Source organism: Gilliamella sp. wkB18 (assembly GCF_001690875.1).
GTDB classification, from domain to species: Bacteria; Pseudomonadota; Gammaproteobacteria; order Enterobacterales; family Orbaceae; genus Gilliamella; species Gilliamella apicola_A.
In genome coordinates this window covers 1-57,671 of record NZ_LZHM01000099.1, presented here as the reverse complement: position 1 = coordinate 57,671, position 57,671 = coordinate 1, and the positions used below count along the sequence as shown (strand labels likewise).

The 57,671-nt window shown below is 35.0% G+C and carries 54 protein-coding genes (1 of these 54 running past the window's edge); 34 read left to right on the top strand and 20 right to left on the bottom strand.

Annotated features, from left to right (window positions below):
• From ptsI to A9G48_RS10275, 3 genes are all read right to left on the bottom strand, one after another.
• Positions 1-1,234, bottom strand: partial view of a phosphoenolpyruvate-protein phosphotransferase PtsI gene (gene ptsI, locus A9G48_RS10285; RefSeq protein ID WP_034948306.1) — the 5' portion only. It extends 494 nt beyond the left edge of the window; the window shows 1,234 of its 1,728 coding nt (coding positions 1-1,234); the start codon lies at positions 1,232-1,234; its stop codon lies beyond the left edge, outside the window.
• Positions 1,235-1,286: 52 nt separating this feature from the next.
• Positions 1,287-1,544, bottom strand: coding sequence for a phosphocarrier protein Hpr (ptsH, locus tag A9G48_RS10280; RefSeq protein WP_034948302.1), 258 nt, complete (start codon positions 1,542-1,544; stop codon positions 1,287-1,289).
• A gap of 138 nt (positions 1,545-1,682) precedes the next feature.
• Positions 1,683-2,027 carry a hypothetical protein gene (locus A9G48_RS10275; RefSeq protein WP_034948299.1) on the bottom strand — a complete coding sequence of 115 codons (345 nt, stop codon included), beginning with the start codon at positions 2,025-2,027 and terminating at the stop codon, positions 1,683-1,685.
• 127 nt (positions 2,028-2,154) lie between these two features.
• Between A9G48_RS10275 and A9G48_RS10270 the strand changes: the two genes are divergently transcribed.
• Both A9G48_RS10270 and pepP read left to right on the top strand, forming a co-directional pair.
• Positions 2,155-2,697: a UPF0149 family protein gene (locus A9G48_RS10270; protein WP_034948295.1), complete on the top strand. Its 543-nt coding sequence runs from the start codon at positions 2,155-2,157 to the stop codon at positions 2,695-2,697.
• Between the two features lie 38 nt (positions 2,698-2,735).
• Positions 2,736-4,022 (top strand): Xaa-Pro aminopeptidase, encoded by a 1,287-nt coding sequence (gene pepP / locus A9G48_RS10265; protein WP_051825456.1) that lies wholly within the window; start codon positions 2,736-2,738, stop codon positions 4,020-4,022.
• 71 nt (positions 4,023-4,093) lie between these two features.
• Here the strand turns inward: pepP and A9G48_RS10260 are convergent, their stop codons facing one another.
• Positions 4,094-4,930, bottom strand: coding sequence for a TonB family protein (locus A9G48_RS10260; RefSeq protein WP_051825454.1), 837 nt, complete (start codon positions 4,928-4,930; stop codon positions 4,094-4,096).
• A gap of 158 nt (positions 4,931-5,088) precedes the next feature.
• On the opposite strand from A9G48_RS10260, the gene ispB reads away from it, so the two are divergent.
• Both ispB and A9G48_RS10250 read left to right on the top strand, forming a co-directional pair.
• The gene (ispB, locus tag A9G48_RS10255; RefSeq protein WP_051825452.1) at positions 5,089-6,075 is read left to right on the top strand and encodes an octaprenyl diphosphate synthase; all 987 of its coding nucleotides are present in this window, start codon (positions 5,089-5,091) and stop codon (positions 6,073-6,075) included.
• Between the two features lie 118 nt (positions 6,076-6,193).
• Positions 6,194-7,084, top strand: a complete 891-nt coding sequence (locus A9G48_RS10250; protein WP_034948290.1) for an EamA family transporter — start codon at positions 6,194-6,196, stop codon at positions 7,082-7,084.
• Between the two features lie 110 nt (positions 7,085-7,194).
• Here A9G48_RS10250 and ffh read toward each other — a convergent pair whose 3' ends face one another.
• A complete protein-coding gene (gene ffh / locus A9G48_RS10245) occupies positions 7,195-8,562 on the bottom strand; it encodes a signal recognition particle protein (protein ID WP_065576142.1) in 1,368 nt (455 codons plus the stop codon).
• Between the two features lie 191 nt (positions 8,563-8,753).
• Between ffh and A9G48_RS10240 the strand changes: the two genes are divergently transcribed.
• The 7 genes from A9G48_RS10240 to galU all read left to right on the top strand — a co-directional run bounded on the left by A9G48_RS10240 (position 8,754) and on the right by galU (position 12,777).
• Positions 8,754-9,137 (top strand): RidA family protein, encoded by a 384-nt coding sequence (locus A9G48_RS10240; RefSeq protein WP_034948279.1) that lies wholly within the window; start codon positions 8,754-8,756, stop codon positions 9,135-9,137.
• Positions 9,138-9,412: 275 nt separating this feature from the next.
• On the top strand, positions 9,413-10,606 hold the full coding sequence (locus A9G48_RS10235) for an amino acid aminotransferase (protein ID WP_034948277.1): 1,194 nt from the start codon (positions 9,413-9,415) through the stop codon (positions 10,604-10,606).
• 43 nt (positions 10,607-10,649) lie between these two features.
• Positions 10,650-10,781 (top strand): entericidin A/B family lipoprotein, encoded by a 132-nt coding sequence (locus A9G48_RS10230; RefSeq protein WP_442903347.1) that lies wholly within the window; start codon positions 10,650-10,652, stop codon positions 10,779-10,781.
• Between the two features lie 330 nt (positions 10,782-11,111).
• Positions 11,112-11,339: a hypothetical protein gene (locus tag A9G48_RS10225; RefSeq protein ID WP_034948274.1), complete on the top strand. Its 228-nt coding sequence runs from the start codon at positions 11,112-11,114 to the stop codon at positions 11,337-11,339.
• Positions 11,336-11,470 carry a hypothetical protein gene (locus A9G48_RS11980; protein WP_255305674.1) on the top strand — a complete coding sequence of 45 codons (135 nt, stop codon included), beginning with the start codon at positions 11,336-11,338 and terminating at the stop codon, positions 11,468-11,470. The genes A9G48_RS10225 and A9G48_RS11980 overlap by 4 nt, the downstream gene beginning before the upstream one ends.
• Before the next feature lie 151 nt (positions 11,471-11,621).
• Positions 11,622-11,843, top strand: a complete 222-nt coding sequence (locus tag A9G48_RS12230; protein WP_442902657.1) for a DUF2569 family protein — start codon at positions 11,622-11,624, stop codon at positions 11,841-11,843.
• A 19-nt stretch (positions 11,844-11,862) separates the two neighbouring features.
• Positions 11,863-12,777, top strand: a complete 915-nt coding sequence (gene galU, locus A9G48_RS10220; protein WP_034948266.1) for a UTP--glucose-1-phosphate uridylyltransferase GalU — start codon at positions 11,863-11,865, stop codon at positions 12,775-12,777.
• A gap of 65 nt (positions 12,778-12,842) precedes the next feature.
• On the opposite strand, the gene A9G48_RS10215 is transcribed toward galU, so the two are convergent.
• From A9G48_RS10215 to orn, 5 genes are all read right to left on the bottom strand, one after another.
• Positions 12,843-14,264: a cation:dicarboxylate symporter family transporter gene (locus tag A9G48_RS10215; RefSeq protein WP_051825450.1), complete on the bottom strand. Its 1,422-nt coding sequence runs from the start codon at positions 14,262-14,264 to the stop codon at positions 12,843-12,845.
• A 189-nt stretch (positions 14,265-14,453) separates the two neighbouring features.
• Positions 14,454-15,785 carry a CoA-disulfide reductase gene (locus A9G48_RS10210; RefSeq protein ID WP_034948263.1) on the bottom strand — a complete coding sequence of 444 codons (1,332 nt, stop codon included), beginning with the start codon at positions 15,783-15,785 and terminating at the stop codon, positions 14,454-14,456.
• A 199-nt stretch (positions 15,786-15,984) separates the two neighbouring features.
• The gene (gene hemH / locus A9G48_RS10205; protein WP_065568676.1) at positions 15,985-16,971 is read right to left on the bottom strand and encodes a ferrochelatase; all 987 of its coding nucleotides are present in this window, start codon (positions 16,969-16,971) and stop codon (positions 15,985-15,987) included.
• 9 nt (positions 16,972-16,980) lie between these two features.
• The gene (waaA, locus tag A9G48_RS10200) at positions 16,981-18,252 is read right to left on the bottom strand and encodes a lipid IV(A) 3-deoxy-D-manno-octulosonic acid transferase (protein ID WP_034948257.1); all 1,272 of its coding nucleotides are present in this window, start codon (positions 18,250-18,252) and stop codon (positions 16,981-16,983) included.
• 5 nt (positions 18,253-18,257) lie between these two features.
• Entirely contained in the window at positions 18,258-18,824 is a 567-nt protein-coding gene (gene orn, locus A9G48_RS10195; protein WP_034948246.1) for an oligoribonuclease, read from the bottom strand.
• 80 nt (positions 18,825-18,904) lie between these two features.
• On the opposite strand from orn, the gene rsgA reads away from it, so the two are divergent.
• Positions 18,905-19,933: a small ribosomal subunit biogenesis GTPase RsgA gene (gene rsgA / locus A9G48_RS10190; RefSeq protein WP_065576139.1), complete on the top strand. Its 1,029-nt coding sequence runs from the start codon at positions 18,905-18,907 to the stop codon at positions 19,931-19,933.
• A gap of 146 nt (positions 19,934-20,079) precedes the next feature.
• Here the strand turns inward: rsgA and A9G48_RS10185 are convergent, their stop codons facing one another.
• The 6 genes from A9G48_RS10185 to rpsT all read right to left on the bottom strand — a co-directional run bounded on the left by A9G48_RS10185 (position 20,080) and on the right by rpsT (position 25,234).
• Entirely contained in the window at positions 20,080-20,622 is a 543-nt protein-coding gene (locus tag A9G48_RS10185; protein WP_065576138.1) for an HdeD family acid-resistance protein, read from the bottom strand.
• 193 nt (positions 20,623-20,815) lie between these two features.
• Entirely contained in the window at positions 20,816-22,489 is a 1,674-nt protein-coding gene (gene dauA, locus A9G48_RS10180; protein WP_034948237.1) for a C4-dicarboxylic acid transporter DauA, read from the bottom strand.
• A 443-nt stretch (positions 22,490-22,932) separates the two neighbouring features.
• Positions 22,933-23,367, bottom strand: coding sequence for a D-aminoacyl-tRNA deacylase (gene dtd / locus A9G48_RS10175; RefSeq protein WP_034948234.1), 435 nt, complete (start codon positions 23,365-23,367; stop codon positions 22,933-22,935).
• Between the two features lie 7 nt (positions 23,368-23,374).
• A complete protein-coding gene (locus A9G48_RS10170; protein WP_034948232.1) occupies positions 23,375-24,217 on the bottom strand; it encodes a virulence factor BrkB family protein in 843 nt (280 codons plus the stop codon).
• Positions 24,218-24,223: 6 nt separating this feature from the next.
• Positions 24,224-24,856 (bottom strand): SPOR domain-containing protein, encoded by a 633-nt coding sequence (locus A9G48_RS10165; protein WP_034948230.1) that lies wholly within the window; start codon positions 24,854-24,856, stop codon positions 24,224-24,226.
• Between the two features lie 114 nt (positions 24,857-24,970).
• The gene (gene rpsT, locus A9G48_RS10160; RefSeq protein WP_034948227.1) at positions 24,971-25,234 is read right to left on the bottom strand and encodes a 30S ribosomal protein S20; all 264 of its coding nucleotides are present in this window, start codon (positions 25,232-25,234) and stop codon (positions 24,971-24,973) included.
• Between the two features lie 224 nt (positions 25,235-25,458).
• On the opposite strand from rpsT, the gene pgk reads away from it, so the two are divergent.
• From pgk to A9G48_RS10055, 21 genes are all read left to right on the top strand, one after another.
• The gene (pgk, locus tag A9G48_RS10155) at positions 25,459-26,622 is read left to right on the top strand and encodes a phosphoglycerate kinase (RefSeq protein WP_034948222.1); all 1,164 of its coding nucleotides are present in this window, start codon (positions 25,459-25,461) and stop codon (positions 26,620-26,622) included.
• A gap of 73 nt (positions 26,623-26,695) precedes the next feature.
• Complete coding sequence (gene fbaA / locus A9G48_RS10150) at positions 26,696-27,775, top strand: class II fructose-bisphosphate aldolase (protein ID WP_034948216.1); 1,080 nt, start codon at positions 26,696-26,698, stop codon at positions 27,773-27,775.
• 190 nt (positions 27,776-27,965) lie between these two features.
• Positions 27,966-28,394 (top strand): 50S ribosomal protein L11, encoded by a 429-nt coding sequence (gene rplK / locus A9G48_RS10145; protein ID WP_034948212.1) that lies wholly within the window; start codon positions 27,966-27,968, stop codon positions 28,392-28,394.
• Positions 28,395-28,397: 3 nt separating this feature from the next.
• Positions 28,398-29,099, top strand: coding sequence for a 50S ribosomal protein L1 (rplA, locus tag A9G48_RS10140; RefSeq protein WP_034948207.1), 702 nt, complete (start codon positions 28,398-28,400; stop codon positions 29,097-29,099).
• Between the two features lie 231 nt (positions 29,100-29,330).
• Positions 29,331-29,828 (top strand): 50S ribosomal protein L10, encoded by a 498-nt coding sequence (rplJ, locus tag A9G48_RS10135; protein ID WP_025316516.1) that lies wholly within the window; start codon positions 29,331-29,333, stop codon positions 29,826-29,828.
• 56 nt (positions 29,829-29,884) lie between these two features.
• Complete coding sequence (rplL, locus tag A9G48_RS10130) at positions 29,885-30,253, top strand: 50S ribosomal protein L7/L12 (protein WP_034948204.1); 369 nt, start codon at positions 29,885-29,887, stop codon at positions 30,251-30,253.
• Between the two features lie 247 nt (positions 30,254-30,500).
• Positions 30,501-34,529 (top strand): DNA-directed RNA polymerase subunit beta, encoded by a 4,029-nt coding sequence (rpoB, locus tag A9G48_RS10125; protein ID WP_034948201.1) that lies wholly within the window; start codon positions 30,501-30,503, stop codon positions 34,527-34,529.
• A 90-nt stretch (positions 34,530-34,619) separates the two neighbouring features.
• Positions 34,620-38,837: a DNA-directed RNA polymerase subunit beta' gene (rpoC, locus tag A9G48_RS10120; protein ID WP_034948198.1), complete on the top strand. Its 4,218-nt coding sequence runs from the start codon at positions 34,620-34,622 to the stop codon at positions 38,835-38,837.
• Between the two features lie 722 nt (positions 38,838-39,559).
• The gene (locus A9G48_RS10115) at positions 39,560-40,159 is read left to right on the top strand and encodes a LemA family protein (protein ID WP_034948195.1); all 600 of its coding nucleotides are present in this window, start codon (positions 39,560-39,562) and stop codon (positions 40,157-40,159) included.
• A gap of 5 nt (positions 40,160-40,164) precedes the next feature.
• Entirely contained in the window at positions 40,165-41,088 is a 924-nt protein-coding gene (locus tag A9G48_RS10110; protein ID WP_051825448.1) for a TPM domain-containing protein, read from the top strand.
• Between the two features lie 472 nt (positions 41,089-41,560).
• A complete protein-coding gene (yceD, locus tag A9G48_RS10105; protein ID WP_034948192.1) occupies positions 41,561-42,070 on the top strand; it encodes a 23S rRNA accumulation protein YceD in 510 nt (169 codons plus the stop codon).
• A 4-nt stretch (positions 42,071-42,074) separates the two neighbouring features.
• Positions 42,075-42,242 carry a 50S ribosomal protein L32 gene (gene rpmF, locus A9G48_RS10100; protein WP_025316508.1) on the top strand — a complete coding sequence of 56 codons (168 nt, stop codon included), beginning with the start codon at positions 42,075-42,077 and terminating at the stop codon, positions 42,240-42,242.
• Between the two features lie 33 nt (positions 42,243-42,275).
• Positions 42,276-43,322 carry a phosphate acyltransferase PlsX gene (gene plsX, locus A9G48_RS10095; RefSeq protein WP_080715938.1) on the top strand — a complete coding sequence of 349 codons (1,047 nt, stop codon included), beginning with the start codon at positions 42,276-42,278 and terminating at the stop codon, positions 43,320-43,322.
• Positions 43,323-43,326: 4 nt separating this feature from the next.
• Positions 43,327-44,280 carry a beta-ketoacyl-ACP synthase III gene (locus A9G48_RS10090; RefSeq protein WP_034948189.1) on the top strand — a complete coding sequence of 318 codons (954 nt, stop codon included), beginning with the start codon at positions 43,327-43,329 and terminating at the stop codon, positions 44,278-44,280.
• A gap of 35 nt (positions 44,281-44,315) precedes the next feature.
• Complete coding sequence (gene fabD / locus A9G48_RS10085; protein WP_034948186.1) at positions 44,316-45,251, top strand: ACP S-malonyltransferase; 936 nt, start codon at positions 44,316-44,318, stop codon at positions 45,249-45,251.
• A gap of 12 nt (positions 45,252-45,263) precedes the next feature.
• The gene (fabG, locus tag A9G48_RS10080; protein WP_034948183.1) at positions 45,264-45,998 is read left to right on the top strand and encodes a 3-oxoacyl-ACP reductase FabG; all 735 of its coding nucleotides are present in this window, start codon (positions 45,264-45,266) and stop codon (positions 45,996-45,998) included.
• Positions 45,999-46,148: 150 nt separating this feature from the next.
• Positions 46,149-46,382, top strand: a complete 234-nt coding sequence (gene acpP / locus A9G48_RS10075) for an acyl carrier protein (RefSeq protein WP_034948180.1) — start codon at positions 46,149-46,151, stop codon at positions 46,380-46,382.
• A 164-nt stretch (positions 46,383-46,546) separates the two neighbouring features.
• On the top strand, positions 46,547-47,791 hold the full coding sequence (fabF, locus tag A9G48_RS10070) for a beta-ketoacyl-ACP synthase II (protein ID WP_034948177.1): 1,245 nt from the start codon (positions 46,547-46,549) through the stop codon (positions 47,789-47,791).
• A 186-nt stretch (positions 47,792-47,977) separates the two neighbouring features.
• On the top strand, positions 47,978-51,454 hold the full coding sequence (dnaE, locus tag A9G48_RS10065) for a DNA polymerase III subunit alpha (RefSeq protein ID WP_034948168.1): 3,477 nt from the start codon (positions 47,978-47,980) through the stop codon (positions 51,452-51,454).
• 258 nt (positions 51,455-51,712) lie between these two features.
• The gene (gene accA, locus A9G48_RS10060; protein ID WP_034948165.1) at positions 51,713-52,672 is read left to right on the top strand and encodes an acetyl-CoA carboxylase carboxyl transferase subunit alpha; all 960 of its coding nucleotides are present in this window, start codon (positions 51,713-51,715) and stop codon (positions 52,670-52,672) included.
• Positions 52,673-52,692: 20 nt separating this feature from the next.
• Positions 52,693-53,061 carry a diacylglycerol kinase gene (locus A9G48_RS10055; RefSeq protein ID WP_034948162.1) on the top strand — a complete coding sequence of 123 codons (369 nt, stop codon included), beginning with the start codon at positions 52,693-52,695 and terminating at the stop codon, positions 53,059-53,061.
• Between the two features lie 113 nt (positions 53,062-53,174).
• Here A9G48_RS10055 and A9G48_RS10050 read toward each other — a convergent pair whose 3' ends face one another.
• Genes A9G48_RS10050 through metK form a run of 4 tightly spaced genes read right to left on the bottom strand, consistent with a single transcriptional unit; the run spans position 53,175 to position 56,281 of the window.
• Positions 53,175-54,017: a 23S rRNA (adenine(2030)-N(6))-methyltransferase RlmJ gene (locus A9G48_RS10050; protein ID WP_034948380.1), complete on the bottom strand. Its 843-nt coding sequence runs from the start codon at positions 54,015-54,017 to the stop codon at positions 53,175-53,177.
• Positions 54,011-54,628, bottom strand: coding sequence for a hypothetical protein (locus A9G48_RS10045; RefSeq protein WP_051825446.1), 618 nt, complete (start codon positions 54,626-54,628; stop codon positions 54,011-54,013). The genes A9G48_RS10050 and A9G48_RS10045 overlap by 7 nt, the downstream gene beginning before the upstream one ends.
• A gap of 14 nt (positions 54,629-54,642) precedes the next feature.
• Entirely contained in the window at positions 54,643-55,146 is a 504-nt protein-coding gene (locus tag A9G48_RS10040; RefSeq protein WP_034948161.1) for a SprT family zinc-dependent metalloprotease, read from the bottom strand.
• Complete coding sequence (metK, locus tag A9G48_RS10035; protein ID WP_034948160.1) at positions 55,130-56,281, bottom strand: methionine adenosyltransferase; 1,152 nt, start codon at positions 56,279-56,281, stop codon at positions 55,130-55,132. Before metK ends, A9G48_RS10040 begins: the two co-directional genes overlap by 17 nt.
• A 212-nt stretch (positions 56,282-56,493) precedes the next feature.
• Between metK and murI the strand changes: the two genes are divergently transcribed.
• The gene (murI, locus tag A9G48_RS10030; RefSeq protein WP_051825444.1) at positions 56,494-57,309 is read left to right on the top strand and encodes a glutamate racemase; all 816 of its coding nucleotides are present in this window, start codon (positions 56,494-56,496) and stop codon (positions 57,307-57,309) included.
• Positions 57,310-57,671 lie beyond the last annotated feature (362 nt).

The following is a 57,671-nucleotide window of genomic DNA, read 5'->3' as shown; positions in this document are numbered from 1 at the left end:
GTTCTTTAAGAATATTAATTTCAGCTTTTAATATGCGAATTTCTTCAACCGAAATAATCATTGGGAACATGATACGTAATTTGCCAAATGCAGAGGCACGTAAAATCGCTTTTAATTGTGCATGAAGCACTTCTTTACGATCCATACAGATACGAATTGCTCGCCAACCTAAGAATGGATTTTCTTCTTTTGGTAAATGCATATACGGTACATCTTTATCACCACCAATATCCATTGTACGTACAATAACTGATAAACCATTAGTTGATTCAGCTACTTCTTTATAAGCTTTAAACTGTTCTTCTTCATCTGGGTAAGCATCACGATCCATAAACAAGAATTCAGTACGGTAAAGACCAATACCCTCATAACCATTGCGTTCAGCACCGGCAATATCACGCACGGTTCCAATGTTTGCACAAATTTCAACTTGGTGTCCATCAAGAGTTACAGCTGGCAAATCTTTTAATTTTGCTAATTCTTCTTTGTCTGAAATAAATTTAACTTGGACTTGTTTTAGCTTTTCTTGTGTGGTGTGATCTGGATTAATATAAATAGCATTATTTATTGCATCCAAAATAATAAAATCACCTTGTTTGATCGCTTGAGTTGCATTAGATGCCCCAACAATTGCTGGAATTTCTAATGAACGGGCCATGATTGATGTGTGTGAGGTACGACCACCAGCATCAGTGATAAAACCTAAAACCATATCTAAATTTAATTGTGCAGTTTCTGACGGTGTAAGATCGGTCGCAACCAAAATACAAGGCTGGCTAATGGCACTTAAATCCACAATCTCAATACCTAAAATATTTTTGAGAAGTCTTTTGCCTATATCACGAATATCAGCTGCGCGCTCTTTTAAATATTCGTCTTCTAAATTTTCAAGCTCTTTTGCTTGAGTTTCAAATACAGATTGTACTGCGGCATCAGCGGTAGAATGCTTGCTTTTAATACGCGAAATAACTTCTAATTCAAGATCCTCATCTTCAAGTAGCATGATATGCCCTTCAAAAATAGCGGCTTTATCTTCGCCTAATGTGGATTTTGCGCGTTCCATGATCGCATTCAATTGCTCGCTTGATTTTTGGCGGGCTTCTTTAAAACGCTCAATTTCAGCATCAATTTTGTTATCAAGAATTTGCCTATTATTAATAACAATAGGTTCTTCTTTTAATAATAGCGCTTTTGCGAAAGCAATACCCGGGGAAACAAGTATACCTGATACCATAACATTTGATCCTTATTCAATTTTAAATCTGTTCTTTATTGCATTTTGGATATTATTCCAACTCTGGAAGTAGTTTAACTAAGTGATTGACTGCTTCTTTTTCATCTTCGCCTTCAGCAGAAATAGTAATGGTTGTGCCTTGTGTCAAACCTAGTGTTTGTAATTTAAATAAGCTTTTGGCGCTAGCGCTTTTATCATTTGATGTGACAGTAATTTCTGCATTAAAGTTTTTAGCTTCTTTTACGAATTGTGCCGCAGGGCGAGTATGGAGACCATTTGGTGCAGTAATGGTTACATCTTGTTTATACATAATTGTTTTACTCCAAAAATATTTTCATTAGCCTGATCAATATAAATAAAAACATCTTGAATGGCTAGTAAGATTTTATAGATATTTTACAATCTGTTAATCTTATTCGTTTTAAAATATAAAGATAGTTTTTTTTTATCAATATTGGTAAATTCGAGTGACTTTGTCACTGCAGTTTTTAAATTCAATTTGTCCATGAATGCCATGTTTGATATTTTCAAAAACAGTTTCTTCGCTGCCATCAAGCTGTGATACTTGAATTTCTTCAGAACAGAAGGTTTCGAAGCGTTGAAGTTCTTGTTCACTATTTCCTAATTTGTAGTGGCTTGGGAGGTCTTGACCGGTTACATACGTTTGTGTTTTATCCTTTACATCAAGGATGATGGTGCCCTTGTTAGGCGAGCAGGTGCCACATGCAGTTAACGATATTGCAAATATCAAAAGAAGTATGGGCGATTTCAAGATAAATCTTACAATATTCAAAATAATTCCTTTATAAAGCTTAGTAACATGTTTATTATTTATAGCCAATTATGAATTATATACTAATAATCAATTAAAGTGCAGGGGGGTGCATTTTTGTTGATTTAACAAAATCAAGGTGAAGTTAATGACAGATACCACTAATTATGATGAATTTAATCGACAATTAATCCTATATAAAATAGGTATTACAGCTGCTGAATTACATGGTTTTATCTCAGGTCTTTTAGCTGGCGGAAATCATGATGAAAGTTGGCGACCATTAGTTGAAGACATGTTAAATAATGGACAAAAAATGCCAGAATATTTAGAGCAACAAATTAGTCAGCTTTATAATATAACTAAGCAGCAATTTTTTGATGAGCATTTTGAATTTCAACTATTTCTTAGCAATAAAGAACTTTATTCTCAGATTAATGATTTAGTAGGTTGGGTAAATCATTTTTTACTTGGTATTGGGCTTGTTCAACCTAAAATTAATCACCTTAAAGGCGATGTCGGTGAAGCAATTTATGATTTACGTCAAATTGTACAATTAGGATATGATGAAAATGAAGATCAGCAAGAGCTTGGTTTCGCATTTGAAGAAATTAAAGAGTATGTTCGTATTACATCCATATTATGTTTTGACGAATTTAATGAGCCCGATATAACGCCAACAATTCATTAAGACTAATCTGTTAAACATTAATTTTAATTGAGGTCATAATGACGATACCAATAGATATCAAATCAGAAATCGTTTCTCGCCGTGAAAAACTTTTTTCACAAATGGAAACTAATAGTGTGGCACTTTTTTTTGCTTCTCCTGAAGTGACACGAAGTAATGATACTTATTATCCTTATCGACAAAATAGTGATTTTTGGTATTTTACATTTTTTTCAGAACCAGAAGCTTTATTTTTGATGATTAAACAAAATGATAACATCCCTAAATGTGTATTGTTTAATCGTAAGAAAGATCCTTTGGCGGAAATATGGACTGGCTATCGTTTAGGTCAGAAAGCTGCTTTTGATACCATTTTGGTAAATGAAGCTTATCTTTTTGATGAAATTGATAAGATATTACCAGATATATTAAATGGTAAAACGAGTATTTATCATGCAGACCAGCAGTATGAATATGCCGATAGGATCGTTAAGCGAGCACTAACAACACTACGGCAAGATGCAAAATTAATAGATTGGCGGCCTATTGTGCATGAAATGCGCATGTTCAAATCTGATTTTGAAATAGCAATGTTACGTAAAGCTTGTGAGATTAGTGCTCAAGCTCACGTACGTGCCATGAAAATATGTCAGCCAAAATTATACGAGTATCAATTAGAGGCTGAAATTTTACATGAATTTGCTTGGCATGGTGCTCGATCATCATCTTACAATACTATTGTTGGAGGAGGAAATAATAGTTGTATATTACATTACGAGAACAACGGTGATCCATTAAAAGACGGTGATTTGGTATTGATTGACGCGGGTTGTGAATATCAATATTATGCTGGAGATATTACTCGTACATTTCCGATTAATGGCAAATTTAATCAAGCTCAACGTGCAATTTATGACATTGTTTTAGCATCCCAATATCAAGCTATTAAACTTTTCAAACCAGGTACATCCATTATGGAAGTAAATAATCATGTGATTAGAACAATGGTTACAGGTTTAGTTAACTTAGGGATTATGAAAGGTGATGTAGAATCTTTGATTACTAATAAAGCTTATACTGCATTTTATATGCATGGTTTAGGGCACTGGCTTGGTATGGATGTTCATGATGTTGGCAGTGGAAGAGATCGTATCTTAGAGCCGGGTATGGTATTGACAGTCGAGCCCGGTTTATATATAAGTCAAGGTGCTAAAGCACCAGAGTGTTATAAAGGAATAGGAGTTCGAATTGAAGATAATATTTTAATTACAGAATCAGGAAACGAAGTTTTAACGTTGGGTGTGCCAAAAGATCCAGAAAAAATTGAAAGCTTAATGAGGCGATGATTTTGTGAATTTAATATTGTTTATCTAACATGGTTTAACTTTAACCAATTAATATTTGATTATGGTAAAATCTAGCTATTATCCAGTTGAATTGATTTATCTCGATTAAAAATAATTTTTGTTTTTAAATCTTTTGTAATAATAGGTTGGTATTTCCATGTTTTCATAGCATTAATAACAGAACGATTAAAGATATTGTTTGGTTTTGCTTTAAGAATGCGAATATTTTCAACTCGGCCATTGCTATTAACATCAAACATTACAATTACATATCCTTCTAAACGCAAATCAAGTGCACGACGTGGATATTCAGGCTGATTTCGGATAATAGCTGAAGGTGTCTTCGAATATTGGTGGTTATTACCAATAGAAGGGGCTACAGAAAGGTTTTCTTTAATTTTATTACTAATTATTTCTTGCTTTACTTGAGGCAAAGACTCTTTTTGAGATAATTTCTGTTTTGGATTCGGTTTGGGTTTGGGTTTGGTTTCTTGTTTTATTGTCACTTCTTTTTTTAAAATGTCCACCAATTTTTCAGGTTTTTTTTCTGTAATAGGTTCTAGATTTTTTTCTTTGACGATTTCAGTTTCGATTATTGGTTTTTCAATTAGTTTGTTGTCTATTCTCTCGCTGTCTCTTGCCCCTTTGATTTCAGGTATATTTTCTACTAATAATTGTTTAGGTGCTGTCAGCTGGGATAAGTCGATCATGATGGCCTTAATGGAATTGTCCCCATTATCAATCATAATGTTTTTGGAAAAAAATGCAGAGCTAAATAATAATACTATTAGACATAAATGTAAAAATACAGAAAGCAAAGTAAATAGGTAGCTATTTTTTTGCTTTATTTGAACTGGTAATTGGGGTACTTTATCATTACCGATATCTATATCAAAGTTAATCTTCATCACTAATATCATTTTTAACTTAAGACTTGTATTTTAAATGAAAATGCTTATCATTTGTAGTCTTTTTTAAAAGAAGATAAAGTTAACCTTGTGACATAATAATATTTATCAGATAATATTTAATAATATACCTGTTATTTTTTTAAGCGGTTAGTCTGATGAATAATCCATCAATGAATCAAATATTCGATCTTGTTAAACATGATTTAGTTAAAGTAAATGAGGCAATACAGGCAGAACTAACTTCTGATGTGGCTTTAATTAATCAATTAGGCAATTACATCATTAGTAGTGGTGGTAAACGTATACGTCCTGTTATCGCATTATTAATAGCCAAAGCACTCAACTACCAAGGTGATAAACATATTATTACTGCTGCTTTTATCGAATTTATTCATACCGCCACCTTATTGCATGATGATGTTGTTGATGAATCAGATTTACGCCGAGGCAAATCAACCGCTAATGCACTTTTTGGCAATGCCGCTAGTGTATTAGTTGGCGATTATATTTACACACGCTCTTTTCAAATGATGGTACGTACAGAATCGTTCAAAGTATTGACGATCATGTCGGCTGCAACTAATGTAATAGCTGAAGGCGAAGTACAACAGTTGATTAATTGTAACGATCCAGATATCACAAAAGAACAATATTTAGATGTAATTTATCGAAAAACGGCACGCCTATTTGAAGCAACATCACATTCTGCTGCTGTCCTAGCTGGAGCTAGTGAGGAGCAAGAGCTTGCCCTACAAGAATATGGAAAATATCTAGGTACAGCCTTTCAAATCATTGATGATCTACTCGATTATAGCGCTGATAGCAATCAAAAATTAGGTAAAAATTTAGGGGATGATCTTAACGAAGGCAAACCTACTCTACCGCTTTTACATGCTATGCACCACACAAAAAACGCCCAAGATGCGGCATTAATACGCCAAGCAATAGAGCAAGGTAATGGTCGACAATTATTAGATCGTATTTTAAACATCATGGACGAATGTGGTTCACTAGATTTTACGTTACAAACCGCTCAAAAAGAAGCGCAAAAAGCGTTTGACGTTATCGCAATTTTACCTGATACGCCTTATAAACAAGCGTTACAAGATCTTGCCTTATTGTCAGTAAAAAGGGAAAACTAATTAATCAATATTGCAAATAAATCTGTTGAACAGATATTTTTATACTGAAACACATAAGTTTCCTGAAACTTCTTGTCATCAGTTTTATATACAATAACTTTAATTAAGGTAATTATTTATGTTTAAAAGGACTTTGCCTGTTTTATTAATTTTTATTTCGATGATTTCAGTACAAGGCAGTGCATCAATTGCTAAATATCTGTTTCCTATATTAGGGCCTGAAGGGATGACGGCTTGGCGATTGTTTTTTTCATCCATTATGTTGATTCTTATATTTAAACCATGGCGTAAAACAATGACAAAACAGGCATTGAAATATGTTTTTTTGTATGGTATTTCAATTGGTGGTATGAATTTAGCGTTTTACAACGCAATTGCACGAGTGCCACTGGGGGTCGCTGTCGCTATTGAACTTACAGGACCCATTATGGTGGCAATGTGCTCATCTCGAAAACTACTTGATTTTATTTGGCTAAGTATTGCTATTATTGGTCTGTCTATGCTTTTACCACTTTATCAAGTTTCAGATAATTTAGATCCTATAGGGATTTTCTTTGCGTTGTTAGCGGGAAGTGGGTGGGCATGTTACATTTTATTTGGACGCAAAGCCTGCACTATTTATGGGACATCAAGTGTAGCAGTTGGATCGGTTATTGCTGCCTGTTTTTTATTTCCTATTGGTATTTGGCAAAGTGGTAGTACAATGTTTTCGTTGGAATTGCTTCCGCTTATTTTTGTTGTTTCGTTATTGGCATCGGCAATCCCTTATGGCTTAGACATGATTGCACTACCAAGGTTACCTGCGCAAACATTTAGTACATTAATGAGCTTGTCTCCTGTCTTTGCAGCGTTTTCTGGGTTAGTGGTTTTGCACGAGCAGTTAACTGGTAATCAATGGTTAGCCATTGCCTTTATTATCATGTCATCCATAGGCACAGTACTTACGATGAGCTATCCAGTAAAGATTAAACCGATTAAATCAAATAGTGAAACGAAGCAAAAAAATTAACCGATTAAAAGCAATATCGCACTGTTTATCAGTGCGATATTGTTTGGAAAGTTGATATGAAGCTTGTGATAGTTATATTACCCCTATTGAAAATTTGAATTTATGACACTTTAACGAGGAGGCAATCCCATACTTCCACCCATTAATTCTTTCATTTGGCGCATCATCTTCATCATGCCACCACCTTTCATTTTTTTCATCATCTTTTGCATATCTTCAAACTGTTTTAATAGCTTGTTAACATCTTGAACTTGAGTTCCCGAACCGTTGGCAATACGGCGTTTACGAGAACCTTTAATGATTTCAGGATTAGCACGCTCTTTTAATGTCATCGAACCAATGATTGCTTCCATTTTTATGGTAATTTTATCATCCATTTGTGCTTTAATATGATCTGGAAGTTGGCCAATACCGGGTAATTTAGCTAGCAAAGCCCCCATTCCTCCCATATTACGCATCTGCTTGAGTTGGTCTTGAAAGTCATTAAAATCGAACTTATCGCCTTTTTTTAATTTTTTAGCAATTTTCTCGGCTTTTTCGCGATCAACGTTACTTTGTAATTCTTCAATTAAAGATAGTACATCGCCCATACCTAAAATACGTGAAGCAATGCGATCAGGATAAAACGGCTCTAAAGCATCGGTTTTTTCTCCCATTCCAAGGAATTTAATTGGTTTACCGGTAATATGACGAATTGATAACGCAGCTCCACCACGTGCATCGCCATCGACTTTAGTTAAAATTACCCCAGTAAGAGGTAATGCATCATTAAACGCTTTAGCTGTATTGGCAGCATCTTGTCCTGTCATAGCATCAACCACAAATAATGTTTCGATTGGATTAATGGCTTGATGAAGAGCTTTGATCTCATCCATCATGTCGCTATCGACATGCAAACGACCTGCGGTATCGACAATAAGCACATCAAAGAATTGCAATTTTGCATGAGAAATAGCTTTATTTACGATACTGATCGGTTTTTCAGTAACATCAGATGGAAAGAACTCAACATCAATTGCTTTAGCCAAAGTTTCTAACTGTTTAATTGCAGCGGGTCGATAAACATCGGCAGACACCACTAGAACTTTCTTTTTCTGTTTTTCTTTGAGGAATTTAGCCAGTTTAGCAACGCTAGTTGTTTTACCAGCACCTTGTAACCCAGCCATTAACATAACAGCAGGTGGTTGGGTTGCCAAATTGAGCGAACTGTTGACTTCACCCATTGCGCTAGTGAGTTCATTTTGAACTATTTTGATAAATTCTTGCCCTGGAGTTAGACTCTTGCTGACGTCTAATCCAACGGCTTTTTCTTTAACTTGATTAATAAATTGACGAACCACTGGCAGGGCAACATCAGCTTCGAGCAATGCCATACGCACATCGCGCAACGCATCTTTAATATTGTCTTCAGATAGTCGTCCACGACCACTAATATTGCGAAATGTCTGTGATAAACGGTTGGTTAAATTCTCGAACATATTAACTCTCGTAAAAAATAAAAAATTTTGGTTATCATAGCAGAAAATTATCGGAAGTCCCATGATCATAATTTTGTTCTACCTTGACACTAAATTATGATCCTGTTCAAATGGTTACAAGATAATTATTAATAAATTTTACCTATTTTATTTTCTAAAGCTAGCGTAAAGCAATAAAAGGAGGAATTGATATGATAAACATCATTAATACTGATAAAGCACCTGCTGCTATTGGTCCTTATGTACAGGCTATAAATTTAGGGAATATGTTATTTGTTTCAGGACAAATACCTTTAGATCCGATTACCGGTGAAATGCCAAGTTGTGTGAAAGAACAAGCAAAACAAAGTTTAGCAAATGTTAAAGCGATTATTACCACTGCTGGTTATCAAGTGAATAATATTGTCAAAGCAACTATTTTTCTAGCTGATATGAATGATTTTACTTCGGTAAATGCGGTATACGAAGCCTTTTTTATTGAAAATAATGCGCCTTTCCCTGCTCGTTCTTGCGTACAAGTTGCTCGAATTCCTAAAGATGCTAAAGTTGAAATAGAAGTGATTGCTGCTAAATAAATTTATTTACCTAATTAGCACCAAAAGGTGCTAATTTTTGTCAAAAAGTTTCAGAAAAACCCTATGTTTTAGTATAAAGAAGCGAGTTAAAACACGTTACATTTTTAGTTATCCTATCTATTACTTTTTATTATCAAAAATATAGCCATTTTCTTAACCAAAAATGAAATTAATTATTTATTGTTAAGCTGTTATTTAATGATTGATTGCCAATAAAGTTGGTGCAATAATCTACAATTATTTATCATTATTTTTGTTTTAGCTGGATTGTGAATATGTTTGAAAAAGTAGAACCGTACGCAGGGGACCCGATTTTATCGTTAGTTTCTGAATTTATTAATGATAATCGCATTAATAAGACTAATTTAAGCATTGGTTATTATTATAATGAAAACAACGTAGTTCCTCAATTAGAATGCATAAAAATGGCTCGCGATTATATTTATCATCACAATCAAGAAGCACAGCTTTATTTGCCTATGAGTGGATTACCATCCTATTGCCAAGCTATTGGCTCTTTGTTATTTGGCGAACAACACCCAGCTTATAAAGATAAACGTATCGCAACAATACAAACACTAGGCGGATCGGGGGCTCTTAAAATAGGTGCTGATTTTTTATTTCGCTATTTCCCAAATTCACAAGTATGGGTCAGCGATCCAACTTGGGAAAATCACATCGCCATTTTTAATGGTGCAGGTTTTAAAGTAAACAAATATCCTTACTTTGATGAACAAACGTGTGGCGTAAAATTTGAAGCAATGCTTGAAACATTAAGTCAATTACCTACTAAAAGCATTGTCTTACTACATCCTTGTTGCCATAACCCAACTGGCGCCGATCTAACACAATCACAGTGGGATAAAGTGATAACAATTTTACAAGAACGAGATCTTATTCCATTTATGGATATTGCTTATCAAGGTTTTGGCAAAGGTATTGAAGAAGACGCTTATGCGATTCGAAAAATGGCAAATGCAGGATTGTGTGGATTTGTCAGTAACTCATTTTCAAAAACATTTTCACTTTATGGTGAACGAGTTGGAGGTTTATCAGTTTTATGTGATAACAGCAAAGCCGCACGCTGTGTATTAGGGCAGCTGCAAGCACTAGTTCGCCAAAATTATTCTACCCCAGCGGCATATGGTGTACAGTTAGTAAGTTATGTTTTAAATAATCCAGGAGTTAAAGCGAAATGGTTAAAAGAAGTCGACTCCATGAGAACTCGCATTGTAACCATGCGATCAACTCTGGTGGAATTATTAAAACAAGCAGCACCTGATTGTCATTTTGATTATTTAGTAAAACAGCAGGGCATGTTCAGTTATACCGGTTTTAGTAAAGAGCAAGTTACACAATTGAAAGATAATTTTGCTATTTATTTGGTGGATAGCGGAAGAATGTGTGTAGCAGGTTTAAATCACCATAATATCGAGCGTGTGGCAGAAGCATTTGCTGCATTAAAATAATCATATTAATAAAGGAGTGTATTTTATGTTCCATAAAATGTTAATGTTAATATTAGGGATAGCAATGATGACTCTTGTTGTTGGATGTAATACAGTAAAAGGTGTTGGCGAAGATGTCGAATCGGGTGGAAAAGCCATTTCACATACAGCCGAAAAAGTGAGCGACAAAATGTAACTAACGTTATAGATTATTTACAAATATTTTAACGTCTTAAATATATTTAGTTAAATGTCACGTATTTTATTTATAGTTACATTATTTTTACTTGTTGGGTGCAGCTTATTAAATTTTCGAACTGCACCTTTAACTATAGAAAATTGACAATATTCAAATCTATCAGGTATTGAATTTTTATTAAATCCACTACCTTCATACAAGTCAAGTTATCATCATGTTTATATTACCCAAAGTCAAGAAGGCAAACATTTTCCTAGTAGTTATACTGGAATAAAAGGAAAATTAACCGATTAAATTCTTGTTTGTAATTACCTCAAATAGGAATTTTTGCGCACACCAAATTTATTCGAAAGAGCCTCTTTATATGATGATCTTTACACCATCAAAGTACAAAAAGAAGCACGTGATCGAAAAGGACAATTTGTAGTAAAGCAAGCCGTGCTACAAAATTGCCAAATTGTTTATATCACTATTGATTCTTTAGCTAAAGACAGAGATAATCCTTTGCTAATTGAATCTAACTATTTAACAATTATTAGATATGCACAAAAATGACCAAAGGAAAGGAGCTGAAAGGATTAGGCGGTTGGCTAATTTTAGTCGGTATTGGTTTAATTATGAGTTTTATTGGTTTTGCTTATACTCTTTTTTGTACACTAGGTATGATTATATTTAGTGGCATATGACCACTATTAACGGATCCTGAATCTGAAAATTACATCGCTAATTTTAGTTGGTTTTTTTATTAGAAATAGGAATAACTAGTTTAATTTTTCTTTTAAATGGCTATATCATATATTTGTTTTTTACTAAAAATTATAAGTTTCCTATTTTTTTATTGTATTTAGACTTGGTTATGCCGTTTTAATGCCATTAAGTATATATTTAAGCTTTTTAATATTACAATCTAATTTCAATTTTTATGATATAAAAAATACTGTTAGAGTAATTATTTATGCCTGTATTTTTATAACTTATATATTAAAGTCAGAACGAGTCAAAAATACATTTGTTAATGGTCGCCGTAGTGAAATTACTCATAGCGACATAATTAGTTAATTTATTTTAAGGAAATAAAATGACACCAAATTTAGACAATTTAGTGAATGGAAAAGTAACAAAAGCGGTTATCCCTGTTGCCGGTTTGGGTACTCGCATGTTACCAGCAACTAAAGCCATTCCCAAAGAGATGCTCCCCGTTGTTGACAAGCCACTTATTCAATATGTAGTTAAAGAATGTATTGCTGCAGGTATAACTGAAATTATATTTGTTACGCACTCATCAAAAAACTCAATTGAAAACCACTTCGATACCAGTTTTGAATTAGAAGCCATGTTAGAAGCGCGTGTTAAACGCCAATTATTGCAAGAAGTACAAGGCATTTTACCTAAAAATGTCACTATAACTAGCGTCCGCCAAGGTTTGGCTAAAGGGCTTGGTCATGCGGTATTATGTGCTTATCCTTTAGTTGGTGATGAACCATTTGCTGTTGTTTTACCGGATGTGATTATTGATGAATACGAAAGTAACCTAGCCAGCGATAATTTAGCCGCAATGATCAAAAATTATCATGAAACCAAACACAGCCAAATCATGGTAGAGCCAGTACCAAAAGAATTAGTTTCTTCTTATGGTATTGTTGACTGTCGTGGTGAAGTGTTATCTGCTGGCAATGTTGCACAAATGTATAGCGTTGTTGAAAAACCATCGGTTGACGAAGCACCATCAAATCAATCTGTAGTTGGGCGCTATGTTTTATCAGAAAAAATTTGGCCTTTACTTGCTAAAACGCCATTAGGAGCAGGTGGTGAAATTCAATTAACTGATGCCATTGCAATGCTACTTGAAGAAGATTCCGTTGATGCTTATTGCATAAAAGGCCGTAGCCATGACTGTGGTAATAAGTTGGGTTATGTACAAACTTTTGTTCAATATGCAATGCGCCATAAAATACTTGGTAAGGATGTGACAGCTTGGTTAAAAAATATTTAATGTTTTGAAATTTATGTTTAATTATAAAAGAGGACGCATGATAGCGCCCTTTTTTATATAATTTTTTAAGTTTTGGTATTTCCATTATCCAAAGTTATATTAGGATCGTTATAAATGTTCATATCCATTAATCCTATCTCCCGATCGGTAGCAATGGCTGCAGCCATGGTACCTGAAACATTGGCCAAAGTCCGAGCCATATCAATAATTGGATCAATAGCTAAAACCATACCAATTAATGGGAAGTATTCTGCCATGCCCATACCTGACAAAACAACGGTTGCCGCAACCGTTGCTGTGCCGGGAATACCTGCGATGCCAATTGAACCAATAACCACGACAATGACAAGCATAATATAAAATTGGATATTAGTATCAATGCCAACCATATGAGCTACCATAACTGCAAGTAAAGCTGGGAAGAAACCAGCACATCCATTCATTCCTATGGTACTACCTAGTGAGCCAACTAAATTTGCTGTACCTGTATTAACACCCATTCGCACGGTTAAGGTTGAGATAGTCATTGGTAATGAACCGACAGATGAGCGACTTGTAAAGGCTAATAACCATGTTCCTAGCGCTTTTTTTATAAACATGGTTGGTGAAATACCATGAATCACAACAATGGCAACATGTACAATCAACATAATCAATGTGGCGACGTAAATTGCAGCAACAAAACTTGAAACCTGAATAATTGCGGGTATTCCGTTAGAAATAATGGTGCGAGCGAGTAAAGCAATTACTGCATAGGGCATGTATTTTATGACTGTCATCGCAATCGACATGATGATCTTATAAATTGCTTCGATAAACGTTTTAAATAAGGCAATCGGTTGTGAGTTTTTCTTTTCCATTCTGTTGGCAGCAATCCCCATTAAGGCTGAGAAGATGACCAATCCAACAATATTTTCGTTTACCATTGATGCAATAATATTGCTTGGAATTAGATTTATAAAGGTATCAATAATATTAGTGTATTGTTTTGCCTGAGCTTGATTTACAGAACTTGGGCTTATTTCACCTAATGTAAATAGATTAGCTAATAAAATACCAACAATACAAGCAATTGCTGTTGTAAAAAGTAACCAAAAAATTCCTCTGAATGCGATTTGGGGTAGATTTTTTTTACCCGAGAAATCGATAATTACTTTAACAATGGATACAAATATGAGTGGTATTACTAACATTCGGATAAAAGCGATAAATGCTCGACCAAATAGTCCATACCAAGTTGCAGTTTCTTGCATCCAGATTGTTGATGAGTCAGGAAATTCTGCTATGGCTTGAATGCCTAAACCAAGCACAGCACCAAGTATTAACCCAACTAACATACGTATTGAAAAATTAACTTTTCTCTTTTGTAATGGTCTCATTACTGCAAAAAAACAGATGAGCAATAGCCCAATACCAATTAGTGTTTGATAATGAGTAATAGATAAGAACTTTTCAAAAAAGATTCCTTGAAAAATGGCATCTGGCATATTTAACCCTCACCCCTTAGTAATAAATTTAATTATCTAGTAAAATGTTTATTGATAGATTTATTAATATCTATCTTAATCAGTTAAATCATGTAATGAATGTTATTTCACGTTATCTACCTATTTGCATTATCCAAAATATATTTAAGTAATATGAGTGTGTCTTTATATTGCTCATAATACCTTTATCTATTTTGCGATTGAGCCTGCAATATTTAAAATATCCCACGGTCTGGAAAATGGTGGTGCATAAAGAAAATCTATCATGGCTAATTCATCAATTTTCAAATTCGTCCATATTGCGGTTGCAAGAGTGTTGAGCCTTAATGCCGCACCTTGCCCTCCAGCTATTTGACCACCTAAAATCACTCGAGTGTCGGCATGATAGATAAGTTTTGCTGTTACACTTGTTTGACCGGCAACATAGTTGCTGTGATTTTTATCTTTAACTATGACTGTTTTATAAGGAATTCCAGCTTTTTCGGCTTCGCTTTCAGTTAAACCTGTTCGTCCTGCTTCAATATCAAAGACTTTTAAGGCTGAGGTGCCAATAGTGCCGGGATATTCACAATTTCCGCCACCTAAATTTTCGCCTACAATTTTGCCTAGTTTGTTTGCCCCTGTAGCGAGTGGAATATATACCATTGAATGACTAACTCTATGGTGAAGGGCAACACAATCTCCAGCAGCATAAATATCTGCCATATTAGTTTGTCCAAAGCTGTTGGTGATTATGGCACCATTTGCAAGTGTCTTGATACCAAGGTTTTTATAGATATCATTTTTTGGCTTAACACCGGTTGCAATAATAACAACATCAGCAGGGTATCGTGATTTATCAGTAATTACATGTGTGACATTGTGCGATCCTTCAAAGCCAAGTACTCGCTCTTGCAAATGTAGATCACAATGTTGTTTAATATTTTCTTCAATTAGTTCAGTAATTTGTCTATCAAATGCATCGATAAGAATTCTGTCATCCAATTGAATCAATTTGACGTTTTTTTGTAAAGCAACAAGCGATTCAGCTATTTCAAGCCCAATATATCCAGCACCTATAACAATCAAATTTTTGATATTTGAGTTGGATAATGTCTGTTTGATAGCTAACCCATCATGCAGGTTGCGTAATGTGAAGATATTTTTTAGTTGACTATTTTTAAAAGGGGGAATAATGGGACTTGCACCAACTGCAAGTAGTAACTTGTCATAGCTATCATCAAAGCAATTGCCAGTATTGAGATCTTTAACAGTTAATTTTTTTTGATTAGTATCAATAGCAATGACTTCATGTAAAGTTTTTATTTCAATACCATCTTTTTGAAATTGCTCGGGCGTTCGGGATATCATTTCGTTGGCGTCAGTAAAATGGTTACCAATAAAATAAGGTAAACCGCAAGCACCAAACGAAACAATATCTGATTTTTCATAAATACGGATGGTTGCCTCAGGGTTCATTCTTTTAGCCTTTGCTGCAGCACTTGCGCCTGCGGCTTGAGCGCCAATGATGATTATTTTCACTTAATTTTCTCCTCAGTGCTCAGATACTGAATTATAAAATAATACCTTATCATACGCCATAGATTACCTTGGTGATAGATAGTTAGCATTAATATTCGTTAATTTAAAATTTTATTCGTTTGAAAATCAACAATTACTTGTTAGTGTAATTTTTTTAGTCGTATTATTTTTGTTAGAAAGTTTTCGGTAACTATGTGTTTCAGTATAAATTATTAAGTATAGGTGGCTGAGTTTGGTTGATTAATGCCATGATTAAATTAATTTGTAAGTCAGTGTCATTTAATGTGGGAATATAATAAAATGATTTTCCACCTGCATTTAAAAAGATTTCTCGATTTTCTTCGTCAATTTCGTAAATAGTTTCAATACAATCTACCGAAAATCCGGGACAGATGACGTGCGCATTGTTAACACCACTTTTTGCTAATGTTTGTAGTGTATCGCTGGTACTTGGTGTAACCCATTTGCCTTTTCCAAATTTCGATTGATAAGCCATTTGAATTGGTATATTTATGTTATTTGTTCGGCATTTTTCGATTAATAACTGTGTGGTCATTTCACAACGTTGAATATAATCCTCTTTTCGTTTGTAAATATAACGCTCAGGAATACCATGATAAGAAAGTATAAGCACTTCAGGCTCGCCTTGGCATTGAAATGCTTTCTTAATTTGTAAATAAAGTGCATTGATATAGCTTGGATGATCGGCATAATCACGAATATAGTCAATACTATTTATGATTTTGTCGGTTGCTATAATTTGTTTAAGTTTATCAAGTACAGCGAGTGTTGTGGTTGTTGAGTATTGTGGAAAAAGTGGCAATACCGTAATTTTTGAACATGATTGAAGCTTGTTCAATGCAGATTGAATATTGGGTTCACCATAGGTCATGGCTAATTCACATTGAATATTTGGTAAGTGGTGTTGTAATTTATCACATAATAATTGGCTGTAATGAAGTAAAGGTGATGAGCCATTTATCCAAATTTTTTGGTAATGATGAATAATGTAAGGCACTCGTTTAGGTATTACAAGGTACTTTAAAATCGGATACCAAAATAGTTTCGGTAAATCAACGACATGGCGATCGAGTAAGAACTCGGTTAAGTACCGTTTTATTGCATCTGGTGTTGCCGCGTTTGGTGTACCTAGATTAATCAGCAATAACCCTTGTTTTTTATTCACAAGTAATCCTTATTTTGAGCAAAGATAATAGTTGATAATGTTAAAAAGCCTATGTAGTGCGCCTTGATTTTGTTTTAATACTTGATACGCTTGTTCGCCAATTTGTTGACTACGCGTTTTATTTTCTAAAAGCCCATTAATCGCTGAATAAAGGGAATCGGCTGTGCTAGCACAAATGATCATGCCATCAGCTGAAATAAGTTGCTCACAAATCACTTTAAAATTGAAAAAATGTTCGCCACTAATGATTGGGATGTGGTGAAGTGCGGGTTCTAATGGATTATGCCCTCCATGTTTCACTAAACTGCCACCAACAAAGGCAATATCTGCAATACCATAAAGTTCTATTAATTCTCCCATCGTATCACCCAAAATGACTTGGGTTTGTTTAGCAGGAATTTGACCGCTACTGCGGTTTATATAATTTAATCCGCAATCATTAATTAATTTTTTGACTGTTTTAAAGCGTTCTGGGTGGCGGGGGACAATAATCAATAACAAATCAGGATATTTTTGTAATAACCGCTTAAAGGCAGATAAGATGATTTCATCTTCTCCATTATGTGTACTTGCGGCAATAAAGATAGGGCGATCTAATTGCCACCGCTGTTTTAGCGTTTTGATTTTTTGCTGTTGTTGATCTGTTAAATCAATATCAAATTTAATACTACCAGTTATTGTTAAGCGATCACGAGGTAAGCCCAGTGAAGTAAAACGTTCCCCATCTTGCTTATTTTGTGCGGCAATTGCACTAATTTTTGATAGTAAATTGCTAATGGATCGCCCTAGTTTACTGTATCGATTAGCTGAGCGTTCTGATAATCTGGCATTGGCAATAATTAGCTGAATATTTCGTTTATAACACTGACAGATAAAATTAGGCCAAAGCTCAGTTTCCATAATGATCACTAATTTAGGATTGACCGTATTTAAAAAACGATTTATTGCGCAGGGCAAATCATAAGGTAAATATACATGGCTGACGCTATCACCAAGTAATGATTTAACTTGCTCTGAGCCTGTTGGCGTCATGGTGGTAACAGTGATAGGTAAACTAGGATACTGTTGTGTAAGTGCTTTGATTAGTGGGATGGCTGCTATCGTTTCACCCACCGATACGGCATGCACTAAAATACCGTTAGATTTAACTTTATTTTTGCAAAAACCATAGCGTTCAAGCCAACGCTTTCGATAAGCTGGTGCTTTACGACTACGCCAAAGCAGTCTTAGCCAAACCAGTGGTTGAATCAAATATAATAAAAAAGTATATAAAATTTGCATACTAATTATAAGTTGGTTAGATCAAAAAAGTGTTCACGATAATAAACAAGTTCAGCAATTGAGTCACGAATATCATCAAGCGCTTGGTGTGAACTTTGTTTGCTAATCCCTTTTAGTATTTCAGGTTTCCAACGTTTAGCTAATTCTTTAATTGTGCTGACATCTAAATAGCGATAATGAAAATAACTTTCTAAATTAGGCATGTAGTTAAATAAAAAACGACGATCTTGCCCAATAGTATTACCGCAAATTGGAGAGCTGTTTTCTGGTACCCATTGTTTTAAAAATTCGATGGTTTGTTGTTCGGCCTGTTGTTCAGTAATAGTACTTTTGCGAACTCGCTCAATAAGTCCTGATTTGCCATGGGTGTTTTGGTTCCATTCATCCATTAATGCTAATTGCTCATCAGATTGATGAACTGCAATCACAGGACCTTCAGCAAGGATATTTAAGTTAGAATCGGTAACAATGGTTGCGAGCTCAATAATACGATCAGTTATTGGATTGAGTCCAGTCATTTCAAGGTCTATCCAAATTAGATTGTTACTATTAATTTGAGATTGTTTGTTCATAATTTGCTATAGAGATTTTCTTTTTGATACTGAGTAGTGTAGCATAACTGACAATCTGTTTTAGTAAAAAAATGAGTACTATGGCAAAAAATAAACTATCCAATAATCAAAAAAGACGTGTAGCAGCAAAACATCAGCAACGATTAGCAATAAAGAAAGATGAGAGTCTGGCAAATTTTTCATCACCTCGTGACGGTATAGTAATAAGTCGTTTTGGTAAGTCTGCTGATGTTGAAGATAGTGCAGGTCTTATTTATCGTTGTAGTATTCGTCGCACGTTACCTTCGATAGTCACTGGTGATAAAGTAGTATGGCGCGAAAGTTTAGAGCCAAACACCAATGGTATTATTGAAGCAGTTCACCCAAGACATTCTGAACTTGTCCGACCTGATTTTTATGATGGCGTTAAACCCGTTGCGGCAAATGTAGATCAAATTGTGATTATATCGGCTGTATTGCCAGAGCTGTCTCTTAATATTATTGACCGCTATTTAGTCGCTTGTGAAGCGGTTGATATAAAACCGATTATTATTTTAAATAAAATTGATTTATTAAACGATGCTGAGCGTGAAAATATTGATAATCAATTGGCTATTTATACTAAAATTGGTTATCAAGTGTTGTATGTTTCATGCCAACATCAACAAGGCATTGCTGTGTTACAAGATATTTTACAAGATAAGGTTTCCATTTTAGTAGGACAGTCAGGTGTGGGAAAATCAAGTATTATTAATTTATTGTTACCTTATCAATCACAATCAGTTATGACTGGAGGTATTTCAGAAATATCCGGACTGGGTCAACATACAACCACTTCCTCTCGGCTTTATCACTTACCAAATGGTGGAGATATTATTGACTCACCAGGGATCCGCGAATTCGGTTTATGGCACTTAGAGCCAGAACAAGTAATTAGTGGTTTTAAAGAATTTGATAATTATTTAGGCGGTTGCCACTTTCGCGATTGTAATCACTTTGATACGCCAGGTTGTTTACTACAAAAAGCGGTACAAGATGGTAAAATTGCACCATCAAGGCTTGATAACTATCATCGAATTTTGCAAACAATGCAAGAAGTTAAGGCAAAAACTAACAAAATCTATAAATAATCAGCTTGATTCATTTATAACAAAATTAACTTAAATAAGTTGTATTTGTGTTTGAGTCATTACTGTAATTACTTGCTGCTCACAATTAGAGGTAACCTTTTGAAAGTCATTACTAGATTGTGAGCAATGAATATAATATTTAACATCTATTTTTTTAATGCAAAACCAATAGCTACATATGCCCAACCTTGGAAAATAAGGTCAATACCTAAAAACATACCTAATACCCAAAGACTGTCATATGGCCAACCTGCAATAATCATAAATCCTAAAATTAATGTAATAATCCCTGAGGTTAAAATCCATCCCCAACGAGGTAAATTGCGGTTATTCATAGCAGCAAATATTTGTGTAAAGCCGCTCATAATTAGCAAGAATGAAATCACCAATGTTAAGGCTGATGAAATAGCAACAGGTTGGAAAAATGACATTAGACCAATAAAAATGTATAAAATCCCCATTACTGCCCATAATGCTGACTGACCAAAACCTTTAATGCGAAATGAATGTAGTGCTTGGGCAATACCTGCAATTAAAATTAATGAACCAATAAAATAGACAGAAAAGACGGTTGCCATGAACTGATAGCTTAATGCTAAGCTTCCCAATATAATTAAAATAATACCAACTAAAATAAACCAGTTTGATCTTTCTTTAAGATTGTAGACATTGTTTTCGTTAGATATCATGTTATTTACCTATTTTTATAAGTTAATTTTGGATTTCAAATTAAAACCACTTTTAAGACTCATAGTTTGTCAATGGTGATTTAGTAAATGAAAAGAAAGGTAGTGAAGGTACAATTTATTGCACAGTAATTATGTTTATCCCAACTTTTACCGTGCATATAAAATAGTTAATATAATAAAACTAATTTTAGAATTAATCTTTATCTTTCAGTGCTTCGTCTAGCGTTGAGTAGAACATTAATTTGTTAGAAATTGGAGCAATTTTTGCGCGAGCTAATGTTTTTAATGGCTGAAACTGTAACTCACAAATTGATAGGTCAACATGTTCAGGTAATTCATCTATAAAATGTATTAAAGCATTGAGCCCACCTGCATCAAGAATAGGTACTGCATCCCATTGCAGCACTATATGTTCATATCCATTAATCTTTTGATAAATTTCTAAAAATGTGCGTTCGGCCGCAGCAAAAAACAGTGGTCCATTAATGCGTAGTGCTAAGGTTCTATCGTTACTGCGATTGAGTTCAACTAAGCGAGTCATGCGTGCGATACGGCGCATAAATAAAATTGAGGCAAGTACAATTCCAAGTGTAATTGCAATCACCATATCAAATAGTACTGTTAGCGACATGCAAATTAGCATAATTAAAATATCATCTTTAGGAGCGCATTTGATAATATAAATGACGCGTTGAACAGCACTCATATTCCATGCCACAATAAGCAACAGTGCAGCCATAGCAGAAAGCGGAATAAATGATAATGCTGGTGCAAAGCAAATCAGCGCAAGTAAAACAACTAAAGAATGCAAAACAGCAGCAATAGGCGAAGTCGCCCCAGCTTTGACATTTGCCGCCGACCGTGCAATCGCTGCTGTTGCTGAAATTCCGCCAAAAAATGGTGCAATAATATTTCCTAAACCTTGACCAATAAGTTCGCTATTTGAGTGATGTTTAGTGTGTGTCATTTCATCTAATACCACAGCACAAAGTAACGACTCAATAGCACATAACATTGCCATAGTTAGCGAAATTGGTAATAAGGCGGTGATTGTTGACCAATCCCAGTTAAATTCAGTATGAAGCCACGGTAAAGAAAATTCTGGTAGCATTGATGGGATACCATGCCCTATGGTATTATCAGATAGTGTATAGATAAATCGTGAACCAATCGTTTCAATTTGATAGCCAAATTGATTAAAAATAAACATGACAGCAATGCCCGCAACCAGTGCCGGTAGATGACCGGATATTTTAAGATTAAGTTTTGGCCATACAATTAATACAATCAGTGTTATTACACCGACTATAGTGTCAGCAATATTAATAGTTGGTAGTGTTTTAGCTAGTTCCATAACTTTACCAATATAACTTTCTGGCATGTGCTCAAGTGTTAAACCAAAAAAATCTTTAATTTGCATGGTTGCGATAGTGATGGCAATGCCTGAAGTAAAACCTAATACAACGGGTAATGGAATATATTCAATTAATCTACCTAATCGTATCAATCCCATTAATACAAGGAATATGCCAGACAGTAATGTTGCAATAAGTAACCCTGATAACCCATATTGTAATGATACAGGGTATAAAATAACCACAAAGGCTGCAGTAGGACCAGAAACACTAAACTTCGAACCTCCCGTTAATGCAATTATGAAGCCCGATATAATTGCAGTATATAGGCCATGCTGTGGGGGGACGCCACTAGCGATTGCTAATGCCATTGCTAATGGTATAGCTATAATACCTACGGTTATGCCTGCAATTAAATCTTTAAGAAAACGTGATGTATTGTAAGGGTTAATTAGGCAAGAAGATATAAATGCACAACTAATTTTAGTGCCAGAAAGACCATATAATTTCATTATTTTAATTAACAGAGGTTATTTGAAATACTTAATAAGATAATCTTTTTTGCGGAAATTGAAAACGAGTTTTTAAGGTAATTCTTTTTTCACAAAAAGAAAAATATTTTTTGCCAAATTGTGATGTTGTCAATTTAATGATGAGACCTTTATATTTTTGAGTTGTATTTAGTTTTACATTCTTACCATTGCTTAAATTAGAGCATGAAGATATTACTTATAATATTTTGTGATTAGCAAATAAATAAAATCAATTAATCGATGTAGGAAAAATTATGTTGATAAACTAAATGGGTTGGGATTTAGATTCATAATCAATCTACTGTGGAGACGTTTAAAATTTCGTAATTGGATAAATGAGGAATGAATACTTATTTACTTAACTTTAATAACCTACTCAGTTGGTATTAATTATTTTAATTAGCAGGCTGTTTTAGTTATTTTTAAACTTGCAACCAAAAAGTGACTGGGCCGTCATTTATCAATGATACTTGCATATTGGCAGCAAATTGTCCTGTTGCTGTTTTGATTTGTTTTTCACATAGCTCGGAAAAAATTTGATAAAGTTTATTGGCTTCATCGGGTTTGGCTCCTTTTGTAAAGCTAGGACGCATACCTTTTTGGGTATCTGCTGCTAGCGTAAATTGGGATACGATTAATACTTCGCCGTTTGCTTGTTTTACATTCAAATTCATTTTTCCGTTATTGTCGTTAAAAATACGATAACCAAGTACTTTTTCACATAATCTGATTGCCTTTTGTTGATTATCATCTTGTTCTATGCCAAGTAAGATCAATAAACCATGATTAATACGTCCAATAACCTGATTATCGACCGATACAGAAGCTTGTTTAACACGTTGAATTAAGGCAATCATAAAATAGTTACTCCAATAGAGATTGATTATTAGACATTTGTTTTTTTTGGCGATTATAATCTGTTAAGGTTGCAGCAAATTCAGCGCCAAATAATACAATACACCAAGAGCAGTAGATCCATGCTAACATAATGGGAATTGTTGATACGACACCATAGATAAGTTGATAAGTTGGAAATGAACTTACATAAAGCGCAAATGCTCGTTTACCTAACTCAAATAATATTGCTGCGACTATTGCTCCAATGAGCGATTCTTTAAGAGGTACTGATTCAGTGGGTATAATGCTATACAATAGCCAAAATCCAATTATTGATATTATAAATGGTAAAGCGCTAAGCATTATATTCCCTGTGGCAGCTGTTGAAATCCATTGCGGAGAAAATATATAGGAACTTACCACCACACTTGATCCAGCTAAAATAGGTCCTAAGGTCAATATTGTCCAGTACATTGTTAGATTATACATAAATGAGCGTTTGCGTTTAGTTTTCCAAATATGATTTAGAGTGGTATTTATTGAGTTGATGAGTAATAATGACGTGATAATCAACCCTATAATACCGAAAAAGGTCATTTTTTTTGTATTAGCAATGAATTGTTCGAGATAATTTTGAATGATATCGCTTGCTGTAGGTACTAGATTACTATAAATTACTCGCTTTAACGATAAGCTAATTTCATCAAACATTGGAAAGGCAGATAACAAGGAAAAAATAACGGTGATAAGTGGAACCAATGCTAGTATTGTAGTATAAGCGAGGCTAGCTGAAGAAGTAGTTAAACGATCTTGATTGATTCGCAACCACAACATTTTTGAGAAGATTTTTATCAGCTTAAATATTTTCATGGTTTTTTATTGGTTAGCAATGATACAATTAGTGGTTATATTATTTTTTAATAAAATCAGTGCATTATTTGCATCATCCCTGCTTGTGTACGGTCCTGCAGTGACGCGATATAATTTTTCTGAAGAGATATTACTATTTATACCAGCCATAGCAAGCCGTGCTCTTAATGTATCAGCATTTGATTTTTCTTTAAATGCACCACATTGTAGTATCCATTTTGATGCCATTTGGGAATTTGTAGATGATGTTGACTTTGTCAGATTTGTTCTTTCTGGCAATAAAGTATTAGATGGTGATTCTGTAGTTATTTTTGAGTTATTGGCAAAACTTTTCAAAATTTGTTGTCGTTCATTAGCAGTAGAATTGGCAAATTGTCCAGAGCTTGCATTTGGTGTTTCTAATGCTTTGAGATATGCCCAACGCTCTTGAGGTTGTTCAGGAAGAGTTATTGCTGGTGGGTTGGTTTTGCTTATGGATTGTGCAATTGCTTTATTAGGTTTATTGTTAGAAACAAAGTAAAGGATAGCAGAAAATAAAGTAATAAGAATAATTGTCATAAATACCATAAGTTTAGGCATGAGCTGTGATTTATTTTTTTTAGGTTGGCTCTTTTTTCTAACATAGTCACGCTGCGCCACAATCTACTCTCTTTTTTATTAGTATTGAATTACAGTTCAGTATACAAATAAAAAAAGTGGCTTTCACCACTTTTTTTATTTTATTAGAAATACAACAATTAACAGAATAAAGTATTAAGCTAATGCTTTAATCTGTTTTATTAAATTCGCTTTATGGCGTGCAGCTTTATTTTTGTGAATTAAGCCACGAGCCGCTTGACGGTCAACAACTGCTTGCATGTCTTTGAATGCTACTTCAGCTGTTTGTTTATCACCAGCTGCAACAGCCGCGTAAACTTTTTTAACATAAGTACGCATCATTGAACGGTTACTAGCATTATGTTTACGGCGCTTTTCAGATTGAACCGCACGTTTCTTAGCTGATTTGATATTAGCCAAAGTCAACTCCCAAGATTAAATAAAATTACATATTAATAAGGCGGCAAAATATGCCTGATTTTCTGCCAATTGTCAATGCTGTTAAATAAAAAATTGCGATTTATAAATTTTATATGCATAACAAATGTTTACTATTTGAACAATAATCACTATAACTTAGAAAGAATTTTTATGTTAAAATAGTTTAAATTTTATTTTATTTATATTTTATAAGAGGAAGTCTCATGTCTATTATTAGAATGCAAGATCTAGATCTAAAAGGAAAACGCTTATTTATTCGCTCAGATCTTAATGTGCCAGTCAAAAATGGTAAGGTAACTTCCGATGCGCGTATTAAAGCATCATTGCCAACTATAGAAGAGGCCATTAGAAAAGGTGCTAAAGTAATGGTTACTTCTCATATTGGTCGCCCGACAGAAGGAGAGTATAATCCAGAGTTTTCTTTACAGCCTGTTGTTGATTATTTAAAAGAACATGTATCATTCCCTGTTCGTTTAGTAAAAGATTATCTTAATGGCGTAGATGTTAAAGAAGGCGAATTGGTGGTTCTTGAAAATGTTCGTTTTAATATTGGTGAAGGTAAAGATGATGAATCTTTGTCTAAAAAATACGCAGCACTTTGTGATATTTATGTGATGGATGCGTTTGGTACAGCTCACCGAGCTCAAGCTTCCACTCATGGCGCTGGTAAATTTGCTCCAATTGCTTGTGCTGGTCCATTATTAGCAGCTGAACTTGATGCGTTAGGTAAAGCTTTAGATAACCCAGCAAGACCAATGGTTGCTATCGTTGCAGGTTCTAAAGTATCAACAAAATTAACTGTACTTGATTCTTTATCAAAGATTGCTGATCAAATTATTGTCGGTGGTGGTATTGCGAATACTTTTATTGCTGCTGAAGGTTATAATGTAGGTAAATCTCTTTATGAAGCAGATTTAATTCCAGAAGCTAAAAAATTAATGAGTAGTTGTGAAATACCCGTTCCAACCGATGTTCGCGTTGCCACTGAATTTAGTGAAGCAGCAACAGCGACCGAGAAATCAGTTAAAGAAGTTAAAGAAAATGAACAAATCCTTGATTTAGGTGATAAATCAGCAGAAGTATTAGCAAATATGATCAAAAATGCTAAAACCATTTTATGGAATGGCCCAGTGGGTGTTTTTGAATTCCCTAATTTCCGTCGTGGTACTGAAATTGTAGCTAAAGCAATTGCCGATAGCGAAGGTTTTTCAATCGCAGGTGGAGGTGATACATTAGCTGCAATTGATCTATTTGATATTGAGGATAAAATCTCTTATATTTCAACTGGTGGGGGAGCCTTCCTTGAGTTCGTTGAAGGTAAAAAGCTCCCCGCTGTTGCGATGTTAGAAGCTAGAGCAAAAGCGTAGTATTTGAGTTTAGTAAAAGGATGAGGCAACTACTCATCCTTTAATTTTTATAAATAAATTTATAGGTAATAAAATGGTTACTAAGATTTCTGATGTTGTTAAACCTGGTGTTGTCACTGGTGATGATGTTCAAAAAGTATTTCAAATCGCTCGCGAAAATAATTTTGCATTACCTGCGGTTAACTGTGTTGATACGAATACTATTAATGCTGTTATTGAAACAGCAGCAAAAGTAGGTTCTCCTGTTATTGTTCAATTCTCTAATGGTGGATCTCAATTTATTGCTGGCAAAGGTTTAAAATTAGAAGGTCAAGAATGTGCTGTATTGGGTGCTATTTCTGGTGCAAAGCATGTTCATCTTATGGCTGAAAAATATGGTGTTCCAGTTATTGTTCATACTGATCATTGTGCTAAAAAATTACTTCCATGGGTTGATGGATTACTTGATGCTGGCGAAACTCATTTTGCAAAAACAGGTAAACCTTTATTTTCTTCTCATATGATTGACCTTTCAGAAGAATCATTAAAAGATAATATTGATATTTGTTGCCAATATCTTGCTCGTATGTCAGCAATGAAAATGACTTTAGAGTTAGAGTTAGGATGTACAGGTGGTGAAGAAGATGGTGTTGACAATAGCCATATGGATAGTTCAGCACTTTATACGCAACCAGAAGATGTGGCTTATGCTTATGAACGTTTAAGTGCTATCAGTCCTAGGTTTACTATTGCAGCTTCATTTGGTAATGTGCATGGAGTTTATAAACCAGGTAATGTAAAATTGACCCCCAAAATTTTAGATAACTCACAAAAATATGTATCTGAAAAATATAATTTACCAGCCAAATCATTAAACTTTGTATTTCATGGTGGATCAGGTTCTACGTCAGAAGAAATTGCTGAAGCAGTAAGTTATGGTGTAATTAAAATGAATATTGATACAGATACCCAATGGGCTAACTGGTCTGGTATTTTAAATTACTACAAAGCAAATGAAGCTTACTTACAGGGTCAATTAGGTAACCCAGAAGGTGTTGATGCCCCAAATAAAAAATATTACGATCCACGAGTATGGTTACGCAAAGGGCAAGATTCATTAGTTGCTCGTTTAGAACTTGCATTTAAAGAACTTAATGCTATTGATGTGCTTTAAACATTATTTAATTTTTTTAATATAAGCAGGGCAATTTTTCCTGCTTATATTTTTGATTGCTAATAAATAGGGCTTGCATTTATTTATTAGTTGTAGGATAATTTCGCCCTCATTTAACTTAGGGGAGCTGTCTGTTTATTAGTAATTTATTAATAGAAGAGGCGTTTGTACCCGAGAAAAGGAAACTAAAATGGCAAAAAAAGTACAAGCTTACATCAAGTTGCAAGTAGCAGCTGGTGCAGCTAATCCAAGTCCACCAGTTGGTCCGGCACTTGGTCAACATGGTGTAAATATCATGGAATTCTGTAAAGCGTTTAATGCTAAAACAGAAAGTATGGAAAAAGGTTTACCTATACCAGTAGTAATTTCTGTGTATTCTGACCGTTCATTTACATTTGTAACTAAAACTCCTCCTGCAGCTGTTTTATTAAAGAAAGCTGCTAAAATTAAGTCAGGTTCTGGTGAGCCTAATAAGAAAAAAGTAGGTAAAGTTACAAGCACTCAAATTCGTGAAATTGCTGAATTAAAGGCTGCAGATATGAATGGTTCTACCATTGAAACGATGATGCGTTCTATCGAAGGAACAGCGCGTTCAATGGGTCTGGAAGTGGAGGGTTAATTCATGGCTAAATTATCTAAAAAAGCTAAACTTATCCGCGAAAAAGTGAATGCAACCAAACAATATGAAATTAATGAAGCGATTGCTTTGTTAAAAGAGTTGGCTACAGCTAAATTTACCGAAAGCGTCGATGTTGCGGTTAATTTGGGTATTGATTCACGTAAATCAGATCAAAATGTTCGTGGTGCTATAGTGTTGCCTCATGGGACAGGGCGTAGTGTTCGAGTTGCTGTATTTACTCAAGGAGCAAACGCTGAAGCAGCTAGAGAAGCCGGTGCTGAATTAGTAGGCATGGATGATCTTGCAGATCAAATTAAAAAAGGCGAAATGAACTTTGATGTGGTTATTGCTTCACCAGATGCTATGCGAGTTGTTGGTCAGTTAGGTCAAATTTTAGGACCACGTGGTTTAATGCCAAACCCTAAAGTCGGCACTGTAACACCTAACGTTGCAGAAGCTGTTAAAAATGCTAAAGCTGGTCAAATTCGTTACCGTAATGATAAAAATGGTATTATTCACACTACAATTGGTAAAGCTGATTTTGATGCAGATAAACTTAAAGAAAATTTAGAAGCAATACTTGTTGCCTTAAAACGTGCAAAACCGGCATCTTCTAAAGGTGTGTTTGTGAAAAAAGTTAGTCTTTCTACTACAATGGGTGCTGGTGTTACCATAGATCAAACAACATTGAGTACAACTGTTTAATTATCTTTTTGATTAGATAGTGAAAAATCGGTTGGTGTCTGGCCTTAACCAGACCCCGTCCAAGACCGTAGGTGTAATTGATATTTAATTGCTTAATTTTCCTACGTAGACGGTGACAGAACCTGATAGATATAATAGAAGGATTCTGCTCATCGTGGTTGTGCTAACTACATGTGTAGTTAGTTTAAATAAGTCTAGGCTTTGCCTAGTTTTAATCCAGGAGCAAAACCAATGGCACTAAATCTTCAAAATAAACAAGAGATTGTTGCTGAAGTTAATGAAATCGCCAAAGGTGCGCTATCTGCAGTTGTTGCTGATTCTCGTGGCGTAACTGTAGAAAAAATGACTGCATTACGTAAATCTGCTCGTGAAGCTGGTGTCTATATGCGTGTTGTTCGTAATACGCTATTACGCCGTGTTGTTGAGGGCACTCAATATGAGTGCTTAAAAGATACGTTTGTTGGTCCTACTCTAATTGCATTTTCAAATGAGCACCCAGGTGCTGCAGCACGTATTTTTAAAGCGTTTGCTAAGGAAAATGATAAATTTGAGATTAAAGCCGCAGCCTTTGAAGGTGAGTTAATTACTGCAGCGAACATTGATCGCTTAGCAACATTACCTACCTATGAAGAAGCATTAGCTCGCTTGATGTCAACCATGAAAGAAGCCGCAGCTGGCAAATTGGTTCGTACTCTTGCAGCAGTTCGCGATCAAAAAGAAGCAGCTTAATTGCATTATGATTGTGAATTTTATTAATTAAAATTGTAAATTTGGGAAACTATATTATGTCTATCACTAAAGAACAAATTTTAGATGCAGTCGCAGAAATGTCTGTAATGGACGTTGTTGAACTTGTATCAATGATGGAAGAAAAGTTTGGCGTTTCTGCAGCAGCAGCTGTTGCCGTTGCTGCCGCAGGTCCAGCTGAAGCAGCAGAAGAAAAAACCGAGTTTGATGTAATCTTAAAAGATGTTGGTGCAAACAAAGTAGCTGTTATCAAAGCAGTTCGTGGTGCAACAGGCTTAGGCTTAAAAGAAGCTAAAGATCTTGTTGAATCAGCTCCAGCTACAGTTAAAGAAGGTATTAGTAAAGCTGATGCTGAAGAGCTTAAAAAGTCACTTGAAGAATCTGGTGCAGTTGTCGAACTTAAGTAAATTAATCGATGGCAAGCTAAATGGCTGGGGGTTTTTACCTCCAGCCTTTTTGCGCTGTAACAATCTGAAGAATTTTATTTGAAGACTATCAGTAAAAAGCAATAAAGAAATAGTATATCTAATAAGCCTAATCAATTGATATTTATAGATATTTCGATGAGGTGTCAGGCGTTATTATTTAATAGTAGTACCCTGATGAATATTTAATCATGCTAAAAAAATAGCAGATAAGCAAGTTGAGGAACTAATGGTTTACTCTTATACCGAGAAAAAACGAATTCGTAAGAATTTTGGTAAGCGTCCACAAGTCTTGGATATACCGTATCTTCTTTCTATTCAACTTGATTCGTTCCAGAAATTTATTGAGCAAGACCCTGAAGGCCAATACGGTTTAGAAGCCGCTTTTCGTTCAATATTTCCGATAAAAAGTTATAGTGGTAACGCTGAGTTACAATACGTGAGCTTTAAAATGGGCGAACCTGTGTTTGATGTTAAAGAATGTCAAATTAGAGGGATCACTTACTCAGCACCATTGCGCGTAAAATTACGTTTAGTTATTTATGATAAAGATGCACCAGAAGGAACAGTAAAAGATATTAAAGAACAAGACGTCTATATGGGTGAAATTCCTTTAATGACAGACAATGGTACATTTGTGATCAATGGTACTGAACGCGTTATTGTTTCACAGTTACATCGTAGTCCTGGTGTGTTCTTTGACAGTGATAAAGGTAAAACGCACTCTTCTGGGAAAGTTTTATATAATGCTCGGATTATTCCTTATCGTGGCTCTTGGCTTGATTTTGAATTTGATCCAAAAGATAATCTTTTTGCTCGTATTGACCGTCGTCGTAAACTTCCAGCGACAATAATTTTGCGTGCGCTAGGTTATGAAACAGAAGAAATTTTAGATATCTTCTTCGAAAAAACGTTTTTTGAAGTAGGCAAATCCAAACTAAAAATGGATCTTGTGCCTGAGCGTTTACGTGGGGAAACTGCACTTTTTGATATTGAAGCAAAAGGTAAAACTTATGTAGAAAAAGGGCGCCGTATTACAGCTCGTCACATTCGTGAATTAGAAAAAGATAAAGTTAGCAAAATTGATGTGCCAGTTGAATATATCGTTAACAAAGTACTTGCAAAAAATTATGTTAATGAAGCGACAGGTGAAGTTATTGCCTTTGCCAATACACCAATTTCATTAGAATTATTACTAGAATTAACTAATGCTGGTCACAAAAAAATTGAAACATTATTTACTAATGACCTTGATCATGGTTCATTTATTTCTGAAACACTGAATGTTGATTCAACTCGTGACCGTCTAGGTGCGCTAGTTGAAATTTATCGTATGATGCGCCCTGGTGAACCACCAACAAAAGAAGCTGCTGAAGCGCTATTCGATAATTTATTCTTCTCTGATGAACGTTATGATTTATCAGCTGTTGGCAGGATGAAATTTAACCGTTCTTTAGGCCGTGACGATATTGAAGGTGAAAGCGTTTTAACAAAAGATGATATCATCGATGTTATGAAAAAGCTTATTAGTATCCGTAATGGTCATGGTGACGTGGATGATATTGATCATTTGGGCAACCGCCGTATACGTAGTGTGGGTGAAATGGCTGAAAACCAATTCCGTATTGGTCTAGTTCGTGTAGAACGAGCAGTTAAAGAACGTTTATCATTAGGCGATCTTGATTCACTAATGCCACAAGATATGATTAATGCTAAACCAATTTCAGCAGCGATTCGTGAGTTCTTTGGATCAAGCCAGTTATCACAATTCATGGATCAAAATAATCCATTGTCGGAAATTACACACAAACGCCGTATTTCTGCATTAGGTCCTGGTGGCTTAACTCGTGAGCGCGCAGGATTCGAAGTTCGTGACGTACATCCTACTCACTATGGTCGGGTTTGTCCGATTGAGACACCTGAAGGTCCAAATATCGGTTTGATTAACTCGCTAGCAGTTTATTCTCGGACTAATGAGTATGGCTTCTTAGAAACACCGTATCGCCGTGTGATTGATGGTGTTGTAACTGATGAAATTAACTATTTATCAGCGATTGATGAGAGTGAGTTTGTTATTGCTCAGGCTAACTCCAATCTAGATGATGCAGGCCGTTTTAAAGAAGAATTAGTGACTTGTCGTTTAAATGGTGAATCTGGATTATATACCCCGGATCAAGTTCACTATATGGATGTATCAACTCAACAAATTGTATCGGTTGGTGCTTCATTAATTCCATTCTTAGAGCATGATGATGCGAACCGTGCTTTAATGGGGGCAAACATGCAACGTCAAGCTGTGCCAACGTTAAAAGCTGAAAAGCCGTTTGTTGGGACTGGTATGGAACGTGCAGTAGCTGTTGACTCAGGTGTAACAGCGGTTGCTCGTCGTGGTGGTATAGTTCAATATGTTGATGCTTCTCGTATTGTTGTTAATGTTAATGTTGATGAAATATATGCTGGTGAAACAGGTATTGATATTTATAACTTAACTAAATATACCCGTTCTAACCAAAATACGTGCATCAACCAAATTCCATGTGTGGAACTGGGTGAAAAAGTTGAACGTGGCGATGTACTTGCAGACGGTCCATCGACAGACTTAGGTGAATTAGCATTAGGTCAAAATATGCGAGTGGCATTTATGCCATGGAATGGTTATAACTTCGAGGATTCTATTTTAGTTTCTGAAAAAGTGGTACAAGATGACCGTTTTACTTCAATTCATATTCAAGAATTATCTTGTATCTCTCGAGACACCAAATTAGGTGCTGAAGAAATTACTGCTGATATTCCAAATGTAGGCGAAGCAGCATTATCTAAACTTGATGAATCAGGGATTGTATATATTGGTGCTGAGGTTAAAGGTGGTGATATTCTTGTTGGTAAAGTAACACCAAAAGGCGAAACACAATTAACCCCAGAAGAAAAACTACTTCGTGCGATTTTTGGTGAAAAAGCTTCTGACGTTAAAGATACTTCTTTACGTGTTCCAAATGGAGTTTCAGGTACAGTAATTGATGTTCAAGTCTTTACTCGAGATGGCGTACAAAAAGATAAACGTGCGCTTGAAATTGAAGAGATGCAACTTAAGCAGGCAAGAAAAGATTTAACTGAAGAACTTAAAATCTTAGAGGCTGCATTGTTTGCTCGCATTCGTGAGGTACTAATTTCAGGCGGGATCAAAGCTGATAAATTGGATACTTTACCACATGAAAAATGGTTAACAATTGGTATTGCAGACGAAGATAAACAAGCCCAATTAGAACAGTTGGCTGAACAGTACGATGAAATCAAAACAGAGTTTAACAAAAAACTTGAAGCAAAACGCATGAAGATCACTCAAGGTGATGATTTACAGCCTGGTGTTCTTAAAATCGTTAAAGTTTACTTGGCAGTTAAACGTCAAATTCAGCCGGGTGATAAGATGGCTGGTCGTCATGGTAACAAAGGGGTTATTTCAAAAATTAACCCAATTGAAGATATGCCATATGATGAAAAAGGTCGTCCAGTTGATATCGTATTGAATCCGCTAGGTGTTCCGTCGCGTATGAATATTGGACAGATATTAGAAACTCATTTGGGTATGGCCGCTAAAGGTATTGGTCAGAAGATCGATGCTATGCTAAAAGAACAGCAGGAATTAGCTAAATTACGTGAATTTATTCAAAAAGCGTATGATCTTGGTTTAGGTGCTGCGCAAAAAGTTAATGTTGCAGAATTTACTGATCAAGAAGTGATGACTTTAGCACAAAATTTACGTAATGGTATGCCATTAGCAACACCTGTATTTGATGGTGCTAAAGAGCAAGAAATTAAGGCATTACTAGAGCTGGGTGACTTACCAACTTCTGGTCAAATTACTTTGTATGATGGTCGTACGGGTGAAAAATTTGAACGTCCAGTTACTGTAGGTTATATGTATATGCTCAAATTGAATCACTTAGTTGATGACAAAATGCATGCTCGTTCTACTGGTTCATACAGTCTGGTTACTCAACAGCCATTGGGTGGTAAAGCTCAATTTGGTGGTCAACGTTTTGGTGAGATGGAAGTGTGGGCACTTGAAGCATATGGTGCAGCTTATACATTACAAGAAATGTTAACTGTTAAATCAGATGACGTAAACGGTCGAACTAAAATGTATAAAAATATTGTAGATGGTGATCATCGTATGGAACCTGCGATCCCAGAATCATTTAATGTACTATTAAAAGAGATTCGTTCGCTAGGTATAAATATAGAGTTAGATGAAGAGTAATTTTTGCTAACTTAAATGATTTCTATTTATAGGGATAACTTATTAGTAATAATAAGTTATCTAATTGGTTTAACTCCATAGGAGTCAATTGTGAAAGACTTATTAAAGTTTCTAAAAGCACAAACAAAAACTGAAGACTTTGATGCTATCAAGATAGGCCTTGCTTCTCCTGATATGATTCGCTCATGGTCTTTTGGTGAAGTCAAAAAACCTGAAACAATCAATTATCGTACGTTCAAACCTGAACGTGATGGATTGTTTTGTGCACGTATTTTCGGACCAGTAAAAGATTATGAATGTTTATGTGGAAAATATAAACGTCTAAAACACCGTGGTGTTATTTGTGAAAAATGTGGAGTTGAAGTAACTCAAGCTAAAGTACGTCGTGAACGTATGGGACATATTGAACTTGCGTCACCTACAGCTCATATTTGGTTTTTAAAATCATTACCATCTCGTATTGGTTTATTACTTGATATGCCACTTCGTGATATTGAACGTGTCCTTTATTTTGAATCATTTATGGTTCTTGATGGAGGAATGACAAATCTTGAACGTGGTCAGATCTTAACTGAAGAACAATATTTAGATGCGTTAGAAGAATTTGGTGACGAATTTGATGCTCGCATGGGCGCAGAAGCTATTCAAGAGCTACTACGAAATATTGATGTTCAAGCAGAATGTGAAGCTTTACGTGATGAATTAGCAACGACTAATTCAGAAACTAAACGCAAAAAAATAACTAAACGAATTAAAATTATTGAAGCATTTATTCAGTCTGAAAATAAACCTGAATGGATGATTCTAAATGTATTACCTGTATTGCCGCCGGATTTACGTCCATTAGTGCCACTTGATGGTGGTCGTTTTGCAACGTCAGATCTTAATGACCTTTATCGTCGAGTGATTAATCGTAATAACCGTTTAAAACGTTTATTGGATTTAGCAGCACCAGATATCATTGTACGTAATGAAAAACGGATGTTACAAGAATCTGTTGATGCATTATTAGACAATGGTCGCCGTGGACGAGCGATTACGGGTTCTAACAAACGTCCATTAAAATCCCTTGCTGATATGATCAAAGGTAAGCAAGGTCGTTTCCGTCAAAATCTGTTAGGTAAACGTGTTGATTATTCTGGTCGTTCTGTAATTACTGTTGGTCCATACTTGCATTTGCATCAGTGTGGTTTACCGAAGAAAATGGCACTTGAATTATTCAAACCATTTATTTACGGGAAACTAGAACGTCGCGGTTATGCAACAACCATTAAAGCAGCAAAGAAAATGGTTGAGCGTGAAGATGCAGTTGTTTGGGATATTTTAGATGAAGTTATTCGTGAACACCCAGTATTATTAAATCGTGCACCAACATTGCATAGATTAGGTATTCAAGCATTTGAACCGATTTTAATTGAAGGTAAAGCAATTCAATTGCACCCATTGGTTTGTGCAGCATTTAATGCTGACTTTGATGGTGACCAAATGGCGGTTCACGTTCCATTAACGTTAGAAGCACAGTTAGAAGCACGTGCATTAATGATGTCAACCAACAATATCCTTTCACCTGCGAGTGGTGAGCCTATCATCGTTCCTTCACAGGATGTGGTTTTAGGTCTTTACTATATGACTCGTGATAAAGTTAATGCTAAAGGTGAGGGAATGGTATTAACTGGTCCTAAAGAAGCTGAAAAGTTATACCGTTTAGGTCTAGTTGAATTACATGCTAAGGTTAAGGTTCGTATTACTGAAAGTCAATGCAATAACGTTGGAGAATGGAAAGAAACGACTTCACTTATTGATACAACGGTTGGTCGAGCAATTTTGTGGTTAATCATGCCTAAAGGGATGAACTTCTCAGTTATCAATCAACCGCTTGGTAAAAAAGCAATCTCTAAGATTTTAAATATTTGCTATCGCCAATTAGGTATGAAAGAAACGGTAATTTTAGCAGATCAAATTATGTATACAGGATTTGCATATGCTGCGCGTTCAGGTGTGTCAGTTGGTATTGATGATATGGAAATCCCTGCCAAGAAAATACAAATCATCAATGAAGCCGAAATTGAAGTTGCTGAAATACAAGAGCAATTCCAATCAGGTTTAGTAACAGCCGGTGAACGTTATAACAAAGTTATTGATATTTGGGCAGCAGCTAATGAACGTGTTGCTAAAGCGATGATGGATAACTTATCAACTGAAAAAGTCATTAACCGTGAAGGTGAAGAAGAAGCTCAATCTTCTTTCAATAGTATCTATATGATGGCGGATTCAGGTGCGCGTGGTTCCGCAGCTCAAATTCGTCAGCTTGCAGGTATGCGTGGTTTGATGGCAAAACCAGATGGTTCGATTATCGAAACTCCTATCACTGCAAACTTCCGTGAAGGGTTAAACGTACTTCAATACTTTATTTCTACTCATGGAGCGCGTAAAGGTCTTGCCGATACCGCATTAAAAACAGCAAACTCAGGCTACTTAACTCGACGTCTAGTTGATGTTGCACAAGATTTAGTGGTAATTGAAGACGATTGTGGTACCTTAGAAGGTGTGGTTATGACACCAGTTATCGAAGGTGGTGATGTTAAAGAGCCACTTCGTGAGCGTGTATTAGGTCGAGTTACAGCTGAAGATGTATTAAAACCAGGTAGTGCAGATATCTTAATTCCACGTAATACATTACTTGATGAAAGTAAGTGTGACTTACTGGAAGCTGAATCGATTGATAGTGTAAAAGTGCGTTCTGTGGTTTCGTGTGATACTGATTTCGGTGTTTGTGCAAAATGTTATGGTCGTGACTTAGCTCGAGGTCACTTAGTGAACAAAGGTGAAGCCATCGGCGTTATTGCTGCGCAGTCAATTGGTGAACCAGGTACTCAGTTAACCATGCGTACGTTCCATATTGGTGGAGCGGCATCGCGAGCAGCTGCTGAATCAAGTGTACAAGTTAAAAACAAAGGTAGTATTAAATTAACTAATGCTAAATTTGTAACTAATCCAGATAAGAAATTGGTTATAACTTCACGTAATGCTGAATTAACCATTATTGATGACTTAGGTCGAATGAAAGAAACCTATAAAGTTCCTTACGGTTCGATTTTAAGCAAAGGTAATGGTGTAGCAGTTGATGCAGGTGAAACTGTTGCTAACTGGGATCCGCATACAATGCCAGTTATTTCTGAAGCAAAAGGTTTTGTTCGTTTTGTGGATATGATTGATGGACAAACTATTACTCGTCAAACTGATGAATTAACAGGTTTATCATCTATTGCAATATTAGATGTAGCTGAACGTACTGGTGTGGGTAAAGATCTGCGCCCAGCAATCAAAATTGTGGATGCTAAAGGTAATGATATCTATTTAGCTGGTACAGAAATGCTTGCGCAATACTTTTTACCAGGTAAAGCATTAGTCCAGTTAGAAGATGGTGCTGAAATCAATATTGGTGACACACTTGCTCGTATTCCACAAGCATCTGTCGGAACCAAAGATATTACCGGTGGTTTACCACGTGTTGCTGACTTATTTGAAGCACGTAAGCCAAAAGAACCAGCTATTTTGGCTGAAATTGATGGTATTATTTCATTTGGTAAAGAAACGAAAGGTAAACGTCGCTTAATTATTACTCCGTTAGATGGTAGTGAACCATATGAAGAAATGATTCCAAAATGGCGTCAACTTAACGTTTTTGAAGGCGAACAAGTTGGTCGTGGAGATGTAATTTCTGATGGACCTGAATCAGCTCATGATATTTTACGTCTACGTGGTGTTAATGCGGTAACTCGTTATATTGTAAACGAAGTTCAAGAAGTTTATCGTTTGCAAGGTGTAAAAATTAACGATAAACATATTGAAGTTATCGTACGTCAAATGTTACGTAAAGCAACAGTTATTCGCCCAGGTGGTTCTCGCTTGCTTGAAGGTGAACAACTTGAAGTTTCACGCTTGAAGATTATCAACCGTGAACTTGAAGCACAAGGTAAAGAGCCAATTGTTTACTTACACGACTTACTAGGTATTACTAAAGCCTCGTTAACGACTGAATCGTTTATTTCTGCGGCTTCGTTCCAAGAAACAACTCGCGTCTTAACTGAAGCTGCGGTAGCTGGTAAAAATGATGAATTACGTGGCTTAAAAGAAAACGTAATTGTTGGCCGATTAATTCCAGCAGGTACAGGTTATGCTTACCATAAGGAACGTTTACGTAAACGAGCAATGCCATCAACTGATGAGATTCAAACAACAATTTCAGCAGAGGAAGCAACAGCTAACTTAGCTGAACTACTTAATTCTGCAGAAGAAAATCAATAGTCAGTAATACTAATTTATTAAAATAGCACGCAATCATACGTGCTATTTTTTTTATGTAATAATATCGTTTTAAAATTAAATCAGATAGTGAAGATATCTTCATTGAGATATGGCGTAATCGGTGACAGTGATTTAAATGTGAGATAAAAGGTTTTAATCATTTTTGCTTTTTAACAGGAAAAATAGAAGATAATTATATGTTATTTTCAACATTTGTTTAGTGGAAAACAAAAACTGATTCTGAAGCTTGAGTCAATTCAGGCAATTTCAAAAATACTCATAGTAATACCAACAGTAGACTAACCCACTAAGATATTTATTGTGAACTAGCAAAATTAGAATGTTTAGAAAGTATTTTATAATTATAAAATATTAACCAATAACAATAATGTCATATTAAAATAACAGTGCCATGAGCAATAATCAATCAATAAATTTGATAATAATAAGTATCTTTTACTAAAAAAGCTATTACATAAGACAACGCTATATATAAAATAAGAACTAGCAAGCCTTAGAACAACCGACATAATCGTAAAATCATTTTTATGTTCTATAAGAACCCTATTATTGTTGATACATGTAACACTAGTCTGTTTATAGATTAAAATATAAATTATCATAAATATAGAATTGGTAGCTAACTTATATTATTATATTATTTTTATGAATCTTGAACACATTGAACTATCCATAATTTCAACTGGTTATAAGGGTTTACGATGAAATCAAAATCATTAATCATTATTATTGCGCTGCTTATTATTAGTGGATTTGTCTTTTTTACAAATTATAACAAAATACAAATGCAAGATGAAAAAGTAGCAGCAACTTGGTCGGAAGTCGTCAACCAATATAAGCGTCGAGCTGATTTAGTTCCTAACTTAACTAATACAGTTAAAGGATATACTACTCATGAAAAAGACGTTTTTACTCAAGTTACTGAAGCTAGAGCAAAAGTAGGCGCTATCCAAATAACAGCAGAGCAGTTGGCAGATCCAGCTTTATTTTCAAAATTCCAACAAGCTCAATCTGAATTGAGCTCAGCGTTAAGTAGACTTATTGCCGTAAGTGAAAATTACCCAGAGCTTAAAGCTAATACTCTTTACCAAAATTTAATGAATCAACTAGAGGGAACAGAAAATCGCATAACAGTTGCAAGGGGACGCTATATTGAAGCAGTTAAGAATTTTAATATTCTAATCCGCCAATTACCAACTAAATGGATTGCAGATATGGTAGGACAACATTCTAAACAACAGTTTATGGCAGAAAACGAAAAACAAATTTCTGATCCGCCTACTGTCAATTTTGGACAATAAAACGAATGAAAAAATATCTCATAATTAGTCTATTATTGATTTTTAATTGTTCTAGTTTTGCGCTAACAACTATTCCTATTTTTAATCAGCGTGTAGTTGATATAACCAATACATTAACCAAATCACAACTTAATGAGCTAGAATCGAGTTTGATTGAATTTGAACAATCAAGGACCGATGGCGCACAAATTGCAGTGCTCATGATTGCTAAACTTAGTAATGAAACTGTTGAACAGTATGCAGATAGAGTTTTTATCAATTGGAAAATTGGAAAAAAAGATGCTGATAACGGCATACTTCTTTTAATTGTTAAAGAAGATAGGTTAATGCGTATTGAAGTTGGCTATGGCCTAGAAGGCACTATAACTGACTTAATAGCGAGTCATATTATTCAGGAACAATTAGCACCGAAATTTAAACAGAATAACTATTATCAAGGAATTAGTGATGCTATTACTGTGATAAAAAATAAATTAACTGTTTTCAATAGCCACTTTAATAAGTCACAACAATTAACTGATACTCAATCAAATGCCAATAAAGGCAATGATTTAATTAGCATAAGCAATAAAGTTATTGGATGGGCAATAGCTTCTTTTTTTATTTGCTTTGTCTTTTCTCGTTTAGTTTTTTCAACTTTAGGCAAACGAGTTTTTTTAACTGCAATATTAAATACTCTATCTACTAGCGGCTTTGTTTTATGGAATGATTGTTCTATTTCTTTTGTATTAGTATTAGCTTGTTTTTTTATAAGTATTTATTTTTCTCTTCACTTTTCTGGTGCTATTAATGGTCATTCTGGCGGAGGTTTTAGAGGAAGCTTAGGTGGTGGTATTGGTACTAGTCGCAGTTCTAGCCGTAGTTTCGGTAAATTTGGCGGTGGCGGCGGTGGTCGTAGTGGTGGTGGTGGGGCTTCGGGGCGTTGGTAATATAGCTCATGTTAAGTTTGAATTCTCAAATACAAGCTAATATTACCTGGGTAAGAAAACTTATAAAAAGCATTTAGATATCATTTTAATTAATTTATTTTAATGATTTGGGCACTTTAATAAATCTGAGAATTAATCTGTAAAACTTTTGAATTAATAATAAGCTAAGCATAAAAAGTAATCTTAAACATCATCTGCGAATGAAGCTATTGGGTCGGCTGGTAATTAGTGATATAGCGGCATCTTATTGTATTATAAATATTTTTGTATTGATGTACCAGCTTTTCTAGAGTTTTTATGAAAATTAAATAATAAAAATGGAATAAATATTAATGTAATAATCAATAACTAAAGTAAATTATCTTGTGTGTGCCCATTGACGAAAACATGATTTAAAGGTAATATGCGCGCCTTACGGCATTGTGTTGTTTTTGATAGCACATAATAATATTTAGGTAGATATGCATTGGTTATGCAAAATAAATTGCCATTAACAATTAACCCGATTAAAGCAGCACAGAAAAGGCTTGATTATATTGGATATTATCCGAATGAAGCAATAACTAGGGTTGAAAATCCGAAAAGTAATATTGAGTGTAGTTTATCTTTTGATTTTGATGAGCAACGAATTTGTGTTATTAATATTGATGCAAAAATAACGTTAGAACAAATTTGCCAACGTTGTTTTAGACCTTTTGTCACAGAAGTTCATGTGATGAATAAATTTAGTCCTGTTAAGAGTGATACTCATGCAGAGACACTGCCGGAACATTATGAACCCGTTTTGATGAACGAGTTTGGCGAAGTAGATATATTAGCGTTACTAGAGGACGAAATTATTCTCTCGTTGCCAATTGTGCCGGTACATAATAGTAAACACTGCGAAGTGTCAGAGGCAGATATGGTTTTTGGCGACATTCCAATTGAAAATGAAAAACCAAATCCATTTGCAATTTTAGTTAGTTTAAAGAATAAGGGGTAAATCCATGGCTGTTCAACAGAATCGTAAAACTCGTGCAAAACGTGGTATGCGTCGTTCTCATGATGCATTAACTGTTGCTAATATCTCAGTTGATGAATCAGGAAAAACACATTTACGTCATCACGTGACCGCTGATGGTTATTATCGTGGTCGTAAAGTGATTTCTAAATAATTACTCATTAATTAGAAACCCTCAGGTGATATTTTGGATAATCTAACCATTGCGTTAGATGCTATGAGCGGGGACTTAGGTCCTCGTGTTGTTGTTCCAGCTGCAATAGAAGCGCTAAATTATTATCCAAACCTTTCTATTTTTCTGGTGGGTAATCCAGCAGAAGTTAGTCTATTTCTATCAAAAGAAAATACAAAGCTTGTCACCCAATATCAATTAGAGCGGCGGTTAATTTTGATTGAATCAACTACGATTATTGCTAATGATATGAAGCCTGCTTATGCTATTCGCCATAGCCAAAGTTCATCAATGAGAATGGCTCTTGAACTAGTAAAAGATAATAAAGCTCAAGCATGCGTCAGCGCAGGTAATACAGGAGCATTAATGGGGCTATCAAAGTTATTGTTACATTCTTTAACTGGTATTGATCGTCCCGCTTTAGTTGCAATTATTCCCACATTAAATAATCAAAATACAGTCGTCTTAGATTTAGGTGCTAATGCTGAATGTGATAGTGATATGTTAGTTCAATTTGCAACAATGGGAGAGATCTTAGCTAAAACAGTGCTTAAGATTGAACGTCCTAGGGTTGCATTACTTAATATTGGGGAAGAAGAGGTTAAAGGCTTGGATAAAATTAGAGCTGCAGCTTCTATATTGAAATCAAATAATCAAATTAATTATATTGGCTATTTAGAAGGTAATGAGCTTTTAACTGGTAGAACAGATGTATTAGTATGTGACGGTTTTGTAGGTAATGTGACATTAAAAACGGTTGAAGGTTTAATTAAAATTCTTATGTCATCTTTTAAGTTATCGCTTAACCGTCATTCATTATTAACGAATTTATTCAGTAAGTGGCTACAAAGAAAGATCGCAAAAAATTTTGGTTATTTAGATCCGGGACGATATAATGGAGCTTGCTTGCTTGGACTTCGGAGTATTGTGATTAAAAGTCACGGTAGTGCCAATCAAAAATCATTTTATGCAGCAATAGAACAAGCTATTTTGGCTATACAAACAAATATACCTGAGAAGATTGCAACTAGCCTTTCTTCTGCACTACCCAAGAGTGAATAATTAGATGTATACAAAAATATTAGGAACAGGGAGTTATCTTCCAAAACAGATAAGAACTAATGCAGATCTTGAAAAAATGGTCGATACCAGCGATGAGTGGATCACTACGCGTACTGGTATTAAAGAAAGACGTATCGCAGGCCCAGATGAAACTGTAGTAAGCATGGCTTATGAAGCTGCTATAAATGCAATTGAAATGGCTAATATCGATAAAGAAGAAATCGATATGATTATTGTTGCAACGGCAACTTCAGTCAATGCATTTCCAAGTTCTGCAACCGAATTACAAGCCAAATTAGGCATTGGTGATGTTGTTGCATTTGATGTGTCTGCCGCTTGCTCGGGATTTGTTTATGCACTTGATATTGCCGATAAATATGTCAAAAGTGGTGCAATTAAATATGCTTTAGTTGTTGGTTCTGATATGTTAACTCGAGGTGTTAATCTAAACGATCGAAGCACCATTATCATTTTTGGAGATGGGGCGGGGGCGGTTGTTGTTGGCGCATCAGAAGAGCCCGGCATTATTGCTTCTCATCTTCATGCTGATGGTCGTTATGGAGATTTATTAAAATACCCATATGTTGATCGTCGTAATATGAATGATCCTGCTTATATGACAATGCATGGTAATGAAGTATTTAAAATAGCGGTTAAAGAATTGTCAAATTTAGTTGACGAGCTTTTAGCTGAGAATACGTTTAATAAGGAAGATTTAGATTGGTTAGTGCCGCACCAAGCTAATTTAAGAATTATTTCTGCAACCGCAAAACGCTTAGATATGGATATGAATAAGGTTATTGTCACATTAGATAAGCAGGGTAATACTTCTGCTGCTTCTGTGCCTTGTGCTTTAGATGTTGGTGTAAGAGACGGACGAATTCAACGAGGTCACCTAATTTTATTAGAAGCATTTGGTGGTGGATTCGTTTGGGGATCTGCGCTAGTTAGATTTTAGTTTATGAAGTATTTTTAATGATCAAGGATTTAAGTATGACCAAATTTGCAATGGTATTTCCAGGACAAGGCTCTCAAACTGTTGGTATGTTAAAAGATCTTGCAGATGATTTCCCGATTGTCAAATCAACATTTGATGAAGCTTCAGAAGTGCTTGGATATGGTTTATGGGATTTAGTACAAAAAGGTCCAGTAGAAGAACTAAATAAAACATGGCAAACACAACCAGCGCTACTTGCTTCATCTGTTGCAATATTTAGGGTATGGGAAAGTGTTAATGGTCCTCAACCTGATTTTATGGCTGGTCATAGTTTAGGTGAATATTCTGCATTAGTGTGTGCAGGCGTAGTTGACTTTAAAGATGCAATTAAATTAGTCGAATTACGTGGAAAATTAATGCAAGAAGCGGTACCAAGTGGTACAGGGGCTATGTATGCTATCATTGGACTTGATAATGATTCTATTCGCATCGCATGTGAGCAAGCAGCTCAAGGTCAAATTGTTGCTCCTGTAAATTTTAATTCACCAGGTCAAGTTGTTATCGCAGGTAATAAAGAAGCCGTTGAACGTGCTAGTACATTATGCAAAGAAGTAGGTGCTAAGCGTACATTACCACTTCCAGTGAGTGTACCGTCTCATTGTGTATTGATGAAACCTGCTGCCGATAAATTAGCTAACACATTAAGCGGCATTAAATTTAATACGCCAAAATTTAAAGTGGTTAACAATGTTGATGTGAAAGTTGAATCATCATCTGACAAAATTAAAACTGCATTAATTGCTCAACTTTATAGTCCTGTACGTTGGACAGAAACTGTGGAATATATAGCAAAACAAAATGTAATGCTTTTAGTTGAAATGGGACCTGGTAAAGTTTTAACTGGCTTAACTAAACGTATCGTAAGTGCACTTTCAGCTTGTGCAGTTAATGATAAAGTTTCATTAGAAGTTGCAATAGAAAATACTAAATAAAAAGAGGTAGTTATGAACCTATCAGGAAAAATTGCTTTAGTCACTGGTGCTAGCCGTGGAATTGGTAAAGCAATTGCCGAAAAATTAGCAGCCTGTGGCGCTACTGTTATTGGTACAGCCACAACGGAAAAAGGTGCTGAGGCTATTAGCCAATATTTAGGCTCACATGGTAAAGGTTTTGCTTTAAATGTGACTGAAGGACAATCAATTGAGTCTGTTATTGAGGCAATTAAAACAGAATTTGGCGATATTAATATTTTAATTAATAATGCAGGGATTACTCGTGATAATTTATTAATACGAATGAAAGAAGACGAGTGGCAAGATATTTTAGATACTAATCTAACTTCTGTTTTTCGGTTATCTAAAGCATTAATGCCAACAATGATGAAAAAACGCTATGGCAGAATTATAACCATAGGATCGGTTATTGGAGCTATGGGTAATGCAGGACAAGCCAATTATGCAGCAGCTAAAGCAGGATTGATTGGTTTTAGTAAATCATTAGCACGTGAAGTTGCATCACGAGGTATTACTGTAAACGTGGTTGCACCTGGCTTTATTGCAACCGATATGACAGAGACTTTAACTGAAGATCAAAAAGCTTTAATATTAGCACAAGTACCAGCAGGTCGTTTAGGTGAACCTATTGAAATTGCGAATGCTGTTGCTTTTTTAGCATCCGATGAAGCATCTTATATCACAGGCGAAACTTTACATGTCAATGGGGGCATGTATATGGTGTAATTGGCTAGAATAGTGTAAAATAAGCCAATATTTTGACGTTAGAACAAAAAACAAACAATTGGGTTGAAAAATGGTTGGCATCTTTTTCAACATTTTATAAACTTACATTCACCGCCACTTTCGGCGATTTTTTATAGGAAAAAATAGAGTATGAGCACTATTGAAGAGCGAGTTAAGAAAATTATTGTTGAGCAACTTGGTGTGAAAGAAGAAGAAGTCAAAAATGAATCTTCTTTCGTTGAAGATCTTGGCGCTGACTCTCTTGATACAGTTGAACTTGTTATGGCTTTAGAGGAAGAATTTGATACTGAAATTCCAGACGAAGAAGCTGAAAAAATTACAACTGTACAATCAGCAATTGATTATATTACTGCAAATCAATAAGGTTAGCAGAGTTTTCATGATAGGCGGTCAACTGATCGCCTAGTTTGTATTTATCAGATTAATTTTTTAAAGATAAATTTAAATTAAGCATAAATTATAAGAAAACTCAAAGATAGTATTTTCATTGATTCAAATTTCATTTCAATCCTTTCCTGGAGGACAATGTGTCTAAACGCAGAGTTGTTGTTACTGGAATGGGCATGATATCTCCTGTAGGTAATACAGTTGAGTCCACTTGGCAAGCCTTATTAGCAGGTCAAAGTGGTATTGAACTCATAGAACATTTTGATACAGCCCCTTTCGCAACGCACTTCGCAGCGATGGTTAAAAACTTTAATGGCGAAGATTATAATATTTCACGCAAAGATGCGCGCAAAATGGATTATTTTATCCAATACGGTATTGCTGCTGGTATGCAAGCAATGCAAGATGCTGGTATTGAGATTACGGAAGAAAATGCAGAACGAATTGGTTGTGCTATAGGTTCAGGTATTGGTGGGCTTGGGTTGATTGAAGAAAACCACAGTGCATTAGTAAATGGTGGACCACGCAAAATTAGCCCTTTTTTTGTACCATCAACAATTGTTAATATGATTGCGGGACACTTATCTATTATTTATGGATTAAAAGGACCGAGTATTACTATTGCAACAGCTTGTTCTTCAGGTGTTCATAATATTGGTCATGCTGCACGCATGATTGCTTATGGTGATGCAGATGCGATGTTAGCGGGTGGTGGCGAAAAAGCTAGCACTCCATTGGGTATAGGTGGTTTTGGTGCAGCTCGTGCTTTATCAACTAACAACGACAATCCTAAAGCAGCAAGCCGACCTTGGGATAAAGATCGTGATGGTTTTGTGTTGGGTGATGGTGCAGGAATCATGTTCTTAGAAGAATATGAACACGCCAAAAAACGTGGAGCTAAGATTTACGCTGAACTAGTTGGATTTGGTATGAGTGGCGATGCTTATCATATGACTTCACCTCCAGCCGATGGTAGTGGTGCGGCCTTAGCAATGAGATGTGCACTTCGCGATGCAGGTATTACGCCTGAACAAGTGGGTTATATTAATGCTCATGGTACGTCGACACCAGCTGGGGATAGAGCTGAAACTCAAGCAGTAAAAAGTATTTTTAAAGAAAATGCTAATAAGGTAATGGTTAGTTCAACTAAATCAATGATTGGTCATTTACTCGGAGCAGCGGGTGCTGTTGAGTCAATTTTTACTGTGCTTGCCTTATGTGATCAAGCTGTTCCACCAACAATTAATTTGGATAATCCTGATGAAGGTTGTGATCTTGACTATGTTCCACATACAGCTCGTCAAGTTAAGAATTTAGAATATGCATTATGTAATTCTTTTGGTTTCGGTGGAACCAACGGTTCAGTATTGTTTAAAAAAATCTAATTTCTTCTCTTATTCGCCGATAATTTAATATCGGCGTAATATTTTATCAAGCTTTTATTGCTTCTATGAATTAGACTCATTTTTATTTGTGCAATTCATATTCCTATTTTAAAGAGATTAAGAATATTTACATTGCTTGTGTTATAATCTTAAATAATTTTTTATAGCTTTATTATTTTGATAATTATGGCAGAACCTAAATTTATTCATCTTCACTTACATAGCGATTTTTCTATGATCGATGGAATTGCTAAAGTTAGTACATTAGTAAATGAAGTGAGTAAGCTACAGATGCCGGCATTTGCAATCACTGATTTTACCAATCTTTGTGGGCTAGTGAAATTTTACGGTTCAGCAATGTCAAAAGGTATTAAACCGATTATTGGTGCAGATCTCGCTATTAGAAGTTCTCAATTGCCTGATGATATTTACCGTCTAACCCTGTTAGCGGCTAATAATCAGGGGTATCAAAACCTTACGTTATTAATTTCTCAAGCTTATCAACGAGGTTATATTGGCGATATACCTGTTGTTGATTTGGAATGGTTGGTTATGCATCGCACTGGGTTAATTGTATTAGCTGGGCGAGAAAGTGATATTGGTATAGGTATTGTTCGTAATAATCAAACTATTATTGATCATGCTATTAATTTTTACCTTGAAAATTTTAATGATCATTTTTATTTTGAGTTAGTACGTACTAAGCGAGTCAATGAAGATGTGTTTATTCATCGTGCTATAAAGTTAGCTGAGCAATATTTATTACCAGTTGTTGCAACTAACGATGTTCGGTTTTTAAAGCCCTCTGATTTTGAAGCTCATGAGATTCGAGTTGCGATTCATGATGGAAATACTCTTGAAGATCCTTCCAGACCTAAGAATTACTCAGCAGATCAATATTTACGTTCTGAACAGGAAATGTGTGAGCTATTTTCTGATATTCCTGAAGCGCTTGAAAACAGTGTTGAAATAGCAAAACGCTGTAATGTGTCTATCCGTCTAGGTGAGTATTTTTTACCTAAATTTCCGACTGGTGACATGACTACTGAAGACTTTTTAGTGTATAAATCACGTGAAGGTTTAGAAGAAAGGTTAGTATTTTTATTCCCCGATCCAGAAGTTAGAAAACAAAGAAGGCCTGAATATGATGAACGTTTAGAAACAGAATTGACTGTTATTAATCAAATGGGCTTTCCGGGTTACTTTCTAATCGTGATGGAGTTTATTCAATGGTCAAAAGATAATGATATTCCTGTTGGACCAGGGCGAGGTTCTGGAGCTGGTTCTCTAGTTGCTTACGCATTGAAAATTACCGATTTAGATCCACTAGCATTTGATTTACTTTTTGAACGTTTTTTGAATCCTGAGCGCGTTTCTATGCCCGATTTTGACGTCGATTTTTGTATGGAGAAACGCGATCTGGTTATTGAGCATGTCGCAGATATGTATGGACGGGATGCTGTATCTCAAATTATTACTTTCGGAACTATGGCTGCCAAAGCAGTAATACGTGATGTTGGTCGAGTCCTTGGACATCCTTATGGGTTTGTTGATCGTATTGCGAAATTAATACCACCAGATCCTGGTATGACTTTAGCTAAAGCTTTTGAAGTTGAACCTCAACTTCAAGATTTATATGATAATAATGAAGAAATTAAATCATTAATTGATATTGCTCGGCAATTAGAAGGCGTAACTCGAAATGCTGGTAAGCATGCAGGGGGAGTTGTAATTTCACCAACTAAGATTACAGATTTTTCGCCAATTTATTGTGATTCAGAAGGTCATCATCCTGTTACTCAATTTGATAAAAATGATGTTGAATATGCCGGTCTTGTTAAATTTGACTTTTTAGGATTAAGAACATTAACCATTATTGATTGGGCAATCAAAATGATTAATGAACGCCGACTACGTGAAGGTAAGGAAAAAGTCGATATAACCCGAATCCCCTTAGATGATGAAAAATCCTTCGAATTATTATTAAAAGCAGAAACTACAGCAGTATTTCAGCTTGAATCTCGGGGAATGAAAGATTTAATAAGGCGTTTAAAACCTGACTGCTTTGAGGATATGATTGCTTTAGTGGCATTATTTCGTCCAGGTCCTTTACAATCAGGTATGGTGGATAACTTTATTGACCGAAAACATGGTCGAGAAGAAGTTTCATATCCCGATATTAAATATCAACATGAGTCATTAAAACCTATTTTAGAATCTACCTACGGTATTATTCTATATCAAGAACAAGTTATGCAAATTGCACAGACTCTATCTGGCTATACATTAGGTGGTGCAGATTTATTACGCCGCGCCATGGGTAAGAAAAAACCCGAAGAGATGGCAAATCAGCGTTCCATATTTAAAGAAGGAGCGGAAAAACAAGGCATTGATGGAGAACTATCAATGCGAATATTTGATCTGGTTGAAAAATTTGCTGGATATGGATTTAATAAATCTCATTCAGCAGCTTATGCGCTTGTTTCTTACCAAACGTTATGGTTAAAAACGCACTATCCTGCCGAGTTTATGTCTGCAGTTATGACTGCTGATATGGATAACACCGATAAAATTGTTGGCCTTGTTGATGAATGTCTACGCATGGGATTAAAAATTAATCCACCAGATATTAACAGTGGATTGTATCATTTTCATGTTAATGAAAAGGGCGAAATTATATATGGTATCGGTGCTATAAAGGGGGTTGGAGAAGGTCCAATTGAAGCTATTGTTGAAGCTCGTAATAGCGGTGGGTATTTCAAAAATATATTCGAACTTTGTGCTCGAACTGATATGAAAAAAATTAATCGTAGAGTACTTGAAAAACTTACTATGGCAGGTGCTTTTGATAAATTGGGTCCTCATCGAGCTGCTATTTTACATAGTATTAATGATGCGATACAAGCAGCTGAACAATATGCTAAAGCTCAAAATATCGGGCAAGAAGATATGTTTGGTGTTTTAGCTGAAGAACCAGAGCAAGTTGAACATGCTTATGCAGCTGTCCCCGAATTGCCGGAGAAAGTCTTACTTGATGGTGAACGCGATACTTTAGGACTCTACCTAACGGGACACCCAGTTACTCAATATTTAAAAGAATTGAGTCGTTATGCCGGAGGGTTACGAATTAATGAAGCTTCACCAACTGGTTGGGGAAAAATGGCTACTTTTGCAGGTATTGTTGTTGATGCTAAAGTTAGAATCACTAAAAAAGGTAATAAAATCGGTTTATTTACTTTAGATGATCGTTCTGGCCGTATTGATGGTATGCTGTTTGCAGATTCTTTAGAAAAGTTTGGGCATTTATTAATTAAAGATAAGATTTTAATAGTCACGGGGCAAGTTAGCTATGATGATTTTAATGGAGGATTCAAATTGACAGCGCGAGAAATTGTTGATTTAAAAGATGCTCGAGCTAAATATGTTAAAGGATTGGCTATTACTTTAACTGAAAATGAAGCCGAACGTGCAATGTTGCAGCGTTTGCAACAAATATTTGAACCTTATCGTCATGGGAATGTGCCTGTAAATTTATATTATCATCGAGATGATTCTGTTGTGCGTATTGAGTTTGGTGCTACATGGAAAATTGTCCCAGAAGATGCATTAATTCTTGAATTAAAAACAATACTTGGCAATGACCGAATTGAATTTGAGTTTTAGTATAACGCGATACAAAATTATTCGTATTTTAATGTTTTCGTTTATAAAACGAATAACGCAATAATGAATATACTGTAATATATATAGAAGTAGCGCTATCTTGAAGTGCCAAAATTAATAAGTGATAAATCTAGGTGACTTTGATAAGTATTACATAGTAGAATTGTCTTAATTTTATCTTAAGAATTAGCCAGTATACTGTATTAGATAGCGTATTTTAGGAAAATACAAAATAATTAAGAGGCAATCATAATCGTTATGAGTAATTTTTTGGAGTTTGAAAAGCCGATAGCGGAATTAGAAGCAAAAATTAATTCCTTAAAGAATATTGATTCACAACAAGTTGAATTAGATATTAATTTAGATAAAGAAATTAAACAATTGAATCAAAAAAGCCGTGAGTTAACAAGAAAAATATTTGCGAACTTATCACCGTGGGAAGTTGCACAATTAGCCAGACATCCAAATAGGCCCTATACATTAGATTATATTAAAGAAATTTTTACTGATTTCGATGAATTAGCTGGAGATAGAGCTTATGCTGATGACAAAGCGATTGTTGGTGGAGTTGCACGTATTGATGAACGTCCTGTGATTGTTATTGGTCATCAAAAGGGTCGTGAAATAAAGCAGAAAATTTATCGTAATTTTGGTATGCCAGCACCAGAAGGTTATCGTAAAGCATTAAGACTAATGGAGTTAGCAGAACGTTTTAAATTACCGATAATTACATTTATCGATACCCCAGGAGCTTATCCAGGGATTGGTGCTGAAGAACGAGGTCAGGCTGAAGCAATTGCTCGGAACTTGCGGGAAATGTCACGACTAAAAGTTCCAACAATTTGTACTGTTATTGGTGAGGGTGGCTCAGGGGGGGCACTTGCCATTGGAGTTGCTGACAAAGTGAATATGCTTCAATATAGTACTTATTCTGTTATTTCTCCTGAAGGTTGTGCTTCTATCTTATGGAAAAGTGCTGATAAAGCACCAGTCGCAGCTGAAGCAATGAATATGACAGCAGATAAATTATTGAAATTAAATCTTATTGATTCAGTGATACCCGAACCACTTGGTGGTGCTCATCGTGATTATGTGGCAGTATCAGATTCACTAAAAAAACAGCTGATAAGTGATCTTGATGAACTTGGAAATATCGAATTATCAGTGCTGCTTGAAAGAAGATTTCAACGTCTAATGAATTATGGTTATGTAAGATAATCTTACTTTGGAATATCATTATGGAAAAAGCAACGGGGTTGCAACGTTTGATTAATGCAACCAAATATTCTCTGAAAGGCTTTAAATCAGCGATTAAGTATGAGATAGCTTTTCGACAAGAATTAATTCTGTTGGTTATAGCTTATATAATTGTAATGTTAATAGATTTTTCAATTTATGAACGAATTTTATTACTAGGTTCTATCGGTGTTGTGATGATTATAGAACTCCTTAACAGTGCAATTGAGTGTGTTGTAGATCGAATTGGTAGTGAAAGACACGAATTATCGGGAAGAGCTAAAGATTATGGTTCTGCTGCAGTTTTCTTATCTCTATTATTAACTGTTATTTTATGGATTTATATATTTTCTTGTCATTTTTTTTCTTAGAGATTTACTAATAAAAATTATTGATTTAAAAGCTTTATGATTAAACATTTGATAACGACTAATTTAGTTTATTTAAAAGTGCGAGATCGGCTCGCATTTTTAAATAGTAAAAGTTATTCTGAAGTTAATTGTTTTATTGAGAAATTACCTGTTTTTTCTATATCTAAAATATTTTTTAACCATGGCATAATTTTTTGCATCTGGTCATATAATTTCCATGGCGGATTTATAACTATCATTCCAGATGCTGTCATGCCTTTTTGATCATTATCTGGTTTTATAGCAAGTTCGAATTGTGAAATTCGTTTAATACCTAAATCAATAATGCCATTAATCATCTTTTCCGTTTGTGTGCGAGATACCACAGGATACCAAATTAAGTAAACACCTGTTGCAAAACGTTTATATGCTTCAAATAATGCTGCAGGGATTTTTTGATAATCGTCTTTAATTTCATAAGAAGGATCAATCAATATTATTCCACGGCGAGATAGTGGAGGTAACTTTGATTTTAATTGGGAAAATCCATCTTCACGTAAAACTTTTGTTCGTTTATCTTTAATAAATTCTTGTTTTAATAAAGGGTAATCAGTTGGGTGTAACTCTGTAAGGTTGAGCTTGTCTTGTTCACGTAATAATTGCTTCGCAATTAATGGTGAACCAGGATAATATTTTATTTCCTCAAAAGGATTATAGCGTCTTAGTACCGATATATATGTATTAAGCAATTCAGGAATATTAGATTGTTGCCATAGTAAATTAATTCCTGATAAATATTCACCCGTTTTTTCTGCATGCTCACTTCTTAATAGATATCGTCCAGCCCCCGAGTGTGTATCTAAATATAAAAAAGGCTTTTCTTTTTCCTTTAATGATTCAATACATAATGTTAAAACAATATGTTTTAATACATCTGCATGATTTCCTGCATGGTAACTGTGGCGGTAGCTTAGCATAGGGAATCTACTCTCTTTTTTTCATTTTTTTGCATATAAAAGGTTATTAAGGATAAACAAAGAAGACAAGGAATTTCCATTAATTCTTCAATGAGATCTTTTCGCTCTTTTGTTATAACTAGAAATTCATGTCCAATACGGCGATGTTCCGCAATATCAGCTATACCTAAGAATAAAGAAGCAAAGAATATATGCCAAAATGGTATTTTTTCGTATTTGTAGCGACGAGCAATTTCTCGGCGAATTGTGGGTAGAAATATACTTAGTATTGGGATCGTTATTAATATACTAGCAATGATTTTATAATAGAAACGAGGTACCTCAGGGAAAAAGTCTCTTCCCCAACTAATTCCTCGACCAAAAAGCATAAACCACCAGAAAATTGTCCAAATCCAAAATCTATAAAGCTCAGAATGTTCAGATACTCGTTTTGCATAATAATAGGTATAACAGCACATAAATAATAAGAAGAGAGATTGAATATGTTCAATCACTACAACCGTCATTCCATTGTATAAAGGTATAAACCAATTTCCCGTAATATAAAGTATAATGCCAAGAGCGATAATTAATAACGAACTTTTATAAAAATGAAAATCTAACTTACACATGCAATATCTCAGTATTAAATAGCACTTTTAAGTTTGAGTATAGTACCGCATTTACGACATAAATAACTAGTTTTATTATTTTGAATTTTATTGTGTCTTATCGAAGTTAAGTGATGTTGTTGACAACTACAGTAGTATAAGTAAGTATTGCGTTGAATGGAAAAACGGTGAGTTGTTGCAGGGATTTTTCCTAATATTTCTGACATAATATATTGCCATTCTTTACCATGTGGTTTTACTTTACCAAACTCTTTAAAGACAATGAGATGAGCTAATTCGTGAGGCACAACTTCCTCAATAAATTGAGTACCATTATCTAGCAACATAATCGAATTAAGTTGAATTTCCCAACGTGTTAAAAAGGCACTACCAGCAATACTGCCTTTGGGTTTATAAATGATCTTGGGCTCTTTATATTGGGAATGTAGACGTTGATTGGCTTGTATTAAATGAGTTCTTAAACAAGCCATAGTTTGATTATGTAAATAAATTGGTATGCGTTTATAATCCTGCTGCATCACGTAATAGTGCCGCTTTATCAGTTTTTTCCCAAGGAAATATATCTCGACCAAAATGACCGTAACTTGCAGTTTGTTGATAGATTGGTTGAATTAGATCAAGCATTTGAATCAATCCATAAGGTCTTAAATCAAAAAATTCTTTAATAAGTGATACGATTTTATCGTGATGTGTTTTTTCTGTGCCGAAAGTATTGACATAGATTGATGTAGGATTGGCAATACCAATTGCATAAGATATTTGTAATTCACATCTGTCAGCGAGTCCTGCCGCAACAATATTTTTTGCAACATAACGTGCGGCATAAGCTGCTGAGCGGTCAACTTTTGAAGGATCTTTTCCAGAAAAAGCGCCTCCACCGTGATGAGCTGCTCCGCCGTATGTATCTACAATGATTTTGCGTCCAGTTAGTCCACAGTCACCCATTGGGCCACCAATAACAAAACGTCCAGTTGGATTAATAAAGTATTTTGTTCTAGGTGTTAGCCATTCGGCGGGCAATGTTGGTTTAATGATTTCTTCCATGACGGCTTCATGTAATGCTGTTTGCTCAATGTCTTCTGAATGCTGAGTTGATAAAACGATTGTATCAACACCTTTTATCTGACCATCTTGGTAAATTAATGTGACTTGGCTTTTTGCATCAGGTCTTAACCAAGGAAGTGTACCATTTTTTCTAACTTTTGCTTGGCAGCGCATTAAGTCATGAGCATAGCTTATAGCTGCAGGCATTAAATTTGGCATTTCATTTGTAGCATAACCAAACATAATACCTTGGTCTCCAGCACCTTGTTCTAGAGGATTATTTCGATCAACCCCTTGATTAATATCAGGAGATTGTTTGCCAATGGCATTGAGTACCGCACATGAATTTGCATCAAATCCCATTTCTGAACTGGTATATCCAATGTCATTAATTGTTTTTCGAGTTAATTCTTCAATGTCTACCCAAGCTGAAGTAGTGATTTCTCCACCAACTAAAGCCATACCGGTTTTTACATATGTTTCACAAGCAACACGAGCCTTTGGATCTTGTTTTAAAATTGCATCAAGTACAGCATCAGATATCTGATCGGCAATTTTATCTGGATGACCTTCTGAAACAGATTCTGAAGTAAATAGAAATTCTGACATAGAATACCTTCTTAATTTAATTCCTGCATAATGCTTAAAATATAATATTTAGCCTTAATATATCTATTTTAGCAGTTTTACCGTCTAGACGTCTAGTTTATAATTTTCAGAACTAAATACCATATCAGCTTGAGTAAAATACTTGCATTAATTTTTAATCAATTTACGATATGAAGCGTTTCTAATTTATTATTTAATTTCCTATAGCTAAAATGAATATCGTAAAACAATCGCCTTCAGTGTTAATATTTGATTCAGGTATTGGTGGTTTATCTGTTTATAATGAAATTTACAATAAAATACCTAATGCACATTATATCTACATGTTTGATAATGAAATGTTTCCTTATGGAGATAAATCATCAGATTTTTTAATTAATAGGGTAAACTCTGTCATTGAGGCTGTTACTAAATTTTATCCAATTGATTTAGCAGTTATCGCTTGTAATACAGCTAGTACTATTTGTTTGCCTAGTTTGCGCGCTAAATTTTCTTTTCCTATTATTGGAGTTGTACCAGCTGTTAAACCTGCTAGCTTACTTACTAAAAATAAATGTATAGGATTATTAGCAACAAAAGCAACCGTTGAAAGAACTTACATAACCAATTTAATACAGCAATTTGCTGCGCATTGTACTGTTAAATTATTAGGATTATCAGAATTAGCGCTTATAGCCGAAAATAAATTACAGGGCATTATTGTAAATATGGAGCAGTTGAAAGAACTAATGCAACCTTGGCTTGGCCTACAAACAATCCCTGATACAATAGTATTAGGTTGTACCCATTATCCTTTTATTAAAACAGAACTACAGATGCTTTTTCCTCAGGCGAGCTTAATAGATTCGGGATATGCGATTGCAACAAGGGTCTATAATTTGCTAAATGATAAATATAAACTAAACCAAATAATTCTTTCTACGTCAGAAAATATTGTATTAAGCACAGCTTATACTCAGTCTGTAGAAAAGTTGATTAAAAAACTATCTGATTATCATCTTAATAAATATCATACTATTAAAGTTTAATGAGATTAAAAATTACACGACTAAATAAATATTTTATCTTTTTTGCTTGCTAAAAAAAAAGAAGTCCCTATAATGCGCACCCACTGACACGACGTCATCGAAATTGGACGGGAATAGAGTTGGTGAACAAGGTCAAAAATTTTGAAAAAAGATCTTGACGAATAAAAAGGTGTAGCGTAACATACGCAGCCCTTGAGACAGCAAAGATGATTAACAAAAAGTTGATTGAGAATTGGAAGCTGTTAGCTCTTTAAAAAGAAGAAACAGACAATCTGTGTGGGCACTTGCGAGACGAAAGATTAAAAGTCTACGGACTAAAAAGATTAAGAAGTCTTGATAAGTGACACTGAAGATTCATTTGA

Excerpts from the sequence above, each read along its gene's own strand:
- ptsH (WP_034948302.1), bottom strand. The coding sequence starts at position 1,544 with ATGTATAAACAAGATGTAACCATTACTGCACCAAATGGTCTCCATACT.
- A9G48_RS10270 (WP_034948295.1), top strand. The coding sequence starts at position 2,155 with ATGACAGATACCACTAATTATGATGAATTTAATCGACAATTAATCCTA.
- pepP (WP_051825456.1), top strand. The coding sequence starts at position 2,736 with ATGACGATACCAATAGATATCAAATCAGAAATCGTTTCTCGCCGTGAA.
- A9G48_RS10260 (WP_051825454.1), bottom strand. The coding sequence starts at position 4,930 with ATGAAGATTAACTTTGATATAGATATCGGTAATGATAAAGTACCCCAA.
- ispB (WP_051825452.1), top strand. The coding sequence starts at position 5,089 with ATGAATAATCCATCAATGAATCAAATATTCGATCTTGTTAAACATGAT.
- A9G48_RS10250 (WP_034948290.1), top strand. The coding sequence starts at position 6,194 with ATGTTTAAAAGGACTTTGCCTGTTTTATTAATTTTTATTTCGATGATT.
- ffh (WP_065576142.1), bottom strand. The coding sequence starts at position 8,562 with ATGTTCGAGAATTTAACCAACCGTTTATCACAGACATTTCGCAATATT.
- A9G48_RS10240 (WP_034948279.1), top strand. The coding sequence starts at position 8,754 with ATGATAAACATCATTAATACTGATAAAGCACCTGCTGCTATTGGTCCT.
- A9G48_RS10235 (WP_034948277.1), top strand. The coding sequence starts at position 9,413 with ATGTTTGAAAAAGTAGAACCGTACGCAGGGGACCCGATTTTATCGTTA.
- A9G48_RS10230 (WP_442903347.1), top strand. The coding sequence starts at position 10,650 with ATGTTAATATTAGGGATAGCAATGATGACTCTTGTTGTTGGATGTAAT.
- A9G48_RS11980 (WP_255305674.1), top strand. The coding sequence starts at position 11,336 with ATGACCAAAGGAAAGGAGCTGAAAGGATTAGGCGGTTGGCTAATTTTA.
- galU (WP_034948266.1), top strand. The coding sequence starts at position 11,863 with ATGACACCAAATTTAGACAATTTAGTGAATGGAAAAGTAACAAAAGCG.
- A9G48_RS10215 (WP_051825450.1), bottom strand. The coding sequence starts at position 14,264 with ATGCCAGATGCCATTTTTCAAGGAATCTTTTTTGAAAAGTTCTTATCT.
- waaA (WP_034948257.1), bottom strand. The coding sequence starts at position 18,252 with ATGCAAATTTTATATACTTTTTTATTATATTTGATTCAACCACTGGTT.
- orn (WP_034948246.1), bottom strand. The coding sequence starts at position 18,824 with ATGAACAAACAATCTCAAATTAATAGTAACAATCTAATTTGGATAGAC.
- rsgA (WP_065576139.1), top strand. The coding sequence starts at position 18,905 with ATGGCAAAAAATAAACTATCCAATAATCAAAAAAGACGTGTAGCAGCA.
- A9G48_RS10185 (WP_065576138.1), bottom strand. The coding sequence starts at position 20,622 with ATGATATCTAACGAAAACAATGTCTACAATCTTAAAGAAAGATCAAAC.
- dauA (WP_034948237.1), bottom strand. The coding sequence starts at position 22,489 with ATGAAATTATATGGTCTTTCTGGCACTAAAATTAGTTGTGCATTTATA.
- dtd (WP_034948234.1), bottom strand. The coding sequence starts at position 23,367 with ATGATTGCCTTAATTCAACGTGTTAAACAAGCTTCTGTATCGGTCGAT.
- A9G48_RS10170 (WP_034948232.1), bottom strand. The coding sequence starts at position 24,217 with ATGAAAATATTTAAGCTGATAAAAATCTTCTCAAAAATGTTGTGGTTG.
- pgk (WP_034948222.1), top strand. The coding sequence starts at position 25,459 with ATGTCTATTATTAGAATGCAAGATCTAGATCTAAAAGGAAAACGCTTA.
- fbaA (WP_034948216.1), top strand. The coding sequence starts at position 26,696 with ATGGTTACTAAGATTTCTGATGTTGTTAAACCTGGTGTTGTCACTGGT.
- rplK (WP_034948212.1), top strand. The coding sequence starts at position 27,966 with ATGGCAAAAAAAGTACAAGCTTACATCAAGTTGCAAGTAGCAGCTGGT.
- rplA (WP_034948207.1), top strand. The coding sequence starts at position 28,398 with ATGGCTAAATTATCTAAAAAAGCTAAACTTATCCGCGAAAAAGTGAAT.
- rplJ (WP_025316516.1), top strand. The coding sequence starts at position 29,331 with ATGGCACTAAATCTTCAAAATAAACAAGAGATTGTTGCTGAAGTTAAT.
- rplL (WP_034948204.1), top strand. The coding sequence starts at position 29,885 with ATGTCTATCACTAAAGAACAAATTTTAGATGCAGTCGCAGAAATGTCT.
- rpoB (WP_034948201.1), top strand. The coding sequence starts at position 30,501 with ATGGTTTACTCTTATACCGAGAAAAAACGAATTCGTAAGAATTTTGGT.
- A9G48_RS10115 (WP_034948195.1), top strand. The coding sequence starts at position 39,560 with ATGAAATCAAAATCATTAATCATTATTATTGCGCTGCTTATTATTAGT.
- A9G48_RS10110 (WP_051825448.1), top strand. The coding sequence starts at position 40,165 with ATGAAAAAATATCTCATAATTAGTCTATTATTGATTTTTAATTGTTCT.
- yceD (WP_034948192.1), top strand. The coding sequence starts at position 41,561 with ATGCAAAATAAATTGCCATTAACAATTAACCCGATTAAAGCAGCACAG.
- rpmF (WP_025316508.1), top strand. The coding sequence starts at position 42,075 with ATGGCTGTTCAACAGAATCGTAAAACTCGTGCAAAACGTGGTATGCGT.
- A9G48_RS10090 (WP_034948189.1), top strand. The coding sequence starts at position 43,327 with ATGTATACAAAAATATTAGGAACAGGGAGTTATCTTCCAAAACAGATA.
- fabD (WP_034948186.1), top strand. The coding sequence starts at position 44,316 with ATGACCAAATTTGCAATGGTATTTCCAGGACAAGGCTCTCAAACTGTT.
- fabG (WP_034948183.1), top strand. The coding sequence starts at position 45,264 with ATGAACCTATCAGGAAAAATTGCTTTAGTCACTGGTGCTAGCCGTGGA.
- acpP (WP_034948180.1), top strand. The coding sequence starts at position 46,149 with ATGAGCACTATTGAAGAGCGAGTTAAGAAAATTATTGTTGAGCAACTT.
- dnaE (WP_034948168.1), top strand. The coding sequence starts at position 47,978 with ATGGCAGAACCTAAATTTATTCATCTTCACTTACATAGCGATTTTTCT.
- accA (WP_034948165.1), top strand. The coding sequence starts at position 51,713 with ATGAGTAATTTTTTGGAGTTTGAAAAGCCGATAGCGGAATTAGAAGCA.
- A9G48_RS10055 (WP_034948162.1), top strand. The coding sequence starts at position 52,693 with ATGGAAAAAGCAACGGGGTTGCAACGTTTGATTAATGCAACCAAATAT.
- A9G48_RS10050 (WP_034948380.1), bottom strand. The coding sequence starts at position 54,017 with ATGCTAAGCTACCGCCACAGTTACCATGCAGGAAATCATGCAGATGTA.
- A9G48_RS10045 (WP_051825446.1), bottom strand. The coding sequence starts at position 54,628 with ATGTGTAAGTTAGATTTTCATTTTTATAAAAGTTCGTTATTAATTATC.
- A9G48_RS10040 (WP_034948161.1), bottom strand. The coding sequence starts at position 55,146 with ATGCAGCAGGATTATAAACGCATACCAATTTATTTACATAATCAAACT.
- metK (WP_034948160.1), bottom strand. The coding sequence starts at position 56,281 with ATGTCAGAATTTCTATTTACTTCAGAATCTGTTTCAGAAGGTCATCCA.
- murI (WP_051825444.1), top strand. The coding sequence starts at position 56,494 with ATGAATATCGTAAAACAATCGCCTTCAGTGTTAATATTTGATTCAGGT.